Below are 57,671 nucleotides of genomic sequence, written 5' to 3' on the forward strand. Positions count from 1 at the left end.
TTGCTGAAACCTTGCACCAGGTTCGCCAGTTCCTGGTGGGTGAATTCGGAGAGCCGGGCACGGCGGTCGCGGCGCAGGACCTCGCCCGCGATCGCAACTGTGGCTTGGCAACAGACCTCCTCTTGGGCACACTTTCCGAAACCGTTCACTAGGTTGGCCAAGTCCTGGTGATTAAAAGTTGAGAGCCCGAGGTTACGGCGGCGAAGGACTTCACCGGCAATCGTTCCGGTGGCTTGGCGGGACCACTCCTTTTCCGGCCACTTGCTGAAACCGTTCACCAGATTAGCCAGGTGCTGCTCCCTAAAATCAGAGAGCCCGAAACGGCGGTCCTCGCGACGACGGACCTCACTGGCGACGGCTTCCGTACCGTCACGAGTTTCCGACCGCTGCGGCCACTTGCTGAAACCGTTCACCAGCAACGACAGACTTTGACTTTGCAGTACGCCAAGTGTCCTGCCCTCATCGCGGCAAAATTCGGCGATTCTGATCGTTCCATTTCGGCATGTTCTCGACTGCGGATGCCGACCAAACGATGCCGAAAAGAGCGAAAAGGCTTTGGGGTCTACTTCGCACATTAACGCACTAGGAAGCTGCGACACCCGAGCTGCCATCGCCTTGCAAGCTTCCACACCTTCCTGACCTCCAGCCTCACGACTCACCGTATTGCATGCGGTGGCGTAGCCCCATGATTGCCCGCGGCGGATATTGTCCTCGAAGCATGTGACAAATTGAGCTTTGAACTGGGCGGCGGCCTTTTGCAGGAAGGCTGCATGGACCTCGTCGCCCGCCCCTTGCAGCCGTCTGTCATGCTCCACCACTGCACGCGAGAACCCCTCAATGTCACGGGCAAAACAAATGGCGTGTAGTGCGTTGTTAGATTGTTCTTCTGAGATTGCACTTTGCACGCTCTGCGCGGCGACATCGTCCAGGCGCCGCCTTTTTGGTCTGCGATCCAGGCCCGACACGGGCTGCCTGCGCGAGGAAGGACCACTTTGTTGTGAACTCCTGGACTGATCGGCATTGCGGACTTCTGCACCGGAACGCGACGAACTTTCTTGCCGATTTGTCGCTCCCAGATGCGGCAAGTCGCGAAAAACGGGCTGGCCGTCACACCTATTGACGGAGGGATCGCCGGACGTGCGGCGCCGGACATCGCTGGCCGAAGGTGGCCTTTCAGCTGAGGATGCCCCTAACTCTCGATCTTCAGAGCGCAAGCCCTGAACGACAGAACTGAAGGTCGAGCCTTTTTGACCACCGCCATGATCCGATTCAGCCCGGTGCGTGCCTGATCCGCTAGGCGCATTCAAACGCCGGTCAACTCCCGTCATAATCCGTCTCCAGGCGAGAAATGCGCGCCGATTACAATGCGTGGCGCACACGGCGCCCTCCACAACCCGCAAAGCGCGGATCTGCCCAACCTGCGCGCTCTGGGATCGAACATATCCCCTTCACCTGACGTGACTCTGACCTGGGTCTATCTGGAGTCGCATTGCGTTCACCTATTCCGCCAGACGTCCGGGAGCTGCCCCTATCTCGGGCCAGCTGCGGCGGTGAGCGAGATCGCTGTGGACAAGCCTCGGCGAAGCCACGCTGATGATGCGTGACGATGAATATGCTCTGACGAGGCAAAGACGAAGGTTGGCAGAGCCGTGCCGCTTGGCTTTGAAGAGTGAGGCGACAGATGCTAAGGCTTTTGCTGCGATTGCCCGCCAGTGGCGCGTGAACTTGCCGCTGGCGGTACCGCCGGGACTTCTCGTGATGGCGAAGCTATTCTCGCTCGGAAGGGCGCCGGTGTAGAATATTCTTCCGCAGCAACGGCGTCGCGCTACCGGCCCAGGCCCTCAGCCGACACGCCGTATACGTTGATGCAGACCAGCCGCCATCAGAAATAAACCTCTTGCCGACGGGCGGGCATACGTCTTGAACGTGACGCCGCGCTTGTCGAGGAACATCCACACCGTTGAAGGAACAACCAGCACGCCGTGCCCGGACGCCAGTCTCTCGGCGATCTCGGCAAGCGTGATGTCCGGCGTCTCCTCAATCAGGCCAAGAATGAAGCGTTCGTGCGGGTCGAGCTTCGAGCCAGATGGCTGGCCCTGCTTGCGTGCGACCGCCTCGCCGCGACAAGCGCTGATCGCGAGAGCTGCTCTGGTCGCCGTCAACCGCGGCCAGGAAAATTTCTGAGTCGGCCTTGCAAATCCCGGCGATCGGGGACGAGGTCGTTGAGATCTGCTATGTGTTGCCCGTCCGTCTTCACCAATCGTTCAATAAGGGCCCGGGTGCCGTCCACGACGAAAACGCCACAATCAAATTTGTTCTCCTGCTGACGTATGCTCGCTTGTTGCAGGTTGGCGCCCAACCGCGTTGCGAGCATCGCAGCTTGGCGGTCGTTGCCTCCCTCGTAGGAGTCGTAGTGATAGGCAACCGGGCTTTGCCGGTTGCGGCGATCAACGAGCAGCAGCGACCAATGGGTGCCGCGGGCCATACGATCGGCACGGCTAGCATCACTCACTGGCAGAAACAGGAAGTGGCGGTGTCATTACGATTGGGATCTTGGACGATGCGCCGAAATGCGCGCTGCGCCTCGCTCACTTCGCCCAGGCGCAGATGATAATGGGCTATAAGGGGATCGACAAGCCGCGTCCGAGCAGCGAGATTTGGATCGCGCGCCTGCAACTGCTCTCCCAGGAGCTCGTAATCCCTTTGGATGTGCTGATCGCCCAGGAATTCCCTGGCGCCGAGCGTCCGCCCGCTCGGGTCGGAGGACGAGACTTTCAACGCCCCGATCTGATCAGCGGAGAATGTGCTCGGAAGCGCGGGCGCATAATGAGCATGCAGCTTCGGGGTGGATGGCACCGGATAGCCAACACTCGCGGTGCTCCAGCCGGCAGGTACCTGTGCTCCGGCCTCCAGACGCGGCGGCTGACGTGACGGACCAGCTTCATTTATCTGCCCGGAGCGAGCATGATGGATGAGGCGAACGTCCCTGCGCCCTCCCGACCCAACGTGGCGGAGTAGTGCTCTCTGTTGATCGCGAACTGGGCTGGGCCGAACTGGTTCGGCAGCAGATTGATCTTACCCAGTTCCTCGATCAGGATCTTCGAGGCCGGTTGGGAGCCGTGGCGCCAGCCCTTGCCGACGATAGGTCCGATGTCCTGTAGGTCGGGGGGGCCTGCTGGCCCAACGAACGAAGGCGGTCTAGCAACGCCAGGCGCCAGCACAGATTGCGCATCGCTGCTCAACTTAGCCACTGTGAGCGCATTCGGATCAAGCACTGGGTCAAGGCGGTCGTACATGTTTGACGCCGCAGCGTCGGCTGACGATGATGACTCGGGTTGTTGTGTCTGCTCCCTAAGCCTGTCCCCATCCCAAGCTCCCGAGCTCGGCGTAGCTGGGGTTGCGGGAAGCTCCTGCGACGAGCTGGGCTGTGCGCCGCGCTGCGGCGCGGACAACGACGGGGTGGGAGCTTGCATCTGCTCGACGTTTTCGGCGGCAAATTTGAACCCTCTGCGGTCGGGAATTCGCTCAGCGGAGATCGGGTAGCGTGGCCGCTTTGGATCGATGCCGGTGATCCGGAATCGCTCGCTTCCGGTGCGGAACTCGCGTCCGAAGTCCGAAGGGGCCAATCCGAAGTGCTCTGCCAAGAACTCGAACCTGTCTTTTTCGAGATTGAATGCGGTGCCGTCGGAAGCGGGAATGCTGACGCGGAACACGGGCTCGAAGAAGAAGCCGGTATCCGTGCCGCGCCATCCGGCGCCCTCGATGACCAGGCCGTGGTCCTCAGCGATCTTCTGGCAGACTTCGAGCATGCGGGTCTGGATCTCTTCGCATGTCGCTGGCGTCAGACGGGTTATGAGCCTGCCCTTCGTCATTTGCCCTTCCTCACCTGATAGACAGTACCGCGTGAGACGCCGAGATCGCGGGCGATTTGTGTTGGGCCCTGACCCTGTTTAAGCCTTTGCTGGATCGTGTCGCGGTCGATTTTCGGCGGCCGGCCCTTGTATGTGCCGCGCTTCTTGGCGGCAGCGATTCCCTCCGCCTGGCGCTCGCGCCGCAGATTGGTCTCGAACTCGGCAAAGACACCAAGCATGTCAAAGAAGGCCTTACCGGCGGCGGTCGACGTATCGACAGGTTGTTCTGTCGCGGAGAGATGCGCGCCCTTCGTCTTGAGCTTGTCCACGATCATCTGCAGGTCGCGCAGCGATCTGGCCAGGCGGTCAATCCGGGTGACGACAAGCGTCTCGCCAGCATGAATGAAGTCGAGAATGGTGTTGAGTTGCGGACGGCCTTCCAGGGTAGAGCCGCTCTTCTGCTCCTCGCGAATGACCTCGCAGCCGGCGGCCTTGAGCGCGACGATCTGCGCGGCGAGGTTCTGGTCAGTGGTGGAGGTGCGGGCGTATCCGATGCGGGTCATGCAACTGTTCATTTTGGGTGTGCCGGCGCGATGCTCTGTTCATTAACGAAGATTGAGCCCAAAATATACAGGCTTTCCGGTTGCGACGTGTTCATGGGGGGTGTTCAGGCCGGGTATACCCAAATTAGAACACGCCCATCGGTTCCGGTGGTCAGTTACGCCGTCGTCGTGGTTTCAGCTTTCTGGTAACCTCCGCCAGCCACGCGACTGCACCGGGCGTGGCCTGCCAGGCCTGGCCGTTTTCGTCGACGTAGTCAGCTGCCTCATCCTCCCCCCCCAAAGTGATATAGCCGTCGATGGAAGCAACCAAAGGCTGCTTGCCGGAAAGGACGCCAGGCACATGGCTGTGCGCGAGCCAGGCCTCCTCGGCAAGCTTGCCGGCGCCCGGATCGTTTTCACGAAAGGCAAGAAGTGCCCGCGTGTAGAGCCATGCAGCAGCGCCATCGTCTTCGTGCTGTTTGAGAAGCTTCCTCAGGGCCTTGATATCGTCGCGCGCCAGCAAATGCCCGGCCAGCACGTAGCGGATGCCCTGATTGTCATTCGGATTGAGCTTGAGCATTGACTGATAATGGTCGATGGCCTCCTGGTGCTGACCAAGCCGCCAGAGTACCGCGGCAAGACCTGCCCGCGCCCGCATGTAGGGGCGCGTCTCGAGAAAACCCCAGAAGCGACCGGCATATTCCTCAAACCCGTCAGGGCCCAGCGCCTCTTCACCCGCCGCGACGCCCTTCTGGTAATAGTCCAGCACTTCCTCGACAGACCCCGCCTCTTCTTCGGCCAACAGCACATAGGCGTCGGCGCACAACGGCGAGACTTTAAGCGCTTTCCGGGCCAGCGTAATACGCTTGCTGCGACTGGTTGCTTCCCAAGCCTCATACATGATGTCTTGCGCAGCGTCCGTCGGGTCGCTCCCACGCCCTCCGCCGAAAAGACCTGCCATGAACCCCTCCATGCCGCGCCGGTCCGGCATCGGAGGCAGAGCATTGTCATTTTCCGGCTTCTTGGATTTCGCCACTGCCTTCTTTCGGGGCTTCTTCGATACAGGCATTTCTACCATTCCCTTCGATGCTTCACGCCGCTTGTTTCTGCTCAAAATCGATCCTGCTGTTCAGGTCGAGGTTGAAGCGGCCATAAGGATTGACGTGCCCGTATCAGCGGCGTCAGGCCGCGATAATCCTCCGGCGTTAGCCGCGCCGACCATTTCGGCTCGCTCAACACCGACTGCATCATGCGCGTGTTCACATAGACAAGCGACGCCTGCAGCAGATGCAGGGCCAGCACCGATATCTCCTGCTCATCGAGCCGGTTCGAGGCGATCTCGCCACCCTTGCCGAAGAAGACGAAGCTGTTGGCGCTGTTCCAGTTCTCGATCACATTCAAGCCTTCGTGGATTTCGCGGCGGAATTTCTCGTGGCGCAAATACCGGCAAAGGAAGATCGTCTTGATCGCCCGGCCGAGTTCGGCGAGTGCCTTATAGGTCGGGTGCATCACCTCGGCGCGGGCGAAGCGGCGCAGGATCGCTTCGGGATCGGCTAACCCGCTGTGCATTCTGCTCGATCTCCTCCCAGTTGATGACGCTGGAAAGAATGGGAAGCAGATTGGGCAAGCGCGCAGGCCTGGATGCGGCAGCGCCAGCGTCTGCCGGGCGATCGCCTTAAGGCGTGGCGCCAGTTCAAACCCGAGCAGATGGCAGAAGGCAAAGCCGATCGAGCTCTGGCCGTGGCTGTCGACATACTGCCGCTGGATCTCCATGTCGGTGCAATGCCGAAGCACGCCCTTGATCATCGAAGCAACTTCCGAGGACGAGCACCGCTTGAGTTGCGAGAAGACGCAGGTTGAACCCTTTTCGACGTGCCAGTAGATCATCACGCCGCGACCGCCATAGCGGACATGCCATTCGGTCATAAGGTTGCCGTCCCAGGCGCCGAATTTCTTGGAATCCGAGGCACAAGCCGTGCCGGCTTCGCCCCAGATGGCGGTGTTGCGGATTGCCAGCGTCGCATTGGCAACACGTCCGCAGGCCGCCTCCAGCGCATCCCGATGGATGAAGCGCCGGCCAACATGAAGCAGTTCCTCGTAGCTGACATCCGGGCATCCGGCCGCCACGCGCTTCAGGCCGGCATTCGTGCCCAGCCCGTAAAGACACAGGATCAGACGCCGGTCGAGCGCACCGCGCGAAAGCGCCACACGGGAAGCCGACGTTTCAAAGGCGTCCAGAAAGCCGGTGTCGAGCGCCGTCTCCTTCAACACATCCAGCAGTTCCGTCATCGGCCAACGCCGGCCGATCTCGGCCTTGACCGATCGTAGGCCTTGCGGTTCCGGCAGCGGCTGGAACGGCGTGATCGAGATGCGGTTCTCGCCGCGCCAGAGAATGCGTGCCTTGTCGTTGCGGGGGAGTTCGGCATTCAGCAGCCGCAATTCCCGCTCAAGCTCGGCCTGGATTTTGCGCGTGAAAGCTCGCGCATCCGACGTCAGGTTGAGCGCGTTGTAGTAGGCCGCCCGTCGGCTCTCGAAATCCTTGGGCAGATCGTCGTCCGGATTGCGATAGTGGTCCGCCCCGACCACCCAGATTTCCTTGGCCCGGATGCGGTCGCGCAACTGACTGAGCACGCACAGTTCATAGCTGATCCGGTTGATGCGTCCGTCCTTGCCGATGATCGCGCCGCGGCATTTCGGCGGAATGACGCCTTCGATCGGCACCCCGTTCCGCGGCACCACGCGGCAACCGGTTTCGAAGGCCCGCCTGATCCAGTCCAACGCCCCAAGCACGGGCCGATGCACGGCATTGTTCGAACGAAACTCCAGAACCGAAAGAAGCTTCGGCAGGATTCTTCGATAGTGACCGGCATAGGATCCACGCATAACCTGGTAGATGCGCCGTTCGAGCGTGCCCTTCGCCCGATGCTCCTTGACGATCGCCGCAAGCTTCTCCTTGCCCGCTACCGGAAAGATCACATCGCAGACCCGGCCACCCGGCGCCTCGATCGCGGCACCCACGATATCGACCAGCAGCCGCTCCTTGCCGTAAACCTTCTCGATGTCACGCGCGATGCCGCCCACCACCTTGCGCTTCGAACGCACCCCGATCTTGTGGATGGTCTCCACCAGCAGGTCGATCATGCCGTCGCTGATCTGTGTTTCCCGCATCGTCAGGAAAACGGTATGGAGGCCCCAGTTGCCGCCTCGGGGCGTGGCGGCGCATCTCCGACGCTTTTTCGGCGCCGACCCGCCGAACGATCTGATCGATCCAGGTCTTGCCGGCAGCGGATAGAAGATCCCGCGGTAAATCCAGCTTCTTGATGAAGGCAAGCCGATCAGCCAGGGCAAGCATGTTGTCCAGCGTGGCTGCACCCGCATCTCCTTTGATCGTATGGAACCCGGTCGGGCTATCTGGATCGGCCAGCGATGTTTGCATCAGCGCGACCGTTTCCGGGCGAAGCCGATCCGCAACACCGCCAAGAAAGGATTCCAGAAAGCGTTGCCGCTCGGAGCGCACTATCCGCTCCATCTCCTTGCGCGACGGACCGAAAATCTTGCGATCCCGGCACAACAGAAAAACAGCCTCCATCATCGCTGCGACCGATGCTCCCCCAGGGCAAAGCTCCGTCGCTATCCGGCTCGCAAGTGCGGCTCGATCCGCCCGCTTCATCCGGCGGAAACCAAGATGGCGCTAAATCTCGGCGCAATGGCGCCGCCCTGAACGCCCCGAAAAATCATACCGGCAGAGATCTGCCTTGCTGACGCCAAGCTGCTCGGCCAGATACGAAACCGCGTCATCGGGGGCCTCAGCCGCCGCGGTGGTGAAATATCCGTTCGCGGCGAAGAACTTCAGTTGAACCGCCAGTCCAAGCCTCGACCCGGCCGCCTTGACCTTCAAAAAGTCGATGTCGGCAAAAGAGAGGCTCCACGCCCCGGTCAACACCTCGAGCGAAACGCGCAAACCCATACATCCACTCCCTCTTCCAAGAGTGAATTCTCAAGCGCCGACGCCATACCGGTCAATCCGTTCCGGCAACGTTCCACAACTTGGCCAAAATCGCAGGGCCGATTAGGCCATGATCGGAGTGTCGATAGCGCAGCCAGGTGGCTGCGGAATCATCCCTCCGTCGAGGTCGTCAGCCGAGACCGCTGCCGCCTGTATGCGCAGGCCGTCCGTGAAGGCGCACCGCAGGCTCACCAGGTGGCCGACCGGTTTCATCTGGTCCAGAATCTTCGTACGGCAATCGAGGAACAGATGAGCCTTAGTGGACGTGCTTCAGGAAGACCCATCCTGTCCGAGGACGCTATTGTCGACGCTGCGACACATCGCCGGCGTGCCCGTCTCGCGCATAGTCCTTACGCCAGGAGGGTCTATCCTACCAGATAGGCGGCGAGCAGCATTGAACCCCACATCACCATGGTGCTTTGAAACGTTCCTTGCCCAATGCTGGAAGTAAGGGAACCGCTGCGGACGGCATCTTTTTCATGATGTCAAGCAGCGCGGCTACACCGGCAGCTTCTCCAATCTGGAGCGACTGCTGGGAGCTTGGCGGCGGGCCGAAAGAGTGCGCGCCGATGATGTTCCTTCGATGGCGATCAGCTCGGGACCCGTTCGAGATCCGGATACCGGCCACGCGATTTCGCCAGTTGTTGCCGCGGCGCTGTACATAAAGCCAAGAGGCCTGCTGACGCCTCGACAAGCAAGGAAAGTCGATGCCCTGAAGCAGGGATCTGACGCATTCGCCGAGATGCGACGCCTTGGCAATGCGCTTCAACGGTATCCTTCGGAGCAGGAGGTCGGAAACACTGGCCCCCTAGATCGACGATGCAATCGACTCCGACATCATTCCGACAACAACGCCATCGAGCTGCCCTGGAGCAACGGACAGGCCGAAGGTCAGATCAACCGCCTCAAGACCCTCAAGCGCGCAATGTACGGCAGCCCGCGCGACTGGATGAACCTGCCCGGTTCCCGAGTACATCCGCCACCGTGACGACCGGAAGAAAATTCGAGCTGATCGTAGGCCGCTCGCTGCCTGAAGACGGCGCTCCGCGCTACATCGGTTTCGTCCACGGCTATGATCGCGAGCTGCAACGGCGCATTCTCGACCATCTCAAGAAGCAGGGCGTCCGGGCCAATCAGGATATTACCTTAATCACCGACGGGGGGAAGAAGTCCGCTCGCTCGCGGAAATGATCGCACCGGCGCGAGCATGTCCTCGACTGGTTCCATATCACCATGCGCATCACGGTTTTTCGCCAGTTCGTGCAAGGGCTCGACAACCACGACGAGCAGACCGGACAGGACCTGCTTGCAACCTTGCGCAGGATCAAATGGCATCTGTGACGAAATCGCCGAGCTGCAGCTCGACGCGGAAAGTCTCGACACAGGCTAGCCGAACATGCGCAAGTTCCTGACCCCCAATCGGCGAGTTCCAGGCCTACATCGCCTTCCAACAGTGCCAGCCTGATCAATTACGGCGAGAGCTACCGGGCCGGAGATCGCATCAGCCTCTCCGTCGGCAAAGAGCTGTTCTGGTTCATCCCAGCCATCGAGCTCAACGTCCCGCGTCGGAGCGCTCTCTGCTTCTGGAGGAAGCCATTAGGTCCGCTCGGGCTTGATCGGAGGCTTGGCCGATGGACGTTGTGTTTGCTTCGCTCGGCTGCCGCCCGATGGCGAGGCTTTGCGAATTGTCAGTCCTCTGCCTTTTCGCCGGTCTCAACGGCGCTGTGTAACGTTCAGTGTTGATGACGACGCCCCCGCTGTTCACGCGGTTGCTCCTGTCCAGTGTACTCGTCAGCTTGTCCTCGGCCTCGCGCGTCTTGCCCAAGTGCCGTTCCAACGGCGCTGGCGCGACCTGTCTGGCTTGCTGCTCTTGCAAGGCGGCGTGTTGCACCTGCGACCCGGGTGCTGCCAAAGCTTCGGCAGGGCTTGCGGCAAGCTCGTGCGGCAAGCGCCCCTCTCTCAGTCGGTTTTGCAGCGCCTGCCGATCGGCGACGAGGTAGTTGAGGTGCAGCGGCAGCTGCTGGTCTGGCCGCTCTTCGTTCGCCAATCGACGAACCAGCTCGCGCGTGCCGTCCACCACGAAGACGCCGCAGTCAACAGCGTTTTTCTGCTGCGCCATGTCGGGTGTTACCAGGGTCGCGTCCAGTCTTGTAGCGAGCTTTCGTGCAGGCGCGTCGTTGTATCGCTGTTCATTTTGCTGGATGGAGTCGTAGTGATAGGCGACCGCTCTTTCCGGATCGCGGCGATCTACGAGGAGCAGCGACCAATGGGTGCCGCGGTCAATACCCACCCCATCGTTCACTGGCACGAACAGGAAGTCGGATGGGCCGGCGTTTCGATTATAAATCGACTGCAATGTGCCTCGCGCGTCTTGCTGCTCCATGTGGCGCAGCAGATGGGAGACCGACGGATCGACCAGCCGCGTCCGGGCGGCGAGCGCTGGATCGGCCTGCTGCAGCTGCTGCTCGAGGAATTCGTAATCCCTCTGGATATGTTCGTCGCCCAGCAGTTGGGTGGCCCCGAGCACCGCCCCCCGGGGGAGATTGGACGAGCCTGACGGAAGGGCTTCGATGTGTGCATCGGAGGAGGTGGTCAGATCGACCAACGGAACCCCGAGATGGGTGTCTGAGAGCCTGGCGGTCGCTGGCAAGGCGGGTCCCGGAGCCCTTGCCGGTACTGCTGCCGCTCCAGCTTCCCTTATCGCTCCGCGATGGAGGAGCCAAACGTCGTTGCCCTCCTCTGGCCTCCGGGCGGTGTAGCCGTGGCCTTTAATCTCGTAGTTCCATTCCGGCTTGTCCGCGTCCGGCAAGAGGCCATAATGGTACAAGGAAGAGAGCATCGCCTCTGGGACGCGTTGAGTCCCATGGGAGAAGCCTTTGGGCACGGCGAACGAAACATTTATGGAGTCCTCGATCGCAGCCGGGGGCGCCTCGGACCTTGCTGAGGGCGCGGCCCCCGCATGCAGCCTTCCGATGTGTTCGGACCCTGTCCCTTGAACCGGTACCCCTTGCAATGGCAATTCACCCAATTGCCGCATGGGGGGCTGCATCGGCATGCGGCCGCCTGAATTGCCGATTTCGCTCGGCTGCTGCTGAATGGCGGCGGCTTGCGGCGTATTCAGGGCCCTCTGCCTCTCCGCCGGCCGCAACGGCGCCGTCGAATGTTCATTGTTGATGATGAACCGCTCGGGTGGCAGGAGGTTGCCCTGGTCAAGCGCATCCGGCCAGGGCCGGATCTGCTGTTGGCTGGCAGCCAAGACTGGCGGGGCGGCGGCCTCAACTCCGGCGTGCCCAGAGCCGGCCGCTGCCAAAGCGTCCGCCACGATCCTGTCTGACGCAGGCTTCGCATCGCGAACCCGTTCAAGCGCCCAGCGGAGATAATGGTTGCCTGGAAACAACACCTCGGCGAATTCGATCCGCGAATCATGATCCAGCCCAGAGATCGTCCGGCCCCGCCTGTCAAGCGCCTCAGAAAATCTGCGAAGACTATGACCATAGACAACACGGGTGCTTGGGGCCAAGCTGCTGTCACTGGTCACTTGTTCCAAGACATGCGCATCTGCCTTTGAAGGCACCGTCACTGGCCACCGGCCAGTCGCTGAATAGCCCGGCTCATGATACGCACGCAGGACGTTCAACGCCGGCCTTATATCCCTTATGTCAGTGTCTTTCGGAAAGAAGGTATTGAGGTGATCGACCAGGGATTGGTGATTTTTTAGATCAGTCGCTTGGCCACGAGCACCGAGATCATTCGCCAATCGGCGAAGCGCATTCGAGTATATTCGGAGCGTCGGCGCCCTATGGTGTTGCTGAGCCTCAGCATGGGCGATCGCCTTATCAATCACGTCCCGGTGTTCGTCGGACAAGTGGGGATAGCGGTTAGCCGGGGCACCAACAGTCGCTGAATAGCCCGGCTCATGATAGGCACGCAGGACGTTCAACGCCCTCTTCATATCATCGTTTTTCGGAAAGAAAGCATCGAGGTGATCGACCAGGGATTGGTGATTTTTTAGATCAGTCGCTTGGCCACGAGCGCCGAGATCATTTGCCAATCGGCGAAGTGCATACCTGTATTTTAGGACCGTGCTCTCGCTATATTTTTGCTGAGCCGCGGCGTGGGCGATCGCCTTATCGATAAGGTCGCGGTGTTCGTCGGACAAATGGCGATAGCCGGTGGCACGGGCGCCACTCGCGACAGGTTCGGCTCGGCGCGGCTCGGCCACGTGCTGCTCAAAGCCCGCTTGCCGCGCTTGGCCAGCATCCGGCAAGGGGCCAGGGCGGTCCAAGAAAGGGAGCATCGCGTCTGGGACGCGTTGAGTCCCATGGGAGAAGCCTTTGGGGACGGCGAATGAGACGTTTATGGAGTTCTCGATGGCAGCGGGGGGTGCCTCAGCCCTTGCGGAGGGCGCGGCCTCCGCATGCAGCCTTCCGATGTGTTCGGACCCTGTCCGTTGAACCGGTACCCCTTCCAATGGCAATTCACCCAACTGCTGCGTGGGGGGCTGCATCGGCACGCGGCCGCCTGAATTGCCGATTTCGCTCAGCGGCTGCTGAATGGCGGCGGCTTGCGGCGTATTCAGGGCCCTCTGCCTCTCCGCTGGCCGCAACAGCGCTGTGTCATGTTCATTGTTGATGATCACCCGCTCGGGTGGCAGGTGGTTGCCTTGGTCAAACGCATCCGGCCAGGGCCGGATCTGCTGTTGGCTGGCAGCCAAGACTGGCGGGGCGGCGGCCTCAACTCCGGCGTGCCCAGAGCTTGCGAAAGCGTCCGACACGCTTCTGTTAGGATCCTCCGGTCCAGCGGGCATCCCTGGGTTGCCGAACAAAGACGAGGCGGCTTGATCACCCTGCCGCTGCTGAAGCACTTCGCGGAACCCCTGTTCCAGTCGCAGAAGCTCCTCTGGATTGGTTGGCGGCTTGTCAGCTCGATTATCGAACAGCGGCCGCAAGGCCTCGGGAACCTCCGCATTGTGAACCCGCTGCAGCGCCAAGCGGAGTTTCTTGTTGCCTGGAAACAACGCCTCGGCGAGTTCGGTCCGCGAATTGTGATCCAGCCCAGAGATCGTCTGGCCCCGACTCTCGAGCTCCTCAGAAAATCTGCGAAGAAGACGACCATAGACGACACGGGTGCTTAAGGCCAACCCGCTGTCACTGCTTAATTTTTCCAGGATACGCGCATCTGCCTTTGACGGCACCGCCGCTGGCCACCAGCCAGTCGCTGCATTGCCCGGATCATGATACGCACGTAGGACGTTCAACGCCGTTTTAATGTTCTGGTCATTCGGAAAGAAAGTATCGAGGTGATCGACCAGGGATTGGTGATTTTTTAGATCAGTCGCTTGGCCACGAGCGCCGAGATCATTCGCCAATCGGCGAAGCGCATTCGAGTATATTCGCAGCGTGTCCGCGCTCTGGTTTTGCTGAGCCGCAGCGCGGTCGATCGCCTTGTCAATAACGTCCCGGTGTTCGGCGGACAGATGGGGATAGCTGGCAGCAGGGCCGCCAGCAGTCGCTGAATAGCCCGGCTCATGATACGCACGCAGGGCCTTCAAAGCGCTCTTCATATCAACGTCTTTCGGAAAGAAAGCACCGACGTGATCGACCAGGGATTTGTGATTTCTTAGATCGATTGCTTGGCCACGAGCGCTGAGATCATTCGCCAACCGGCTAAGTGCAAACGTGTATTTTCGGGCCGTGGTCTCGCTATATTTTTCCTGGGAGTGGGCGATCGCTCTATCAATAAGGTCCCGGTGTTCGTCGGACAGATGGTGATAGCGGGAAGCACGGGCGCCACTCGCAACCGGGTCGGCTCGGCGCGGCTCGGCCACGTGCTGCTCAAAGCCCGCTTGCCGCGCTTGGCCAGCATCCGGCAAGGGGCCAGGGCGGTCCAAGAAAGGGAGCATCGCGTCTGGGACGCGTTGAGTCCCATGGGAAAAGTCTTTGGGGACGGCGAACGAAACGTTTATGGAGTCCTCGATCGCAGCCGGGGGCGCCTCGGACCTTGCTGAGGGCGCGGCCACCGCATGCAGCCTTCCGATGTGTTCGGACCCTGTCCCTTGAACCGGTACCCCTTGCAATGGCAATTCACCCAACTGCTGCGTGGGGGGCTGTATCGGCACGCGGCCGCCTGAATTGCCGATTTCGCTCAGCTGCTGCTGAATGGCGACGGCTTGCGGCCTATCCACGGCCCTCTGCCTCTTCGCTGGCCGCAACGGCGCCGTCGAATGTTCATTGTTGATGATGCCCCCCTGGGGTGGCAGGTGGTTGCCCTGGTCAAGCGCATCCGGCGAGGGCCGGATCTGCTGTTGGCTGGCAGCCAAGACTGGCGGGGCGGCGGCCTCAACTCCGGCGTGCCCAGAGCCGGCCGCTGCGAAAGCGTCCGTCACGATGCTGTTGTGGTCACCCGGTCCAGCGGGCATCCCTGGGTCGCTGAAAAAAGACGAGACGGCTTGATCATCCTGCCGTCGCTGAAGCACTTCGCGGAACCCCTGTTCCAGTCGCAGAAGCTCCTCTGGATTGGCTGGCGGCTCGTCAACTCGATCATCGAACAGCGGCCGGAGCGCCTCGGCCACTTGATCATCCTGCCGTCGCTGAAGCACTTCGCGGAACCCCTGTTCCAGTCGCAGAAGCTCCTCTGGATTGGTTGGCGACTCGTCAGCTTGATCGAACAGCCTCCGGGCCTCGGCAAGGTGCTGCTCAAAGCCCACCTGCCGGGCCTGGACCGCTTGCCCCTCTTCCAAGCCGGCGTCCTGCACCTGCGGCAAAGCTGTTACACGGGATGTAATTTTTCGCTGGTCCACACTAGCCTCGCATCAAACTGTATCGTCAAAGTCCTGCGCCAATCCGCGCAGCGGCTCATCGAGTCGAGATTCTGCGGAGAATCCCTCCTCTGCTTCCGTCAAGGGTGCCGGCTCCGGGAGGGCGCCTGTCTGCCTTGCGACTCTTCCGTGTCATATGTGGCATGTCGAGTCGATCCGGAGGATTTGGAGATGCAAATTCCCATAGCCGTTCACCTGTAGTGGAGTTTCTGATCGCCAAGGGACGGGATACGCGAGACGGGCGCTTAACCTTCAGTGTCATCTGGATGACCCATGCTAGGCGGGTTGGCTTACGACAAGCTGACGGGCACCGTAACGTTAACCGGGCATCGATCAAAATGTGGGATCTGGCGGCATGACCAGATTTTCCCGTGATTATCGTCGCCACCGATTTCCGGCGCAGGTGATTGCCCGTGCCGTTTGGCTCTATTTCCGGTTTCCGCTCAGCCTGCGGATGGTCGAGGATATGCCGGCAGCTCGTGGCGTCATCGTCTCTCGCCAGAGACCGTGCGACTTTGGGCTGAAAAATTTGGCAGACACTTTGCCAAATGATATCCGGAAGTGATCGGCCGGCAAGCTCGGCGACACATGGCATCTCGATGAAGTTGCCATCACCATCGGTGGAAAGAAACACTGGCTTTGGCGCGCCGTTGATCAGGACGGGTTTGTTCTCGACGTGTCGGTGCAAAGCCGTCGCAATGTCAAGGCGGCAAAGCGCTTGATGCGAAAGCTTCTGAAGGCCAAGGCCGTTCGCCGCGTGTGATGATCACCGACAAGCTTCGATCCTACGGTGCGGCGAAGCGGGAGATCATGCCAAGCGTCGAGCATCGCTCGCACAGGGCCCGAACAATCGGGCGGAGAACTCTCATCAACCCGGCCCGCGGCGGGAGAGGATCATGAAGCGCTTCAAGTCAGCGCGACATCTTCAGCCTTTCGTTTCCGTACACGACCCGATCGCCAACCTGTTTAACGTTCCCCGCCACGATTGTCGCTTTTACTTCCCGATTTCAAACGTCGAAATGTCATGTGTTGTTTAGGTTTAGACGCTACGAAGGGCACGATTCTTCGCTAACGATTTCACTGCTGCTCAATTTTGCCAAACCTATTGCACAACCGAAAACCGGCTACCGCCGCGTCATACTCCGATGAAGCATGGTTGGCCGCACGCAACTGCGTAACGGCAGCCGGTTCCTGTACGAGTACGACCTCAACTTCCCTTGGGAGCACGAGGTCCGGCTAGAGCAGCGCCGGCCTGTCAAACCCGGAGCTCACTATCCGGCGTGTACGGGCGGCGACGGCAACTGTCCGCCTGAGGATTGTGGTGGACCGGAAGCCTGGATGTGGCAGAGGGACGAGGCGCTCGGGCCTGACCTCCATGAGGATCTCGCCACAGCATTGCAATTCATCACGGAAATCGGCGACACCCGGTCCCTTGCGGTCCTCGATGATCCGGACCGCGCTTGGGAATTACAGGAATTGCTGTTTCGGATCAAAGGCCGAGCTACACTTGTATGGGGCGATGATTGTCAAGCCAGCTCCTACTTCATTTCGACCATCTCCTAGTTCGGCCGATTGGCGACCATCTCCTCGTCCCGACCTATTTCGCTCTGGCTGCCGCGCGCAGTGACGGTCAAGGCTGGGGCCGCAGGCCCGATCGCGCAGCTACCGGGATTGACCACCGGCTACGGCCCCAGCCACCAGGCGACGGAAGACATCGCGATTTTCCGCGGCATGCCGAACCTGACGATCATCGATCCATGCGACGCGCTCGACATCGAACAGGCCACGGAGGCGATCGCGGACTACAAGGGGCCGGTCTACATGCGGCTGTTGCGGGGCAAGGTCCCCGTCGTGCTCGACGAATATGATTACACATTCCAGATCGGCAAGGCGCGGCTGCTGCGCGACGGTGCGGATGTGCTGTTCATTTCCAGCGGGCTGATGACCATGCGCGTGCTGGAGGCCGCGAAGGCGCTTGAAGCGAACCGCATCGACTGCGCGGTGCTGCACGTGCCGACCATCAAGCCGCTCGATACGGACGCAATCCTTGCCGCCGCGCGCCGGGCTGGACGGATGGTGGTCGTTGCGGAGAACCACACGATGATCGGCGGGTTGGGCGAAGGTGTCGCTGGCCTGCTGATGCGCGAGGGCGTGACCCCTGTCTTCCGCCAGATCGCACTGCCCGACGAATTTCTCGACGCCGGCGCGCTACCGACACTTCACGACCGCTACGGGATCTCAACATCAGAGATCGTGCACCGCGTACGCAAGTGGGTGAAATAGATACGAGGTCCTGACGCGTAACCAGGCTTGGGGTCTGACCCTATGGTGCCAATGTGCCCCTGAAACGCGGTTTCTAGCGTGAAGGCGATCCGCGGCATGGTCAGCGCCGGGAATGCTCCCTGACGCGTCGCTCCTGCGACGCTTTCTCCGGCAAGCGATCGCGCGTCAGCCAGGCGAGCATGGCTCGTGAAGCAACGCTCCCCTCGCGCATCCCGGTCTTGTACTCCCTTCGCATGTTCTTGGCGAGCTCGACCAATCGCAAGACAGCACGCTATGGACGGGGCCGCCCCCGCTGTAGTTCGGCGATGACAGATCGACCAAAACGTCGAGCGCGCAGGGCAGCCGAGGCAGCACTGAAGTTCCACACTGCCCTTTATGCGACTTTCTAAGCACATAACGCGAACATCGAGCCCGAAAGCACCGTCTTTGCTCTCTGCCCCAGAAGTCATTCGCGTATCGAAGGATCAGTATTGCGGCACTGTCGGGCCATGTGGAAGTCGGCTTTCGGCTCAGCAGCAAGAAGCCGCCATTCGTCTGACGACCCTATCGGAGTCATCACCCATTTGCGATTCCCCACCAGACTTTCGATGCCAGAACATGACAGGCCACATCGCGGAAGAAGTCGACTAATGGGCTAAGCGCGGCGGGTACCGTTGACCCTACGATTATTCTGATTTAGAACAAATAAAGAACATCACTGATAGGACTTGACGCGCCAATTGGCTGGAGAGCCAATGATGGTTTGTGCTTGATCATTGTTAGCGTGGTTTTTCCAGCAACAAGGTTCTGCCAATTGACGAATCGTAGCACCGAGCCGATACCGGAGCGAAGACGGGGGGCGACGGACATTGGCTGACCTAAATTGGGAAAAGTTGCTCAATGCGCAACGGCGCAAGGATAAGGCCAAGGGCAAGGCCGCCGAGCGCTCCGCCAAAACCGCCGAACACCGGACCGAGCTGGAGCGCGATCATGACCGCATTCTGTTCTCGACACCTGTTCGACGCATGCAGGACAAAACGCAGGTTTTTCCACTGGACCCCCATGACAGCGTGCGGACGCGCCTGACCCATAGCCATGAAGTAGCTAACATGGCACGCAGCTTCGGTACCGCGCTGGTCCACGTCTATCCCGACAAGTTGAATTTGCCCGAAGCCGTAAATGCCGGGCGTAATGTCCCTGCCCTGCTAGAAGCGATCGGGCTGGCCCACGACCTGGGCAATCCGCCCTTTGGTCACCAAGGTGAGGATGCGATCCAATCTTGGGTGAAGTCCAAGGGACCAGAGATCTTTGAAGGGCTGGATGGTGCCGCATTGCGCGAAGATTTCCTTCGGTTCGAAGGAAACGCTCAAGCATTCAGGCTGCTAACCCGGCTGCAGATCGTCAACGATGACTTCGGACTCAACATGAGCTACGCGTTCCTCGCGGCTCTAATGAAATACCCCAGTCCTTCAGATAAGGTGAACAAGTCGGTGCTGGCTCGCAAGAAGTTCAACTTCTTCCAGTCAGAAGCCAACATCGCCAGGGAAGTCTGGGCTGAAACCGGGCTTGCTGAAGGTATTCGGCACCCGCTTACCTTCGTCATGGAAGCCTGTGACGACATCGCCTACTCCGTCGTCGATGTTGAAGATGCCGCGAAGAAGGGGCTCATCAATTTCGACCGTCTCGTCGGCTACCTGACGCACAAGGCAGAGGAGGACGAGGCCGTTCTCAAGGTAGTCGAGAAGGCCAAGGAGCAGCACCAAGAATTCCGTGAGAAATCCCTGTCGGCGGCAGAGCTTGACGACATCACAATGCAGATGTTTCGGGTCAACGCGATTGGTGTGATGATCGTCGCAGCGACAGATGCGTTCGTGACAAACCTGGACGCAATTATGGCCGGCACGTTCGACAAGGAACTGATGGCAGTGTCCAAAGCGGCACGCCTATGGCGTTTGCTCAAGGAATTCGCCGGCAAGCACATCTACCCGCACCGCCAGGTGCTTGAGGTTGAACTGACGGGCCATCAGACGATTCACGGACTCATGGACATCTTCTGGGCAGCCATCACCAACCGGAAAGATCCGCTGGATATCGCCTCGAAGCGAACATCGCCCCTTCACAGCTATGTCTATTCCCGAATTTCGGAGAATTACCGCCGCGTCGCTGAGGCTTCGGACAACCGCATGCCTATCCGCTATCGTGAACTGCAGCTGATGACGGACATGGTGTCGGGCATGACGGACGGCTTCGCGATCTCGCTGCTGAAAGATCTGCGGGCACGGGGCGCGGCATGACCACATCGCAGCATATGCTGGACCACGGTCTCAGCTCGGACATTGCCGACTTCATCCGAGGGCCGCAAGGGCACGATATCGGCGATCTTATCGACCGTCTGAGTCCGGTCGGGGATTGTGCGATCTTCGGCGGCCTGCCACGCGATTTCGCCCGCGACGGCCGCAATTCCTTCAGGTCGGATGTCGATGTCGTGGTTGACGCCGTCCCTGGAGCATTGGCGGCGCTGCTCGGGCAATTGGGCGGTGAGCGTAATCGGTTCGGCGGGTATCGCTTGAAGTATGGCCGCTTCGACTTTGACGTCTGGGCCTTGCAGACGACATGGGCGGCCAGCAATGACTACGTCGCGGTCCACTCGCTGACTGACCTAGTCAAAACCACGTTCTTCGATTGTGATGCAGTCCTGTTCCACTGCCGCACGCTGGAGATCACCCGGTCCGAGCGATTCTGGGCGAGCATCGAGCATGGCATCGTCGATATCAATCTCGAGGCCAACCCCCACTACATCGGCACGCTTGCGCGCACCTTGCGCATCCTGTTCGATTGGCGGCAGCAGCTCACGCCTCGGCTTGCCAACTACCTGGCAGAGGGTATTGCGCGTAGCCGCAACGAGATCCTGGACTATGCCACGCATAACGGTCTTGGCCTAGCGTCTGGAGCGGACCTCGATGCCGCGATTTCGGCGCTCTACGAGCACGGTGTCGGAAAGACCCTCCTCGAGTGCAAGTCGGTATCGACCGCGCGTCTACCGACCCGGGCGTTGGCGAGCCACCCCGAGGGTCCGGTACGCAGGCGAGGACGGCCGGCTTTCGTGATTCCAGATACTAACCCTTGAAGTTGGTCTTGAAAGAAGTCGAACCACAACCCTGCAGTCACAGCCTCGGCTCCGGGCCGAAGAGCTTGAAGATTCGGCGTTTTCTCCGCGATGGTCGAAGACGATCTCTTGCTTCGCGATGCCCAACTGTCTGTCTGAGACCGCAAAGAGAGCAAACGGAAGCTGGGAAGCGATCAGGCCGGTGCTCGGCGCAGTGCCGCTGGCAAGCTCCGGCACTCGACAATCTGGTCACCAAGAAGGTCTGCAATCCAACCATGGTGTCGCTCCGGGATTGCCATCCGTGCATCCTTCAGGCCGCTTATCACGGCCTTTGCGAGACGTTCGTTTCCGAGCGCTAAAAGGACGCGATCAAGTCGCAAAAGGTCCACCGTGGCGAGCAGCTGGAGAGTTGGAAAGCGATGAGTGGCGATGCGAATTGCTTTGCGTTCATCAATGATTGCCAATCCCTGAGACGATACGGCGAGGGCCAATGTCGCCGCCTCACCGTCATCCAGAGTCGTCTCCGCGGTGCCACTGACCAGGCTTTCAAATATCGCCCCGCTCTTTTCGTCAAACTCAGCAAACTGCAGCAATTCATCCTGTACCAGCCGTTGAGCGAGGTCGGCGTCATTGCGCCCGCTAATCCGATCATGGATGAGCTCATCTCTCACGACCGTACTTGCACTCAGCTTGACATTCAGTGACCGAATGATCTCATGCGCAGCGCCAGTGGCATTGAGATTAATAATGACGCTGGTGTCAGCAACTAGGTTCGGTGGAAGATCACCGGAGAATTGAGGTCGCCGCATTGGCCCCACTTTCCTCGGCATCAATATCACTTAGCAAAACGCGCACCTGGATCCGGTCGATATGAAGGAGCCGTGCAATTTGCCCCTCACTAAGGAGCCCCCGCTTTGCCGCCTCATATGCCATCAGGCCTGTCTTCAGCGACACTGGTCTGGCCGCGTCGTCTTTCAGGCTATCACTCCTCGAAACGTCACCTAACACTTGCTGTGCTTGCTCATCCGTAATGTTTCCGTTCTGAACGAACCAATCCCAAGTTCCTCTTTTCGTAAGTTGGAGCTCTTCAAGGCGCCGGACAAGCGCTTCGCGCGAAACATGGAAATAGTGGGCAAGAACGATCACGTGCCGGCGAGTGAGGCTCGTAGCACCCGCCGTAACTTCAGCAAATTTCTGCCGAACAGCCTGCGCCGGCGTCAAGAAGCTCCTTGCGAAGGCATTGGCATATTTTTCCTCGCGCGAACTCTCCAGTTCGTCGATCTCATAGACCTCTGCGTCTCCGCGCGTAGCTACTAAATGACCAAGCTCATGTGCGGCCGTCTGAGTGCGCCGATCGATTGGATGGTTCGCATTTAAAAGTATGCAGGCACCCACCTTTTCATCATAGGCGAACAAGCCGGAGATTTTCGCCGCTAGGCGTCGAGCGTAAACACGGACACCCATCTGCAGCTCGAGCAGAGTGACTATATCTGCGATCGGCGCAAGCCCAAGACCGAGCCAATGGCGAAGTTCCAAAGCGTGTTGTTCTGCCTGTTGGCGAACGTCGCCAACAAGGATGCGTCTTTCAGGCGGCAGGTTGCGCGCATATTCGACACCGAGCAGAGCCTCAAGCTCAACCTCAGCCCTTACGAGTTGCGCCAAAAGGTCGGCGGCTTTCGCAACCGATGGCTCTTCGTTTTCGGTCAGCTTCCTAAATCTTGGCGTTAGCTCGACGTGGACCGCTTCCTTGCGGAGCAACGCGTTGGTGTTCGTGTCTAGGAACCCTGCCAGCCTCTGCAGCTCCCCGATCTTTGCGCGCCGCGTACCCTTTTCCATCGCAACTAGGGTAGTGCGTGCCACACCGATTGCCTCTGCAGCCTCTGCCTGGGTTTTGCCCGCACTTTCACGCGCGATCCGAATTCTCTCACCTACTTCCACTAGTGAGAGCTGATTATTGGCCTCACTCATCGCTGTCAGGCCAACCACCGAGCGACGAACGATTTGGGTCCGAGATCTTTCATGAATGCCTTCCATTCAAGTTCATGCCGTTCAAGCAGGCCCAAGAGCTGGCCTTCCGCATCCGCATGCGACATGTCCAGTACTTCGGACAATTGCCACGCGTGACGGCTCATGCGTTTCCGATAGGCGGGTGAAGAGCCCAAATCAGCCAAATGATCAAGGTGCAGTGCGCCGGCGATGGCATACTGCTCCATTGCCCCCGTTATTTTGTTAAAATCCTTGGCAGCTCCCCGAGCAAACTTGGGGACTGACAAGTCCTCCCAGATGTAATTCTCTTTTGGCTCGTCAACACCGGCCGCATGAAAGCTGAGCCTGCGAAGCATACAGGCAGCGCAGATGCCGCAGTGGCGCCACTTGTGATCTACGGAGGAATTACGGTTTTGCTGCCAGCACGATCGCGTCTCGATCCACTCCTTCGGCTCGATGGGAAGAGCCGCGAACTCGCGAAGCGTCTCGCCCTTCGTTTTCCACAAGTGCGGAAGCCGATAGGCGACACTGTAGTCAAAAAGCGCAGCGAACAAACGCTCCATCTTAGTGAGAAAGCGTGGGTGGTTTCTGTAGTCCTCGTAGCCATGACTGGTTTGTACCAGCGAAGGCCCGAGCGCGCCCTGACCGCTTTCCGGCATGACGATGTCATGAGTTCCGAGCAGATAGGCTGCGATCGCGCTCAAAAGAGTAAATTTGAAGCCGCGGCTCCGAGCGGAGGACTCGTTGAAGCCGTCTGGTCCAGGTTTGACCCTGAAGGGAATGTTCAGGAATGGAAGCTTTCGAGCGTCGCGACAGGGGCGATCATCTTTTTTCGAGCCCACCCTGATACGGATCAACCGATCCGGGCGCCCTCCTGCCGAAAGCAAAGCGCTCACCGCCCGCGAATCCAAACCATCGCTGAACGGCGTCACTATGCGCGTGGCATCACCAAATTCCAGACGACTCTGCTGACCGACGTCTTCCTCGGGCGCCCGCTGGCGCTGGTAGAAAGAGAGGCTCCACTCATCGCCAGTTAGAAATTTCAAAACGGAAACGAGCGCCGCGATGACCTCGGGTTCTTGCCAGCGAGCCAAATCATGGACAGGGACAGCTAAATCGAACTTCCGCATCCAGCCCCATGCCGAGCGCTTGCACGTCTTGTCGCAATATTCAACTGCAGCGCTCAGGACCAAAGTGTCGAAGATACGAGTGTCCCAATTCTTCGTACGGTAGTCGTCCAAATCCTTCATGTTGAAAATGATGAATTTGCCAATCTCGACCGGTTGCCAACTTTCCTTGGCTTTCCCGCCGGCCTCAATAACGGCAACCTTGAGTGCGGGGCATTCCCCTTGAAGAACCTTCATAGGGAAACCCCATCGTCAAGACCGTTGCGCGCGGCGGGAGTTCTCGTGATGGCGACCGTGCTGTCACCGAAAAGCGAACGAGCGATACGGGCGAACGAGCCGTTCTCGTTCATTCTAGCGCTGACTTCGCCCATGCGATTGCGGATAGTGCGGCTTGCGCCTGGCCCGCGCTCGACGAGGTAGTGCTCCTCAGTAGTTCGCGCGTTCGCATGCAGACGCTCGCTCAAGGCCGTGACAATCCCGTCCTGGACCGCATCACGTCCTTGCAAGCCTTGCTGGACGGCCATTTGGGTGCACTCGATCGCGTTTGCGGCCAGTGGATGCACCGTCGGATCATCGCGCAGCTCCTGCAGCTGACGCTGCAATTCATCCGGCTGCCTGCTGAAAAGATCGCCACCGTCAACAATGTCAATCAGCTGCCTGATCACACCGCGCACTTCCATATTGGCGTCCTGAACTAGCGCGGATTCGGTCGCTTCGCAGACCTCGGAGATAGAAAATGCCGGCTTGTACGCCCATTCAGCGACACGCCGATATTTAGGACGCAGTGGCAGGCTTTTATGCGGACCGTCACTCACTAGAATCTCCCCAATGTCAGTGATGTTGATATTTTTTTCTGACATTGTCAATGTGCGGCGATGTGTATTAATCAGCGATGACCGCTAGAGGTGGATTTGTCACGATACCCGCGCCACACATCACGCGGGTAAGCCGGCAGTCTCTCTGGAAGCTCGCCATGACCGACCAGACGCCCGCAACGAAAAGCTTTCGGCGCCCTATACTGTGCCGCGGACGCAAGCAGACCGGCCTCACGCAGGGCGCGCTGGGCAGCAAAATCGATCTGCGCCTGCCGCGCCGCAAGGGCAGTGAAAGGACATCGAGGACCTTTCTGATGTCTCGGAGTGCGCACCTAAACAACATAGCGCTCCTCCCATCCTTTCGCGAATGCAGAGCGGCTCTTGCGACAGCCAGAAGACAAGCCGCCTCCATACGATCTGGACAATTCGGACGATCCGGACTATGTCTATGTCATTTAGAAATGGAGGCCGCCATGGTCGCAACAGTTCGAAAATCTGGAACAGGCGTGCACGTTAATGTGAGTAGCGCGGCCGTCGCCGACATTCTTGACGTGTTAGCACGGCACAATCCAGGAATCTCCCGATCGGCGCTAAAGGGCAAGAGCAAAATGGTAGCTGCGGTCACTGCGGCAGCCGTCCGGCTTTCGGAGGAGAACCAGCGTCAGATTCTGGTCCATGAAAAGGATCTTGCCCAGGCAATGGAAACAGTGGTCGCGGATCTCGCTGGTCGAGGCGACAGCAGACTGATTAAGCTCGACATTGAAAGGCCTGTTGAGGTCAGCCACGGCGCGGGACTCGGCAACGTAGTAGATCTTGAGGAAGGTCGGCGAAGGGTCGCGGAATATGTAACAGCGGTTCGCCTTGAAGACTGGGCCGGGCCGGTTGCAGGGCCGAGCGATATTGAGAAGGCCTTTGGAACAAGAAGATCCACACTCCATGATTGGCAGAAACGGGGAGCCGTCATCGGCTTGCTGAAAGGTGAACGAAAGCATGTCTTTCCCTTGGCACAGTTTGTGGACGGCCGGCCGGTCAAGGGGATGTCTGAAGTCACCAGCATCATCCGTAATTCTCGCGCGGCCTGGCAATGGCTTATTCAGCCGAAGCCCAGCATCGGGGGCGCTCCCCTCGACCTTCTCAAGGCTGGACGGGTGAACGAGGTTGTTGCGGCCGCCGAACGTGACTTCAGCTGATCGTGAAGCTTGATCCCAAGACAGTCGCGGACCTCGCTCTCGAATTTCAGCCGCGTTCATACCTACGCGTGATGCGCGCCGCGCATATGGCGACGCCGCTGGGGATGGGTTTTGGACACACACGCTTCTCAAGTCCGGATTGGACGTTTCAACTCGTCTACATCGCCCGCGACCTTGCAACGGCAATTGCCGAGACCATCGTCCGGGACAGGTTCGAGGGCAGGACGAAGCGTGTCCTTGATCAAAGCGAGATCGAAGAGTGGGCCGTAGCGGAGATTACGGCGACTTCTCCGCTTACGGTACTCGATCTGCGGACCACGGGCCTCCTCAGGTTGGGAGTCAGCACTGACGCCGCTCGAGCCAAGAAGCACCGGCAGGGGCGACAACTCAGCGCGGCGATTCATGGCGCCTTCGCGATTGACGGCCTGCTCTATGCATCCCGTCTCACGTCCGCCGAGTGTGTGGCCGTTTACGATAGAGCCATTGAGGGAAAGCTGGACGCGTCGCCAGCAATAAATCTCGTGCGGCACCCAGACCTGATAGCAGCTCTGCAGTCTATTGGCCTCTCCCTTCGGGGAGGTGCCTGACGATGGCCGGGAACGTTACGTCGGTGAATTTCTCGGGACGTTTCAAGAAGCTGAACGGAACCGTCGCACTGACCGCAACGCATGCGGACATTATCCGGTCACTGCTGACGGTGGGGTATCCGAGCCGAAGGGCGGCCGTGCGCGTCGTGGGTAGGTGGAGGGAACGAATGCTGGTCGCGATGGCGACTGGCTATCTCGACAATGCGCTAAACACGACGCTTTACTTCCGCAATCTCGAGCAGTCGGAGAAGGTCGGTGTTTCCTTCCTGCTCGGCGAGGCATTCACCCACTGGTACGCGCAGGACAGGATGAAGATTGAATATCTCGTCCATGTGGGTGGGCTGTCGAGTTGCTCGTGGACTTCACCGGCTACTCCGCTTGCCCCGAAGACGGGCGCGTCCCCGCCAGCCGCAAAGAGCCGTCCCGATTTCATCGGCATACGCCGCACCGAGAGTCATGTCTTCGAAAGCAAGGGCCGGATTCGGCGGCCGACGGCAAGTGCTGTGAGCAAGGCGCTCGTGCAAGTGTCCGCCCTTCATTCGGTCAATGGCAAGGCGCCAAAGACCCGGTGTGCAAGTTTCTTCATGCTCAGGAGCGCTGGTACCGAGGGGTTCGTGTCCGACCCTCCCGGTAATGGAGAAGGCAGCGCTGTCAACTTCGATGTGCTAGATGCGCTTGCCAAGGCATACTCCTTCTTCCTGGACGAACCTACGACGGATCTGCAGGCAGAAGTTGTTGACGGATATGTTGGTCGCGAAATTGAAGACGGTGTTTACTTCGGCCTTGACCAGAAAGTCTTTGCTGCCATCCTAGAACGCCCCGACAGTGAGCAAGAACGCAGCCGTCGGACAGCTGAGATCTTCGAAATTATAGCCGGCAGGTTGCAATCGTACGAGGGTCGGAAAGAGCGGAACGTTTCGCCTGGTCCGGACGGAACCATACTCATCGACCGTCGATCGCGCCCCCGCAGCAGACAGCGGATAAATGCAAAATAGCAATTGCAAGGCTGGGCCCGAGTCGCCCTAACTGCATGGAGAACGGTCGATGATGCCATCTTACCCTGTCGGAATTGGTTGTTACTCTCCTTGCCTTACAATTTGATAAACACGCTTTCTGGACAGTTCGATCTGTTCGACCTTGATTCCGGCTATAGGAAAACACCGCGACGCGTTGCTCCGGCTCGGCCTGCGCGGAAACAGCCTAATGTTGCACCGGAGGCTGAGGATGGTCTGATGTGACGAACTTCGGTTTCTGCGCGGGGACATCTATCGTTGGCCCGAAGCGGAGCCGCTCACGCGAGGGCTTTCAGCAGCTGATCGCTTCAAAGCAGCGTAGTTTGCAGGTGCTGACCTGCCAGTCGTTACAAATCATCTTTGCTTTAATTTGAACGGTGGGCCACTACTGCGGCATATTCTTGGTGCTCGCATATATGGGGGAAGAAGAGGGATGGCTGACGAGGATGTGGCGCCGCGGCGCCAATTCCAGATTGTCCGCAACGGCGATTCGACACCTGCCAACATAGATTGGTCCCAAGGAGTCGAGACAGTTCAAAAGGGCATCGCCGATGCCCTGAACGCGCGCAACGTTGCGTTCCTGTTGGGCGCTGGCTGCTCCTCGTTGCGTGTCGACGGAGAGGAGCGAGGCATCTCAACCATGCAGCCCCTCGCTGAGATATTTTGCAACACTACCACCCAAGCGTTGGCAGCCGCACAGCAGGCTGCGGAAGACGAGGATCTGTTGGGCGAAGGCAGCGCCGACGTGCCCCCTGTAGAGCCGCCTGACTGGCTTCTAACCAAAGAAGAAGTAGCCATTCTCCAAGAGGCGGGCGTCGAACTGGAAGATGAGTACGCTCGCAACCTTGAGCGCTTGATGGAGGTATTGCACAGTCTTCGTTTCGTCTCCCAACGCAGCGCGAAATCATCCCATTGGGCGCGAGCCAAGGAGCTGACGGAGGTAATCAACAAGGTCCAGGCATTCCTCTGGGAACGGTGCACTGACGGTGCTTTCGCGAAGGGAGATACAGCTGTCCGCGACCTCTATGAGAAGTTCTACCGAAAATTAGTGTTGCGCGACCGAAGCCTACCCCGGCCATGGGTGTTCACTACGAATTATGATCTGTTCAATGAAACGGCGATGGACCGCCTCGGCATTCCCTATGCCAACGGTTTCTCCGGCATCATAGAGCGCCGTTTCAATCCCTCCACATTTCGCTACGCCTTGGCTGAGCAGCTCGATCTTTCAAACCGCAAATGGTCGGCGGTCGATGCGTTTGTCTACCTGTGCAAGTTACACGGATCGATCAGCTGGACAGAAGACGATCACGGCCTGTTCCCAATCCGTGAGAAGTGGCCGGCCGACGGCAGCGCCAAGATGATGATCTTTCCCACGCCCGCAAAGCAGAACTCGAGTCTAGGGTCACCATATGCCGACCTTTTTCGCGAATTCCAGTCGCGCATCGTCCGCGAGCAAAGCGTGCTTGTGACTTCGGGCTACGGGTTCGGCGATGAGCACCTGAACAACATCATTTACCAGGCGCTGACAATACCGACCTTTCGGTTGATTATCTTTGCATCACCGGACGCACCCGGAGAGATTGCCAAACTGCGCGCCCTTGGTGATCCGCGGATCTGGATAATCGGTGGCGACGGTCCGGAGCCGGGTACAAGGGCACATTATTTCGACACGATGGTCGATCGGTTCATGCCTCAGCGGCCAAGCGAGCGTATCGACGACGCCGTTCGCAAGGTGATGAAGGAATTGGCTCCGGACAAGGGCGATACCGAATGAGTCACGACGATCGCAAACGGGCGGTAGGCAAGGTCACGTCAGTGGCAGCAGACAGGTTCGTGGTCGAGATGCACGCGGGAACCGACAACTTCACGGTCGTGGGCTTTGACGACGTGCACTACGTCGCACGTTTGGGCTCGTTCCTGATGATACCGACTCACGCCGAATATGTTGTCGCTGAGGTTGTGGGGCTGCGCGAACGTGATGTTGCTGCATCCTCGAGAGGCGACCTCGACAAAGCAGGATCGGCGAAATTCCTCGATGTCGTGCCCGTCGGCATGTTGCCTGCTTCGGGCGATGGAAAATTCCGGTTCGGTGTCTCGGTCTTCCCTTCGCTCTACGCGGACGCATTGTATGCCCTCGACAGCGAACTCGACCGGATATTTGAGACGAAAACCGAGGTTGAGGCCGGCATCGGACCTGACGGGCAAATCTGTGTGCCGGCGAAAGCCACCCGCTTTCGTGTTTTAAGCATCGGTCAGTCCGTGGTGTTCGAGGACTATGCGGTGAAGGTCCGCCTCGACGATTTCTTCGGTGGTCACGTCGCAGTGCTTGGCAACACGGGAAGCGGAAAGTCGTGCACAGTCGCTTCGATTCTTCAGGCGCTTTTTGAAAAACCGGACGAACATCATGCCCGGGGCGCCACGTTCGTGGTGTTCGACGTCAACGGCGAGTATCGGCAGGCGCTAGAACCACTGGCAAAGCCAGGCGGTATTGGGATCGACCGGGTCGTACTCGATGGCACAGCCACTGGCTTCCGCTTGCCCCATTGGTTCTTGGATCTTTCAGAGTGGGAACTGCTGCTCCAGGCCAGCGAACGCACGCAGGTACCCATACTGCGCATGGCGCTTGGCCTTTCAACGATGTTCTCAGAAGCTGGTGCCAACGATCTCGGCGGCGTGAAGAACCACATCCTTGCCAAATGTATCACGCAGATCGTGCGCGACGATTCCAGTAGTCCGTCCAAGCATGACCGGATAGTTGGCATCCTCCAGCGATTCAACACTGGTGAAATCAATCTGCAATCCATCCAACCTTTCATTGCAATTAGCTACGGTCAGCTGGCTGATGCCCAAGGTTTAGACGACTTTCTCGTCGGCGAGAATGCCTTTGTTATCGACGAGTTGAAGCTGCCGGATTACGAAAACATCCCTTTCGATTTCCGCTCACTAGGAGAGGCAATGGATCTCGCCATCCTTTACGAGGAGGCACACGGCAACCGCCAGATACGTGACTACTGCTCGCAGATGGTCACCCGCCTGAAATCGCTTGAGGAGCGTCGGGAGTATGAATTTCTGCGCCACTCACTGCCAGTCGGGGGGCAAGCCGGTGAAGGTCAGAGCGAATTCCTAGCCCGAATCCTCGGGCTGACCGCGAAGGGCAGTGGCCTGACTAAGACCAGTCAGGTCGTGATCGTCGATATGAACGCCGTATCGGATGACGTCGTCGAGCTTTTCTGCTCGGTTCTCGCACGCATGACGTTTAGGCTGCTGCGGCAAGCCGATCCGCGTAACCGTTTCCCAGTTCACTTGCTGCTTGAAGAGGCTCATCGCTATATTGCCTCCACACCCTCCCGTTATGCGTTGGACGCAGCGAAGGTTTTTGAGCGGATAGCCAAGGAGGGTCGCAAGTACGGTATGTTCCTCATGGTAGCATCACAGAGGCCAAGTGAGCTTTCAAAAACCGTGTTGTCTCAGTGCTCCAACTTTGTCGTTCACCGCATTCAGAACCCAGACGACCTGTCGCAAATCCGTCAGATGACTCCATTTATTTCCGACGCGGTTCTCAAACGGTTGCCATCCCTCCCCAAGCAGCACGCGTTGGTGTTCGGAACATCCGTGAATTTGCCGACGACGTTCCGCGTCAGGGACGCGTCTCCCCGGCCATCCAGCGACGACACCAAAATAGTTGATCTCTGGTTCCACGAGGAAGGTCGCCGAGCGAACATCCGACTCGCCCCGCTCGTACCCGATCCGGATGACGTATTCTCAGATCTAGTGTGACACTAGCCGAATACTGAGGAGCTCTATGTCTTTGGCCAGCCTTTCGTTTTCAAGAAGATCATTCCATCGAATGCGCCGAGTTTTGCCGCGGCTTCGGTAGCATAGCGCCTTCGAGACTCCACGGATCGGCCGGATGAGCGCTCCAGGATCCGGCCGCCCCAACTGTCCGATCCTTTTCGGTATATGGAAATGTTCAGCCCGTCGGTATTCAAATAGCTGTTGCCAGCGTGCGAGACGCGCCACTTGCGCAGGAGCCAATTGCGTCGGCGGTGAGCAGCACTGCGGAGCGCACGTTCGCGCATTCGCGGTGCCTCGTAGTCCTGCTCCATCTTCTCCGCACAGACACATCCCACGCCGAGCATTTCGGCATGGTCAGGATGAGTCATATAATGGACGTATCTGATCTCTTGGGTTTCGCACATTTCGCAGATCTCAGACGGTTCATCGAGATCCTCGACATTGACGCAGGTCCAGCCCTTATGCGGAATTCCCGATCGCGACCACTTCCCAGTCATCGATCCCCTCCCCCTCCGACAAACCTATTCCTCTATCTCGACGCCGACGTCCTGCTGGCTGCCGGAAAAGTCTGGCATGATGTCACCAGCCAGCAGCTTCTCCTTCGACAGCAGTCCGGCATCCTCGAGCGCCTCGAAATCCGGCAGGTCGCGCAGCGTGTCGAGCCCGAACTCCAGCAGGAATTCTTTTGTCGTCACATAGGTGTAGGGCGCGCCCGGCGTTGGGCTGCGCGGACCGGAAGCGATCAGGCCGGCACCGCGCAGATGACCAATAAAATCGCGACTGATCTCCTTGCCGAAGAAAGACGACAGTTCGGCGCGGGTGATCGGCTGGAAGTAGCCGATGCACATCAGACCAAAACCTCCGACTGCGTAAGGTCGGCCGTCTTTCCACTTCCACCTACAGCAGCGCGGATGGCGTCTGCATAGGCAGGCCGGGTCAAATGTTTCCAGCCGCCGGCGACCGAAACCAGATCATAGGGTCGACCGCGCAGCTCCTCGCGGATGTCGTCGATGAGGAGATCAATGCTGCAGCTTTTTCCGACGATCCGGGCGAGCATTTCGCGGTTGACTGGCTCGCTGGCCGCAAAAATCGCTGCCTCGACGCGATGCATCCATTCGCGCCAGCGGGCCTCCGGCGGCAGGTGATCCAGTTCCCGGTCAAACAGCTGATCAGCTGATCGACGGTCATCTGACCGGCTCCCCCCTCGCCTGCGCGCTGCCTCCGCCATGATCGTCACAGCCCGTAGATGCGGAACGTGGGACGACCGGACAGCTCGCGCACGGCACCGAGCTCGACCAGCCGGTCGAACAGGCGGCGCAATCCGCGGTCGCTCATTCCAGCGATGTTTTCTGAGGCAATGATCGCGTCGTCGGACAAGAGCTTTTCGACGACAGCACCCGCCGCCTTGGCTCTGAGTTTCGGGGCAACGGCAAGCAGCCGGTCCGCACGGCGCTCGAGTTCGGCGAAAAGATCAATGGCGCGCAGCGCAGCGCGCGCTTGCGCGGCCTGCAGACTTTTGGTCCCGCCCTCCGTTTCGGCACCCGCTGCTAGAACGGCAGTCACTGGTCGACGCGGCCGGCTCGTACCCACAACTAAGGTAGCCTCGCCGCCCAACAAAGGGACTGCATGTGTCCAACCTAGCCGCTGCGCGAGCAAGACATCGGCAAGCCAAGCTCCGAGAACGCGCCCGAAGCCGTAACGCTCCGCAGCCGCGAATGCTCCGACCAGCGTTTCGACCGTCCCAGCGTTGGCGGCAAGCTGTCGGAGATCGTCCGTCAGATCGCTGACCACCTCGTCACCGCGCGTGAGACCGAGATCTTCCAGCACCGCGGCGAGGTTTTTCTCCGTCAGCAGATCGTCCGCTGGGCGAGATGCCAGCCGCCGCCAAGCAAGAAGGAAAAGGCCGGCGGGACCGACATTGTCGCCCGGTCGTGTGAGCAACACGGCGTCGCGCACCGCGCTTTCATCCTCGACGCGGCCGGCCTGCTTTGCAGTTGCCGCGGCCGCCGAAATTGCCAGCCGCTGCCGCCAGGCGCCGGCCCACCGCTCCTGCCGGCGGACCACAGCATCGAGCGCGCCGATGGCGGCGCCGGCGGCGAACGCGACGTCGTCAACATCTTTTCCCGCAAGGCCTTGCGCATCCGGGACGGACCGGCGCAGCCAGGTCGGGACGGGGACCGGTGGAGTAACGGCTGCCGCGCCAAGAAGCGTGCCGGGGTGGCGCGAGAGAGATTTGGGGCGCAGAATCATTGCAAGCAGGATGAATCATGACGGCGCTTTTAGCAACGAAAATAGGCAAAAAGCGCTGCACCTGTCGGAAGCGCAAAACGAATGATAATGTTGCATTATCAGTTGCTTAACTCTACTCTTCCACTCGCAACAAGTTAGCTGGATAACATCACTCTTCGGGCACACCCGGACCACGGTTCGGTGCAGCCACTCACGTCAATCCGGACAGTCCCGTCTTCTCGTCGCGACTATCCCGGTACCCGGAGTTGGTCACGGCGACCTGCTTCCGAGCCACCTTTCGAATAGGCCGAGCTCGGATCACCAGCTCTAAAGCTCCACGTGATTGCCTATTCGATAAACCCTCCGTCAAGATTGCAGCGGCTAGAAGCCGCCGCAGCCAAACGGTCACAGCGCCCGCCCAATCGAACCTGAAATCATACCGGCAGGCGGACTTGCACGGGGGCTGTCAGTGGAGCAGGCGCGTGAAAGAGCACATGAAATAGGTGTATCGCCAATATTTTCGTATTGCTCTAATCGATTATAGTTGTGAAGCGCAATTTCAGCCCGTTTACTTGCCGCTCAAGTCACGCATAAAAGAAGGTAGCACCGATTCGGTAGCTTATCCCCTGTCTTTTGCGTACTCGCGGCCCGTGGCGCCGAGTGGACGATTGAAGATCGCCGGTCTCACTAGCAGGTGGGCACAAGCGCCTGGGGCCGGTTGGCAAGCCACAGGAGTAGGACAAATGTCGAAGGATTCGGGTAAGGGCGATCACGGCGGCAAGATCGAGATCACGGTGGTGGTGAACGGCCAGCCCACGCAGGTCGAAGCCAATCCCAACCAGCCGCTTCACGTCGTTCGTGCCAAAGCCCTTGAGAACACGCAGAACGTCGCCCAGCCGGCCGAGAATTGGGAATTCAAGGATGAGGCCGGCAACCTGCTCGACGTTGACAAAAAAGTTGGCGATTTCGGTTTCGCGAACATTGTGACCCTGTTCCTCAGCCTGAAGGCGGGTGTAGCAGGTGCCTGAAATCCAGACTGTGGACCCTGCGGTCTCGCGAGCGAAATTCGATCGGCAGATCGGCTGGTTCCAAACACAAGCGGGCGCTTACCGGGCTCAGGGTTGTTTCCTGATCGAGGCGAGATTCCCTACTGCCTTCTTCATCTTCGCACCGCCCAAGATAAGGCCACAGATAATCGGTGCAGCTGTCGAGATCGACTTCTCCAATTACGACCTCCGACCTCCGTCGGTAGTCTTCGTCGACCCCTTTACCCGCCGGCCGGTTGCCCGCAAGGATTTACTGCTAAGTATGCTCAGACGACCGCATCTACCCGGAACCCCACCGGATATGATTTCGGTCCTCATGCAGCAGAAAGCTCTGTCGCTAGCGGACTTCCTCCAGGCCAACAGTGCGGAACATACGCCATTCCTGTGCATGGCAGGCGTCCGGGAATACCACGACAATCCAGCCCATTCAGGTGACTCATGGCTTCTCCACCGGGGTTCTGGCGAAGGCTGTTTGGCCTTTATCCTGGACAAGATCATCAAGTACGGGACCGGCCCCGTGGAGCAGATACAGTATCAGTTCCAAATCTCAGTGGGAGCGATGGTAGTACCCCCATCCGCCATCCCGGAATGAGCGTTTTGATGGATGTAACGACCGTGACGCTCCCGCGCCACTGCATCTCGACTGTGCATGCGCATCTGCGCTCGGTTGGTCGCGAAGGCAATGAGGGGATGGCGCTCTGGGTCGGCGTTCAGCAAGACCAGCATTTTGCCGTAACAGAGACCGTGCTCCCGGCGCAGCGTCACATTCGGACGGGCGATGGTGTTTGCGTGATGGTTCCGGCCGAGGAACTGCACCGGCTTAATGTCTGGCTCTACAATAGCGGCCTGAAACTCTTGGCCCAGATCCATAGCCATCCGGGCCGAGCCTACCATTCGACGACCGACGATGCTTATGCGGTTGCTACCACGGTTGGGTGTCTGTCGCTGGTAGTGCCGAATTTCGCCCGCGAGCCTTTCGATTTTGCTCGAGTCGCCGCCTATCGGCTCGACGGAAAAGCCAACTGGAATGCGCTCCCTTCCGCGGCACTGTCGCGAATGATCACAATAACGAGTTGAACAATGGCACTCGCTAACTTCATCGACCGCGCCGCCACGGCGGCATCTCAGGTCCTAGCCGATTTTCATCTGGAGGACTTTAAAGCAGCTCTTGAAAAGCAGGTCGTGGCCGTCGCCTTTGACGATCAAGCCGCTTCCTGCGCCGAAGGCCAGGCGACACTAGATCTTGCGGTGAGGTTGCTCGCCAGGCTCTATCCAGTTCTGGCGATACTCCCGCTGGGCAGCGCGGCAAGCTTTCAAGCCCAAGCGCTGGAGCGCTTGGCAAAGTCGATAAATCCAAAAGTTGGCATCCGGCGTTCCGGCAAGTCTGCCACCATCTGCGTAGTTGCAGGGGTGACGCGCCCACCACTCCGGTGCCCGACCTTTTTCATGGGATCGGACGGTTGGGCGGCAAAGCTGTCGCGTACGGACCCGGTGGGCTCCGGCTCGAGTTTGCTGCCCTATGGAGCTGGCGCCGCCAGTTGCTTCGGCGCCGCCAACGTCTTTCGAACCATCTTCGCCGCCCAGCTGACCCGCGCCGAGTTAGACGAAACCATCGACCTCTCGTTATACAGCTACGACAAGACCAAAGCCGGCGAGGCAGGCCCGATCGACATACCTGTCGACCTTGGCGAAACGCACCTCGTTGGGCTCGGTGCGATAGGCCATGGCTCGCTTTGGGCGCTAGCGAGACAACCCGGTCTCACGGGTCGTCTGCATGTAATCGATCACGAAGCAATCGAACTCTCAAACCTGCAGCGCTACGTATTGGCCGGCCAGGCGGAGATTGGCATGTCCAAGGCGGTTCTTGCAGCCACCGCCCTTAGATCGACGGCCATTGGGGTCGAGGCGCACCCGCTGACGTGGGCAGAATATGTTGCGCGCCACGGCGACTGGGTCTTCGACCGAGTGGGTGTGGCGCTTGACACCGCCGCCGACCGTCTGGCGGTCCAAGGTGCTCTGCCCCGATGGATCGCGAATGCCTGGACGCAGGAGCACGACCTCGGCATCTCGCGGCACGGGTTCGATGACGGCCAAGCTTGCCTTTGTTGCATGTACCTGCCGTCCGGGAAATCCAAGGACGAGCACCAGCTGATTGCCGAGGAACTCGGAATACCGGAAGCACACGAGCAGGTGAAAACGCTCCTGCAGACCAATGCCGGAGTTCCCAACGACTTTGTAGTTCGGGTGGCTACAGCGATGGCTGTGCCGTTTGAACCGCTAGCCCCGTTTGTTGGCCAGCCCCTGCGTTCCTTTTATCAGCAGGCTATCTGCGGCGGTCTGGTGTTCCAGCTCAGTGATGGAAGTCGCCGCGTTCGAACCGTGGTTCCGATGGCCTTCCAGTCAGCGCTTGCCGGGATTATGCTTGCCGCCGAGCTCGTCAAACACAGCGCGGGTTTTCCCGTGGGCCCGACGACGAGCACTCGGGTGAATCTTCTGCGCCCACTTAGCTCCCGCTTGCACGATCCGAAGGCCAAGGATTCCAGCGGCCGCTGCATCTGTAGCGATGACGATTTCATTGCCGCTTACAGGCGCAAATACGCAAATACGGCAAGCGCGTTGAACAGCTAGGCGATGTCTCCGCCCCCTAAGCAGACGCGGATATCTAGATCCCAGGGCCGGCGGCTTGTGCTCGTGACGAGGGCGAACTACACGCTGGGCCCGCTCCTCTGCCGACCTATCGTCCATGATATCCCCTCCCCGCTCACGATCCCGGACACCTTCTTGCCGATGTGCCGCTCGAGCACCGGCCGCCATGGTACCAGCGTGAATTCGCGACTTTTCAACGACGGCATATTTTCCGCTGGCGAGCTCGACGGACCGGCGTAGCGTACCCTCTACTCGTTCTCCAGACCGGGCTTCGACACAAGGCAGTCCAAGTTCCTCCGACAGCTGCCCGGCAACACGGTTCAGCTCGCGCTGGCAACATCGCAAGCATGTTGGCGCGGTAGACGGACCGATTCTGCTCTTCATGCGCGAGGCCTTGCGCGATCAGCCACTGCCGCCGGCGGACTTGCGCTTCCCGTACCTCACCGCCAAAGCCGGAGTTGCGCAAGGCCTCCGGTCGGTCGGCAACGAGCGGCTGGTCAATCCAGGTGGCGCCGTCAAAGCTGACCTGTCGCTCCAGCGAATCCGCAGCGTGATGCGCCTCTTTGCGGATCGACGAACACCCCGCCATCATGACTCGGGTAGCGTGCCGCCCCTTCAACCTGCGTCGCGTGCCGAGAGAAATCCCCCGCGTAACCAAGCAACGAGTTCGATGGTGTTAGCAAAAATCTTCTTGCATCCTGCAATAATCATGGGATTGTCGCCGGAGGGTAGCAATGTGCGATCATCGGTCTTGAGACCAAGGCACACCTTGTTGAGCGCCCGACCGTAGCCAATTTCAAATGCCACGCCTTCATCAATCGTGCGACCGTCCAGTACAGCAACGATATAATTGCACCTCCTAATCGCATTGATGTCCGCCTCAAACACCAATTGCCTCGCAGCCTCCAATGGCATCCCTCCATCGACTAGATCGCGCATGAGCTTTCCGTCGCGTTGAGGAAGAAAAACGTGCGCCATAGGCTCAAGAAGGCTTGTCAGCCGCTCATTGAAGCTGCGCTCAATGTCATTGAACAGTGGCGCTGCCAGATAGATACGCATGGACGTTCGAGCATCATTCATAGCGGGCGATAATCGTGTTGAGCTCGGTCGGTTCATATTCCTCGAATAGAACGTGCCGAGCCACCTTGCGAGCAACGTCACCTGGACTGTTCTCATCGGTTGAGAGGACAAACGACGGATTGTAGATCATTTTGAGGGTCATAGTCTGTGCATCAAAATAGGGTTGCTTGCCCGCCTCCTCCGGAGGGCGACCTCGCGCCATATTTCGCTTCACTAGCGTCTTGGAGTCCGCCTCGATAAAAATGATCTCTCCTTTCTGAAGAGGCTGATCGCGAGTTACTAGATCGCGCAATGCATGAGACTTTACCTTGTTCTCGTCATCGCCTTTAGAGAAGGCATAAAGATCCAAAGGGGCACGATCCATAAAATGAAGCCCCGCCGTCGCCGCATGCATACGGCGATTCTTCTCCTTCAGTTCCGAATATATGAATTGATCTACGATTTTCTGCTGATCTTCAGTGATCTTACTTGACGCCATATACATTTCACGAGGAGGTGGCCGTGTCCATTCTTCGTGTGTTTGAAAGCATCGCAAGTGCTCGAGCAATGTCGATTTCCCGGAGGCGACAGGCCCCACTATATAATAGTGATACCGAGAGCGCCGATCCTTTCCAAGCGTTTCCACGGTTTCGCTGAACCCTCTTTCATCAAGATTAAGAATATCGAGAAAATCTCTGATCTCAGCAGACGTGAGAAATATCGTTACCAAGTTATAGAGCTCGAGATTGGCCTCGAATATGTCCTGTCTTCGCGCCTCTGATAGGACCCCTTCTTCCTTAATCCAGTATATCATATAGTGATGGTTAGCTGGGCTCTTATCCCGGTTGAGGCGTAGGTAATTTTTGAGTGAGCTATCGGCAAGCGAATGACCAATCAACAGCATTGTGTTTTGAACAAAGCGAAGGAACAGATACTCGGAACTGACACCGGGGGAACGTGCACGAGCATCCGCGAAAGAATCTTCCGTGAATATCAGTTGGGGGCTGCGCTTCTTAAGGCTGACACGGGGCAATATTCCATTGACGTGATAAACTGTCGTCAGATTCCCTCGATCGGTAAGAGGCGGTTGCCAAGTGACGCTTAGGGCGTTACCGGACTCGCTGCCAAAAGCGCTTTGCTTTACCTGCTCCCCTATCGCATCAGCCAGAAGATCGTCGAAGTTGAAATTTATTACCAGTGATACTTTGCGAGACAGATCACGCAGCTGTGCGAGATAGGGATGCGTTTGTATGACCTCGGCGATTGTTTGCGGGACCTTCTCATAGATCGCCTTGTGAATAGCGTCGCCCCATTCATATTCGACCGTTGCGGACCTAAGCTCTGCCGGATCCGTGACAGGACATGCCCCCCTGAAGCGATGATAGATGATCTGTCCGAGATATTCAGGTTGGAGTCCCGCCGCAACGTGTGCTGCTAAATCATCAGGGAGGCCGCCCTGAATCTCCGCAAGCCTTTTCAATAGATCCTGCCACCCGGGCACCTTGGCGTCGATTGAAATTCCGGCTCCCGTCACCAGGTTCAGCCGTTGCAGTCTCAGCCTTTGGTAGAGGTGGCACAAAAATCGCGGGAGACGCGGCTGTCGCGCGATGGCGGCATGAAGGTCACTAACCATTATTCAGACCTCGAAATATCGAGGCGACTGAGCCCGCTGCTGCTGGATCATATTTTCCCCCGACCCCACGGATGTTCCATAATCCAGATTGGCGGATATGTGCTACAGGAGATTTGAGGCCAAGCCAGTCAGGACCGGGATAATCAATTATCCGCATCGATTCGCTAAAAAGCGCAATCAACTGCATCTCAACCTTAGCGCGCAAGCTTTCCTTGCTAGGTTTGTCATCAACTTCAAGCAGAACCACCTCTAAATCCTGAAGATATCGTGAGACCGCAAGCTCATGCGCAATCTCCAAACTCTTCACCTCGGGGCGAGCGTCCTGACCCTCACCCCAAGTCGCAAGGCTGCCATGGCCGGGGCCGGCCTCCAGCATCGCTCTACCAATGTGCAGACGGAAGATGGAGCCACGATGGTTGCCGATCTGACTGGAAGGTCCCAGGTGATTGCGCAATCGACCCCGCAGGGAAGCCTGCGAGCCAGCGCTAACTGCGTGGGTACCGATCCGCACCACTCGGAAACCAGCGCCTCGGAAGTTCCGTTCGGCGCCGTCCAGGAATATGTAGACCCCGCGTTTTGGCACGGATCTCGACGAAAGTTCCCTGAACGAGAACACACGGTCCGCTATGCGCTCTTCACCAATCCAATTATAGAGCCGATCCAGGTCCTGTATCCTTGCCGCCATTCGTTTTGCTTCCGCTAGCCAAATGGCGTGGTCAGAGTATTCAAGGCCCAACCAGGGCGCGACGATATCCAACGGAGAGACCCTGGCCCTGTTCAGCTCCAGCAACGGCATACTGTATTCGTTAGCAGCAAGCAGCGTCACCTGCCTGCTTTCGGCACGAGCAGCAAGCGCATCAAGCACCTGCTCAGCCCAATCGCGTTGATTGGCTTCAGGCAGATCGGGGAGATTGAGATCATACGGAGCGATAACCATCTCGCCCGCGACGATCCCGTGTTTGCCCGACAAAATTGCGTACGGCGCGCCGAGCGATCGAACAAGATTGATGCAACTTTTGAATCGGTCCGAAGTATAGAGCTGATCTGCGGGGGCGGCTTCTTGGCGCTTCTTTCGGCCGCAGCCAATGACAATGAGTGGAACGACGCCGTTGCGACCGAGCACAGCTTCTCGGAGAAGCATTGTCGGAGGCTCGAACAGTTCGCCCTGCATCACGCCAATCCTCTGGCTGCAGGATCATCCGCGGCTTTCATGCTGTGGAATGGCTTGGCAAGAGCGAGTCGACAAAGGACCAGACCAGCCGTTAACGCCACCGGGGTCCGATCGACAATGATTCGACGAATCCTTGCGGCGTCTACATCATGGCTATCACGCAGTGATCGACCGACCTTAAGCTGAACAAGCCTGTGATAAACAGCAGTGCCAGCGCCATATGGCTTTTTGGTAAGGCTCGCGTACTGCCAAGGAGCACTGGGCTGCGTCCGTGTGCGTGTAAGATCGGGGGCAATTCCCATGCACCTAACTACAGCCGATCTGTTTGTCGCCACCGAACTTGCCGAGGCTGCCGCGCCGCGTGGCTTCTTAGCCGATAGGCCTACTCGTGCGAAAACCGGGCTGACGTGAACATCGAGGATAGGCAGCTCAGCCGGCAACGTGGCGATGCCCCCCAGACAGTCCAGCACCTCGTCAAGCTTACGACTCTTGGAGATGGAATTGGGTTTCCTGCCGAGGAGAGATGCGGATTCTCGGACGCTCAAACCCGTCTTGCCAAATCCGTCAATAGAGTCATCATAGGACATGATCGAGCACAGCTTCTCACACGACTCGGTGATTTTGCTGCATTGAATCATGTTCCCCCCTGGACGCTCAAGGCGCTGCTTGACCGGCTCGTGTGACCCCAAAGATCATGTAATTGAGAGCGATGGGGGAAGCGCCGCTGAGCTTGGGAGCGACAGTTCCGCTCTGCCTGCTAAAGACGAAATCGCTCCAATTCCAGCCGACCTCATTTGTCTGCACAACGACATATGAGCCTAACCGCAATTTGGCGGAAGTGGCCGTTTTTGAGAAATCCAAGCCCAGACCGAATGAAAAGACAGGCCGGTTGTTGCCTTGCTTCTCGATCGCACGAACAACGCCCTTGGCGAGCTGAACGAAGGGCACGAGCACGGGCTGCGCGGTGGTCAGAAGCGATAGCCCTTCCTTGAAAGCAGAGTTATCCAGCGCTTCCACCAGCATGTCGGTTCCGCCGCTGCGAACGTTGATGGTGCGCCCTTCGAAGCTCAGGCCGTCGTTGCCAACGTTCACTCCGACGAAGATGGGCAAGCTTAGCAACGGGGCTGCGCTGCCGTCAGTGGCGATGGTCTTCAAGGCAAAGCGCATCTCCTCCGACTTGCTCCCAGCTTGGTTCTTCCCCGTAAATTCGCACAGTATCTCGTGGCGGCCGGACCCCGGATAGTTGTGAACGTAGAACCGATCGAGGGTGATTTTCAAACTCGCGCCTTGGAGCCTTTCATCGGGCGCCATCGACGTTGCGTGAACGATGTCCAGTCTATCTCCCGCCGAAGATCCATTCTCGGGAATGAACCCGATCGCCGCGCCAGTGTTAGCCCATTGGTCGTTGGTGAAGAAGGGAACGCTGATCGCCTGACTTCGAGCCCCCAGCTGATGGAAACGGGAAGCCGCTTCGTGATCGCCGATTTCCTCCAGATAGGCGGCGATCTCCAAAGGATGCTTGGCTCCGATGCAATCTGATTTGTCGAATTCCATTCGGTCCCCTTTCAAGCACGTACGCGCGGCCTTGGCCGGATGGCCTCGCGAACGGAGGCGTAAATATCCTCCCGCACGGTGGCGCCGACTTCCAACGTCACCGCGAGTGCATAGGGAACCGCAGCCTGCTGGAAATTCCGGTGGTTGGCGCGCGCCTGGACTCCTATGAACAGCCCGCTGGAGTCCATGAAGGCAGTGCTGTTGCTCCCCTCAAGGATGAAGTGCGCCACGGTTCCGCGCCTTATATCATCCGGATGGGGCTGCATGATCGTCTTCACACCTCGCCAGAACTTACGCTTTCCGTCCTGATCGACGACGTCCAGCATCACACCCCGATAGGCGATGGAGGTTGGATGGATCGGGGGTAGCCATGCGAGCGTCATAGTGATCCTACGGATCTCCCTTGAGCGGATCATGCCGGTTGGGATTGGAATGCGATACTCGTGAAGCTGCTCGTGGCTGATCTCATCATCGGCAAGCAGGGTGACACGGTTGACCGCACCTGATATCACCCGCTCGACCGTCGGCTTGCCGTATCCTAGGAATTTCGTGACCGTTGCCCTGCGCCGCCGCCATTGTTTCGTGCCCGGCGGTGGATAAGAGGCGTCCAGCAAGGTACCGGCATCGCCCCACTGGGAGCCGTGCACCAGCAATGCTTTCGTGGCGAGAGCCGCCCGTTTGAAATCCCGCAGGCTGACCCCGTCTTCGGCCAGCACCTCCTCAAGAGCGTCGACAATCTGGATACCCGAACGCGTTACGAGAGCTGCTGCGTTGCTCGTACCGGTCGAGCGACGGGTACGCGTAACAGATCCTGCCGAAGGGTCGGGTGCTGCCGTCTCCAGGCCAATGTGTCCGATCTCGTCCGGCCAGACGAGGTGCCCATCGGCGTGATCGGCCGCCCTTGCGACCTGCCGACCTCCAATGTCCACAATATCCGGCTTGAGTGAACGGTTGATCCCGGGGCCGATCGCCGATCCGAGATTTGGAACGCCAATCGGCGCGAACGGGTCGATAGTGTCCGAAGGGCAGGCGCCCGCCCCGTCCGCATGCACGGCACCCACGCTTAGGACATTCATGGCCTCGGCAGGGCTGAGCAGACCGCGAATGCCCTTGCTTGCCTCGACCGCACGAATGAGCGCGATCTGTCGTTCCAGGGGCGAAGCTGCGTTGAACGATGCCTGATCCGGATATCCGGAGGGAAACCGTGCTGTTATATTTCCGGCGCTGACGACGAACAGGATGCCGTATTTGTGCGATAGCCAGTCAAGCAGTCGCGCCCAGGGAGTTGGCCGACGCACGAAAGGCCCTTCTGCGTCACAGATCGAGTGATTGATGATCAGGACATCGGGCCCCGCCGGCCCAGCCTGCTGGTGCTCGTCCTTCAGGGCAAAGACCGCCCGATAGATGATGCCGATAGGAAGAAGGTCCTGGTGCGTACGCTCGTCATTGAGATGCTGGGGTGCGGCCAGGACGGGAACCGCCTTGAGGCTTCTCGTCAGTGGCGCCTCTCCATTTGCTAGATCGCCGTGGATGATCAGGGAAGCAATCGCAGTACCATGATATCGCCGAGCGACGGGAACCCAGGCGCTCGACACGTCAACCTCGATGACATCCACCCGCCCATCCAGAAGGCGGTGGTTCTGCATTGGGTATCCATCCAGGATCGCGGCCACCGCGGGACGCAGTCCGTCATTTGTGCCCTCACGCAGGCTAGTCACCGCAGAATCCGGCTCGGAGAGGGGCCTGGTGGCGTATAGCGACTGGGGACGGATCGACATGATCGGGTCGGCATTGGCCAAGCGCCCGGTGCGGGAACTAATCGCGCTAGCCTGTTGGGCCGGGACCTCAATCAGTGCCACTTGGTACCGGATGGGCTCGATCGTCACGAAATCGACAATCCGGCCACCCACCGCTGAAAGAATGCCCTCGAGCGCCTGCTTCGCATTCTTGCGGAGTTCCTCGTTCTCGTGGAACCACAGATCGAGTTCAAGCCGCACCGGCGCCTGCGGATCCTTCGCGAGACGGCGGTGGATGAAGAACTGGGTGGCCGGTTCAACCCTGTCAGAAGCATTCCACACCCGGATTTTGGAAAGGTAGCCGAATATTTTCCACCAATCCTTTTCGTCTTCGCGAGGCGATAGCTTCGACTCGAACCGCCGCCACATGGCAAGCAGCTGGCGCATGCCGTTTTCGGTCGGCATGGTGAGGTAGAGGCGAGACATAGCGGAGTCGGCATCTCCCGCGTCGTCCTGGTCCGCATCGTCATCGGTGACAGGGTCGGGGTCTGAGCCGACATAGTCCTCGGTCAGCCACTCGAATCCAAGCTGCTCGGCGGCCGCAACGAACCGCTCGACCGGACCGATGGTTTCGAACACCAAGGCACGTTCGGGAGAAGCGAACGCTGCATTCGTGGTTGCCCCAGCTTCTAGTGATTCCTTTAGGAGGGCGATGCCCGGAGCCAGCCTCCTGGATTGTTCCTCAGAGGAGCGAGCCCTCGGGAAGCGAGCCTTTCGGCTCCCCTTTAAGCGCTTGAGCACGTTTTCGCTTCGGCGAATGCGTATGATCGGCCGGTCTACTATCTTCAGCCCCCCCCCGAATTGACCGTTTCCGCCGGAGCTTGGCCAGACCTTCAAGCAGCGCTTGGTCGGCGGCAAGTTTTCCGCGAGACAAAACGACCTTCCTTCTCACGTCTAAAGTGAAGGCTTCGATATCCGAGAAATTCAGACCGTTCAATGTGCGTACGAATTTTTCCTCAATAAAGGCAATAGAGTCACCGTAGTCTTTCCGGAGCCGATGAAACCACTGGGATATTTCCTGCGGACGTGGAAGTGGCACGTCCACTCGAAGCTCGAAGCGCCTCCACACGGCACGGTCCAAGAGCTCGGGGTGATTGGTGGCGCACACAATCACGCAGTTCGTGGGTATCGCATCCATTTGCAACAGAAGCGAACTCACGACGCGCTTGATTTCTCCGGTCTCCTGGGTATCGCCCCGTTCCTTGCCAACCGTGTCGAATTCGTCGAAAAACACCACGCAGGACTGCCCGGCGACAAAATCAGTGAGCCGGCGAAGGCGGGATGCGGTCTCGCCGAGATAGCTGGCGATAAGTCCGTCATACCGGACGACATAAAATGGCAGCCGCAGCTCGTGCGAGAGTATTTCAGCGAGACTTGTCTTGCCCGTCCCGGGCGGCCCGACCAACAGCACCTTATGCCGCGGCTCGAGACCGTGGGACCGCAACAATCCGATTTCCGAATACTCGTCAATGAATTCCTGGATTTCCCCCGACGTCTCCGGTGCCAGGACGAGATCCTTGAGCCTACGGCTCGGCTTGAGCTCGACCAGTGCGTCACTCAATTCTGGCGGGATGGCGTATTCACGCATTCTCGGCGCACTGGACCTCTTCCTACGATCTGCGTCGATCGCGTCGACTAGTCGCTCAGCGATTCCGTTCTGTTGTTGGGCCCGCGCCTCGGCGACAAGCGCCTGAAGCGGCAGCGAGGCACGGTCGCTGGAAAAGCCAAGATCGTCATCCTTCCGTGCGATGCCGGTTCGCGCCATTGTTCCGTTACCTTCCGCGCTCGACTCGTCCCCAATGCGGCGCTGTTTCCCATTAATGATAAGCCAATTGGCAACCAGCGCCAGAGGCAGGGTGCAAAAAGCTGCCCCTCTCCTGACGATCCTATTGTCATTCGAAGCCCGTTAACGTTCGGTTTTGAGGCTGCCACGACGGTTCAAAGGTGACACGGTTTCGATGAGACGTGCAGTACCTCCTTTCACGCCGCGCCGCCACTACGAAACGCTCTGTCCGCTCCTCTGCCGTCCGAGGGTCCATGAGATGGCCTCCCCGCGCACCACACCGGAAACCTCCTTGCCGAGATGTCGGTCAAGCACTGGTCGCCATGGCACCAGCGTGAATTCTCGCGACTTCTCGATGACAGCGTACTTGCCGCTAGCAAGGTCGACGGATCGGCGCAGCGTGCCTTCTATTCGATCTCCAGGCTGCGCTTCGGCATACGCGAGACCGAGCTGATCCGACAGCTGGCCGGCGACACGGTTCAGCTCGCGCTGGCGCAGGATCGAAATCATGTTGGCGCGGTAGACGGTCCGGTTCTGCTCTTCATGCGCGAGGCCTTGCGCGATCAGCCACTGCCGCCGGCGGACTTGCGCTTCCCGTACCTCACCGCCAAAGCCGGAGGTGCGCAAGGCCTCCGGTCGGTCGGCAACCAGCTGCTGGTCAATCCAGGTGGCGCCGTCAGAACGGACCTGTCGCTCCAGCGGCATTGACGAGAGCTCGTCGACAACAACAGGCTCGGCCCTGGCCCGCTGGCGCTCATAGTCAGCGACACGGTTGAGGTGATCTGGCGCGATGATCCAGGCTCCGTCCGGCTCGCGCTCCACGCCGGCGGTCGCGCGGCGGATCGCCTCCAGCCGCCGCACATGGGTTTCGGCAAAGCGTTCGGTGGCGGACGGATCATGCTTGAGGTGAATGTCGATGGAATAGCGGCCCTCATGAGTAGCGGCGATCTCGGCGATCGCCCGGTCAACCGGCGTGGGCTCGATGTTCCTCGGCGTGACACGCACGATGCAGCCGTCGGGCGTCGGCCCAGCGGCCTCGCCCTTGCCGATATCGACATAATGGCTTTTCCCGTCCACACCGTCGACGACGAGGTAATGCCGGTCGCTGATCTCGTCGGCCAGCCCACGCACGACGACGCGACCGACAATAGGTGCGGCCAGCGGTTCCGGTCGATCATGCACAATGTAATCGGCAGCACTGCGGGCGAGCCCCTTGCCGGTCAGCTCGCGGTGCATGGTCTTGATGATGTCGCCGCGCTCGCCAACGCGGCGCAGCGTCGCCTCAAGCTCGTCGTCCAGACGCCACCTGCCAGAGCCGATCTCATCGGCTAACCCCATCCGATCGAGCTTGCGCAGGCGTCCCTGATGCAGCGTCTGGCGAAAGGCGTCCCGGCCGTCCGGCGTGACATGTCCGTCGTCGTCGCGCATGCGTAGCAGCTGCCGGTCTATGCTGGTGAAGCGCTCCTGTTCCATTTCCTGGCGCAGGCGCTGCTCGATCTCGCGGTCGGTGCGAGGACCGAGATCGAGGCTGACCAGTTCGGCCCCGCGCTCGCGCAAACCGGACGAGATGTAGTCGCGGGCGATGACGAGATTCTCGCCGCGATCGTCCTTGCCGCGAACGATGACATGGGTGTGGGGATGGCCAGTGTTGAAATGGTCGACGCCAACCCAATCGAGCTTGGTGCCGAGATCCTCTTCCATCTGCGCCATCAAGCGTCGGGTCAGTGGCTTGAGGTCGTCATACTCAATGCCGTCTTCGGCGGCGACGATGAAACGGAACTGATGCCGGTCGCCATCGGCACGATCGAGGAAGGCCTTGCCATCGACCCGATCTTTGTCGGCACCATAGAGTTGGCCAGGCTCGCCTTCGCGGGTGACGCCGTCGCGCTGGAGGTAGCGCAGGTGCGCGTGCGCTCCGTCGGAACCCTTGCCGGCCAGTTTGACGACCCGTGCCTTGACGACGACACGTCGCAGCCGAAAGGCGGCGTAGCGGTCGCGTGACTTGAGCAGCGCGGCTGCGGCCCCACCCCGCCCAGCCCGGCTTCCCGTGAAGCGGCCACCGCGCGGGGACCTGCCGCCGGCTCGGTTGATTGCAGCTCGGACCTGGCCGGCGAAGCGTTTTTCTGCCTTCGAGCCGCGCGACCCGATCTTGCCAAGCTTTGGCCTGAACTCGTCGTCTGTCATGCAAGCCTCCCGAAATACTGCAACAAAATCAGCGGCTTGCGCGCCCCAGCCTCTTGGTGCCGCTGGCAGCCTCCTGGGAAAGCGATGTGCAGACAAAGACTTAACCGCCTATCGGAGGCGGTGCCTTTATCTTGCCTTACGCGCCCCTCGCCCCTCGCCTTAAGCGTCCCTGGCCCCTCCCGGATGCCCTCAACAGCGCTAGCCATTGTGCTTCTTTGGCCGCGCGAGATCCCTGCCGAGCGGCACGAAAAGGCCGCCATTCGTTTCACCGGCGCGAACACCGTCGCGAAGGAAGAACAAAGAGCGTCCGGAGGGAGCGTTCCGCCCCTTTGAAGTTGTGGATTGGCCTTTGAATTCGTTCATGTCGGCCGCCGAAATCCCCGTCGCCTCAAGCTGTTTCAGATAGGCAACGGTCTCTTTCGGCAGCGGCCTTCGAAGCTTCAAATGGCCTTCATAGCGCTCGGGTCCAGCGTTGTAGGCGGCAAACAGGCCGGGGAATCCGAAACGCTTATACATGGCGCTGAGATAGGCGGTTCCGGCCAAGATGTTGTCGCGCGGATCGTGCGGGTCGGCTCCCAGACCGTGCTCGACGCGCATCTCCTGATAGGTGCCGGGCATCACCTGCATAAGACCCATGGCGCCGGCGCGGGAGGTGATGGGACGGCCATCGAGGACGGTCTTGCCGCGGCTTTCGGCATCGATGACGGCGCAAATCCAGGCCTGGGGAATGTGGAAGCGTGCGCTTGCTTCCGATACGAAGTGCTGCCATCGTTGCAGCTGCGGACTTTGGGAGATGACGGCTGGCTCAGCGCCGGTCGAGGCGGAACAGGCGCATGGCGCGACGGCGATCATGCCGAGCATCAGGAGGGTCACTCGGTCCATAGCGGCACCAGCCTCCCGATGATGTTTTCGGCCGGCACCGGCCCGAAATAGCGACTGTCGAAGGAGTGATTTTTTTCGTTGCCGAGCAGGAAAACCTCGTCATGGGCGAGCGCTCGGCAGCCGTTCCACCAGGGCAGCGGACGGCCTTGCGTGTCGATTTTGAGCCGACGGGCGACGATCTCGCCGCCTATGATGATGGCATTACTAAAGGCGCAGACATGCTCGTCCGGCAGCGCGGCGAGACGCTTCACCAGCGGTATATTGCGAGGCAGATAGCCGCGTTGGTCGGCGAGATAGGCAACGAAGCCAGGCGGGCGGGCGAGCACAAGATCGCCGCGCGCAGGCGTGCCAGACCCAACGCGATAGAGACCGACCGGCGCGCTAGCCGAGGCGTTCCAGACCAGCAAGGGAGACGGCTTTGGGAGCGCCGTGAAGCCTGTCAGGCTCAGGCCAATCGCGGCGATGGCGATTGCGTTGCGCGCCCGAACGCGCCGCAAACGGCTGCCGATCAGATGGATGGAAGGCCGCTGGCTCATGAGCGGGCTCCCTCGTCGGCTGAGCCGGACCCGCCCTTGTCATCGTCGGAGCCGGGTTCTGGCGGGCGGCCTTTCGACCAGTCGTCGAGTTCGTCGATGTGGTAGCGGACATAGCGGCCGTGCTTGCGGTATTTCGGGCCGCCGCCGGTCAGCCGCATCTTTTCCAGGGTGCGCTGGGACAGGCCGATATAGAAGGCAGCCTGCGCGGTGTTCAGAAACGGACTGCCCTTCTTGGCGCGGGCCGCGCGGTCGTTTTCGTCGTCCATGATGGTCCTCGTTTCGCTTCGGACAAGCGACCGCGAGGATCGGCGAGCGAGGTCGTCCTGGGGACGGGCGAAGAGTCGGGTGGGAGTTTTCGCCGCCCCTTCGGGCGAGCGTCGGCGGGAACCCCCGCGCCGAGTTGCGGCGCGAGGGCTTGAGCCGGCCGGTCAGTCGGCCGGGTTCCAGATGACGGCGTAGGTGTCTTGATCGTCTTGGCCGGCGGCGCGGCCGAGATTGGCGTAGAGCTTGCGGGGACCGAACTCCGGTGCGGCGATGGACAAGCTCACATAGTCGTTGCCGGAAGTCTCCCCGGTTCGGATCCAGCCGGCGCCGACCTCCACGCCCTGCGTCAGCACCCGGAAGTCGGGATGGTTGTCGGCGGACTTGCTCCGATTGGGCACGATGTCGATGTCGGCGCGGACGCTGAGCGTCCTGAGCTGGCCTTTGTAGCTGCCGTTTTCCTGCTTGTTGACGTAGCCGATCGCGGTCATTTTCCTGTCTCCTTCTGCTGTCGCCGGGGACCATTCCCCTGCGATGGCGGACCGTGATGGGCGCGTCCGGACCGCCCGAACCCGGCAGGGCCGCAGCGGCAGCGAAGGACCCGAGCGGGCAGCTTTTTTGAAGCGAAGCGGCGCGAGGAAGCCGCGTCATGCGGCGGGGAAAAAAGCTGGTGGCGAGGGTTTCGGGCGGGCTGGAACCGCCCATAGGTCAATGAGCCAGCCGCAGGGGAATGTCCTCAAGACGTGTGGGGACAGGTCGCGTGATCGGGTGAGCACAACAAGCGATCGGAACGCGTGCGGCGGGTTCCGCACGCTCAACACCGTGCCGGATCGATAAATGTGCCCGTGCACCGGGAGCCCCAGCAGGCATCTCGGCGTGGTAATCGAGCACTGACAAGGGCGAGCTTTGGCGGCCGGATGTTGTTGCCGGAAGCGGGGTCCAAGGGGCGGAACGTGCAGCCAACGCGCCCCGGAGAGGCGCCAACCCGCGGCTATCGACGAGCCGCCTCGGCATGGCGGACTCATTCGAGGGTAACAGCGACCGGGCCTCGGCCCATTGATCGGCGGTCGGAAGCCGCCGCGTTTCGTGTGTTTTCGGTTGGGAACTTGGTCGAATCCGCGCCAGCTGGTTCCATTGGAGCGAAACCGATCGTCTCGGCGTGATCGAGGAATTCGACCAAATTGATACCGATGGCCTTCGCGAGGTCCGCCTGGCTGAGACCAGACGCTTTTCTTTTATCGACGCGGACATACCCGGGTGATCGGCCAGCCGCCATCCGCCAAGGTTAGGTCGTTCCTAGCGGCGCGGCGGGCACGGCTGAGCCCGCGTCCGAAGTCGACGAGGAAAGGGTATTGCTCCCCCGATTTCCGAAGAAGGCCACTGGTCGCAATTGCCCCTGTGGGCCGTGGCGATCTTTTGGTCGCGCTTGCGACATTCTTGTCAGCCTTCGGGACACAACAATGTTTTCGGATAGGCGCGCACGAGGGAGCAAATCAAGGAATCTCAATCTCGCAAACGCCGTGACGCCCAGCCGGACTCGATCCTCAGGGCGTGGAGACCGGCGCGCCGTGCTGAAGAGCTCGGAGGTGTCAAAGGCCTTCCTCGACAGGGGGAGCAGCAACAGCGCGATCGTAGGCGCGACGGCCGCATCTTCGCAGATCGCAGCCTGCGCACGCAATTACACGCCAGAGACAAAGCCTTACGCGGTCGATGCCGGCGTGCGGCAATGCATCGGCTCGGCCCGTCCGGAACGGCTTTCGCCTTCCCTTGCCGGCGCGGAAGTTCTGACTACTCCGACAGTACAGCACCTTTGCTCGGTCCGGGTGACCAAGCGATTGTGCGGCGCGCTCGGTCTCGGTCAATGCACGGCGCCCCTGCTCAAGCCGACAGGGCTTCGGCAAAAGATAGTCCGATTCGGTGCCCCCAAGTGAAATGGCATAGCGCTTGCTGTTATCCGTTAGAGCCCACCAAAGCACGTAGAAAGCTATGAACAGAACCATGGCAAAAACGCGAAGTTCCATACAAGCGCCCAAGGAGACCGTGCACGTTTGCGCCGAACGTCCCCTCCAGACGTCCCTCCTCCGGTATCTGATTTGCTATGGCTGGTTCGAGACTGACGGAGCCGTGGCGCTCGCCCAATTGTCGCTTACCCGCCTCCGCCAGGAGGGTCGCCGACGCGATCAAAGTGCATCAGGCGACGGTAAGCCGGGTGACGTCGAACACATACATGCAGACCCCGCGCGAAGTGTTCGAACTGAAGTATTTTTTCACCGTCGCGAGCGCGTCCTCCCAAGGTGGCGACGCGCGGTCCCCCCCGAAGCTGTCCGCCATCGGATCAAGGCGACAATCGCCGACGAATCGCAAGATGACGCGCTTTCCGACGACGACATCGTCGTCCGGCCCAAGGAAAGGGCCATCGATTTGCGCGCCGCACCGTCACAAAATATCGCGAAGCGATGAACATCCCCTCGTCCGTGCAATGCCGCAGGCAATGGCGCTTCTGGCGTTAATGCGGGTCAACGCAGCAACCCGAGTTTGCAGCACATCCAAACTGGAGACCCTGTTGATGACCGAATCCGCTACGGGCTTCATGGACGGAGTTCTGCATGACCCAAAACAGCCAGATCAACGGTCTGGTCCCGCATGGGGTGCAGTCATTTCGCTTGCCTTAGGCACCTTTGGGCTTGTGACGGCAGAGTTTCTGCCTGCCAGCGTGCTGACGCCGCTCGCGCATGATCTCTCTATCACCGAGGGTGCAGTCGGACAGGCGCTGACAACGACCGCCATCGTGGGGGCGATCTCGGCGCCGACGATGGCCGTCATCACAAGGCCCCTGGACCGCAGGATCGTCATATGGGCGATGACGCTGCTGCTGATCCTGTCGAACGTTCTATCGGCCGTCGCGGGGTCGCTGCCGGTTCTCCTGGCCGCCCGCGTCGTGCTCGGCATAGCACTCGGAGGGTTCTGGTCGATTTCGGCAGCGCTGGCGATGCGGCTCGTTCCAAGTCACCTCCTGCGGCGCGCCATGTCGATCATCCTCACCGGCGTTACCTGCGCTACCGTTTGCGCGGCTCCAATCGGCGCCTATGTCGGCGATATCTGGGGATGGCGAACCGCCTTCATGATCGCTGCGGTCGTCGGCGCCGTTACGCTGGTAGTGCAACTCATAACCATTCCGAGGCTGCCTCCGATTGGAGTGGCCAGCTTCCGCAGTCTGCTGGATGTGGCCAAGAATCCGATGATCAAAGTCGCGATGTTGGTCGTCCTGCTGGTCGCTTCCGGGCACTTCGCCGGCTTCACCTATATCCGCGCCTTCCTTGAGAAGTTTCCCGCGCTTGATATCGAGACGATCTCGCTGGTGTTGCTCGTCTTTGGCATCGGCGGCTTCTTCGGCAATTTGGCCGGCGGATTCCTGGCCGAGCACAGCCTCAAGGCAGCCGCGGCCCTGCCTCCCCTGTTCATAGCGATGGCCACTGTCTCGCTGCTGACGCTGGGAGCATCGGCTTGGGCCACGGCGATTGCGGTTACAGTATGGGGCTTTGCCTTCGGCGCGGTGCCGGTGGGACTGCAGACATGGATGGTGCTGCACGCCGCTCCCGAGCAGGCCGAAAGCGCCGGTGGGCTGATGGCCGCAACGTTCCAGGTAGCCATCGCAGCGGGCGCGATTTTCGGCGGACTACTGATGGACAATGCCGGCGTCGCCAGTTCCCTTGCCTACAGCGCCGTTGCCTCGTTCCTCGGCGCCCTGACAGTGTTCTTGCTCGGCCCGAAGCGCGAACCTCAGACCACCTGACAGAGAGGCCATCAGTGCAGCGCGGGAAAGATGCAATCATCAGCCGCGCGGTGCGATCCTACGCACGATTTTTGGCGGTTGCAGGCCTCGTCTCCGGGTGATCGGACGCTGTTGTCCGGTCGATTTCGACCGGCGGGGGCGTTTCGAATGATGGTGCCGACGAGAGAACCTAAGAGTGCGGGACCGAACCGGACCGCCTCGTCCGTCGACCGCTCTGGCATGGCGACGCGGTCTATGCGGCTCTGTCTTGCGGCGAGCATCGGGCGGATCGCGCGCCTGATCTCTTACATGAAGCTCGGGGCCGAACATGCCCCGCAGCTTCTGATTCGGCCCGAAATAGAGGATCGTTCGGCGATATCGTAGTTGTATTCACCAACTGTGATCCAGCCGCGATTGAACGTCGACAGCCCCGCGCGACGGATTTCCAGCGGCGGAATCTCAAGCGCCGCCTGCCCTTGGTAAGGCGGCTTACCGGAATTCGGAAGGAGGACGAGACGAGTTATCTCACGCTCAGTATCCCCGCAATTCGGTGCGGCGCATGGCGAAAACCTTCAGCCTCGCATAGCTTGCGGTAAAAGTACTTCTTCCACTTCATGTTTTTGGTGATGCCGGCTGCCAGCATGGGGAAACACGTGGCACGCCGTCATGCAAAATCATCGAATGTGCGTCAGACCCAATTTTGCACGCCGGTTCGCACCCGTATGAGGCGCTGAGTAAATCTAGACTGAGACCAGGAGTGCCCGCGACTTCACATGCGGGATGCCTCCTGCAACATTATCTGCCGCATCCAGATGCTTGCCGGATCACTGTTGTGGAGGGTGGGCCATTGGACGGCCTCGGTGAACGTGGGTAGTGGCCGCGGAAGTTCGATGATCCGCAAGGGGAAGGTTTTTTTGAAATGCTGAACCAGCCGGAAGGGCATGGTCGCTATCCGAGCTGTGCCTGAGACCATCGGCGGGATCATGCTAAAGGCCTGTACGACGATCTCAACACGTCTCTTGAGACCATGCTCAAGCAAAAACTGTTCCTCGATGGATGGCATCTGGGCACCGCCGACCCTGAACGCAATGTGTTTCATCGACACGTATCTCTCGAATGTAAGCTGACGTGGCAACTGCTTGTTCGTGGGGCAGCCCACGCACACGAATGTCTCGTCGAACAGCGCCGCTCTTGGATGGGCGCTCGACATGAAAAATTCCGGAAGAATCACAAAATCGACGTCACCGCGCCGGAGAAGCTCATCGGGGTCGTTGTCGAGCGGCCGCAATTCGAAGCTGACGGCGGGTGCTTCGCGTGCAACCCGCTCCACGACCTTTTCAAAAAACACGAGTGTGGCGAAATCGGAAAGAATGATCCTGAAGCGGCGATCGGATTGAGCCGGATTAAACGGATCCCAAGAAATAATCGAGCATTGGATGTGCAAGAGTGCGCCACGAACAGCGGGGGCGAGTGTTTCCGCACGCGGGGTTAGAACGCGTTCGCGGCCGCTCATCGTAAACAGTTCATCGTTGAAATAGTTGCGCAGCCGGGCGACGGCCGCGCTCATGGCCGGCTGACTAAGGTTGATGCTGCTTGCCGCGGCCGTGAGGTTGCGCGCGGTCAGCAGTGCGTCGAGCACGACGAGAAGGTTCAGATCAAGGCCTTTGAAACGCATGCCTCATCTGTCCGTAACGTGGTTGTTTGTCATCGTGACCATTATGGGCGCTCGTTTACGGTCCCACTCAGAGGTGTTGTGTCCCGACCTGCCGCCCGCGCGCGTGGAGGACGTGCTCGTCGTAGTTATGGGGATAGCGCGGCCGACGAGCGAATGGCCGACCGGTACAACAGTCGATCGGATAGGTCCGGAGCTATGAAACATGTCGATTACAGATGCGAATTTTTCACGTGGCTAATTGATTACAGATTGAGATTTGAGCAGACTTGGGCGTGGCGGCGCTCCGACAACGATCCGCGACACATATCCGAGGTTGCGCGCAATACTGCGAATTGCCATCGCTATGACGACAATCGCCACTCCAAGCACAGTTGCGAAGGTGATTCTGGTCGTGAGATTCCAGACTTCTCCAAACTGTATCAAATCCATGAGGCGAAACACGGCACCCTGGACCAGGTAAAGCAGCAGCGTGCTCTGACCAAGCTGCACCGCGACAAAGCGAGCTACTCTAGTCGAATAGACAAGTCTCCAGCATTGGAACATAGACTGCATTGCTACCGCAGAAGCCGCCAAAGAGCCAGAGAACATCAGAAAAACTTGTTTAGCTGACTGTTCATCATGAATTAAAACGAGATTGTTGTAGGCATAAGTCTCCTTGCCCCACCCGAGGAAGCATATGAAAGCCGCTATCGAAAATAAGACAACAAAAATGGATTTGTGACGCCAGATGACGCCATTCTGCCATCCGATCGGCTGGGCAAACAGGAACCCTAAACAATAAAATGGGTAAGTGTACTTTAACAACGGGGTTATTGATAACGTGATGGGTGCGAATGCGACCGCAATTGCAGATGCGCTTATGATCCATATCGATAGACGGTTGAAAGTTGTAAGAACTCTAATCAGAATGAACGAAATAAATGCCGCCCATATGAACCAATAGGTTCCAATAACTTCCGTCGACAAATCCAACAATGTATCAGTTAAACTCTTCATGGGAAAAATAACTGCGGACTTTAACGTCCAAATCAACGTACACCAAAAAAGCATTGGCAGTAGTAGCTGCATTGCCCGCTCACCGACACCTTGGGTGAACGATTTTCGCAAAATTGCCCCAGAAGAAAGATATCCGCTTAGCGCCATAAAGAGAGGCATATGAAACATGTAGATCGACTTGAAATACGGCGACAGCCAGAAAGCGTCGGTGCCCTGGTAGATTAAATATTGTAACAAGTGCCCAATTATCACCAAAGTAATGAGTATGCCTTTGGCGAAATCGAAGCTTAGGTCTCGGTTGTTTGTCCCTGCTGGGCACGAGCCGCGTCCCTTCGCTCCGGCTCTTATGTTATCAAGCATCAGACTCCAGCCTATCTGTTGCAGTTGCTACTTGCCGTTTCTGGGCACGGCGAGCGCGGTGCAAAGGATCGAAAATCACGCCGATCGCGGCGTGGTATGGAGGGCCGATTGGCTGCAACCGAGCGGACAACATCCCAGTGCCTGATCGCAAACCTCGAGCGCATTGGCGGTCGCGATCATGTGTGGCGATGCGAACGCCCGGCACTATGGTCGTCTGGCCGTCTCTGCAAAACCTCTCAAGATGGTTTCGCAGCGGGTGCCGAACCATGCCAAAAGCGAATGGAATGCCACGCTGCTGCAGCACCGGACGCATGACGCGGATAGAACGACTCATTCCGAGTCTCTCAAGATCCGGATGCATCCTGTACGATCCGAGTTCGCCTACCAAGCAATCAACCTCGCCAACCGTGAAGAAATGGCGCAGCAGGTCCTAGTGAGCTGCTACGCCGTGCACATCAGAGCCGATTGCGCGAACCTTCGGCCCTGCACCGGCCCAGCTACAACCGCCTGAAAGCCCCTGTCGCCCATAGGCCTTTTGGAAGAAGGCGGAGAGTTCGACATGATCGGCTACTTACAAGTCATTTCCCAGCACACGCTGCAGAAGCAGTGGCGTGATCGGGCGCATGTCAAGTGCGGTCATCTATGCAGCGCCCTGGAAGTTTGGTAAAATCGATTGTTTAGATCGCGAGCATCCACGCTATGGATAAGTGAAAGCCATGCGCTTCAAGGGCCTTGATCTGAACCTTCTCGTCGTGCTCGACGCACTGCTGACCGAGCGGACCCTCACGGCGGCGGCAAGCAGCATCAACCTTAGTCAGCCGGCCATGAGCGCGGCCGTCGCCCGGCTGCGCGACTATTTCAACGATGAACTGTTTACGACGAGCGGCCGCGAACGTGTTCTAACCCCGCGTGCGGAAACACTCGCCCCCGCAGTTCGCAGCGCACTCTTGCAAATCCAGTGCTCGATTATCTCTTGGGATCCGTTTAATCC

General features: G+C 59.4%; 46 protein-coding genes and 9 pseudogenes (2 of these 55 cut by a window edge). 21 read left to right on the plus strand and 34 right to left on the minus strand.

The genetic code is table 11. The features are described 5' to 3' along the window. The 10 genes from xopAD to JG746_RS31350 all read right to left on the minus strand — a co-directional run. Positions 1-1,328: the start of a XopAD/skwp family type III secretion system effector gene (gene xopAD, locus JG746_RS31310; protein ID WP_244730568.1), read on the minus strand. The gene continues 5,731 nt to the left of window position 1, outside the view; 1,328 of the gene's 7,059 nt are visible here — the first part of the coding sequence; the start codon lies at positions 1,326-1,328; the stop codon falls past the left edge of the window. A gap of 513 nt (positions 1,329-1,841) precedes the next feature. After that, positions 1,842-2,162 carry a helix-turn-helix domain-containing protein gene (locus JG746_RS31315; protein WP_202323977.1) on the minus strand — a complete coding sequence of 107 codons (321 nt, stop codon included), beginning with the start codon at positions 2,160-2,162 and terminating at the stop codon, positions 1,842-1,844. After that, positions 2,159-2,485, minus strand: a complete 327-nt coding sequence (locus JG746_RS37290) for a Ulp1 family isopeptidase (protein WP_052292101.1) — start codon at positions 2,483-2,485, stop codon at positions 2,159-2,161. The genes JG746_RS31315 and JG746_RS37290 overlap by 4 nt, the downstream gene beginning before the upstream one ends. Positions 2,486-2,508: 23 nt before the next feature. Next, positions 2,509-2,856 carry a hypothetical protein gene (locus JG746_RS37295; protein WP_010913959.1) on the minus strand — a complete coding sequence of 116 codons (348 nt, stop codon included), beginning with the start codon at positions 2,854-2,856 and terminating at the stop codon, positions 2,509-2,511. An 89-nt stretch (positions 2,857-2,945) separates the two neighbouring features. Next, the gene (locus JG746_RS37300) at positions 2,946-3,872 is read right to left on the minus strand and encodes a hypothetical protein (protein ID WP_010913958.1); all 927 of its coding nucleotides are present in this window, start codon (positions 3,870-3,872) and stop codon (positions 2,946-2,948) included. After that, complete coding sequence (locus JG746_RS31330; RefSeq protein WP_202323978.1) at positions 3,869-4,414, minus strand: recombinase family protein; 546 nt, start codon at positions 4,412-4,414, stop codon at positions 3,869-3,871. The genes JG746_RS37300 and JG746_RS31330 overlap by 4 nt, the downstream gene beginning before the upstream one ends. Before the next feature lie 151 nt (positions 4,415-4,565). Further along, positions 4,566-5,507 carry a tetratricopeptide repeat protein gene (locus tag JG746_RS31335; RefSeq protein ID WP_202356169.1) on the minus strand — a complete coding sequence of 314 codons (942 nt, stop codon included), beginning with the start codon at positions 5,505-5,507 and terminating at the stop codon, positions 4,566-4,568. Beyond that, positions 5,504-7,534: a Tn3 family transposase gene (locus tag JG746_RS31340; protein WP_202323980.1), complete on the minus strand. Its 2,031-nt coding sequence runs from the start codon at positions 7,532-7,534 to the stop codon at positions 5,504-5,506. Before JG746_RS31340 ends, JG746_RS31335 begins: the two co-directional genes overlap by 4 nt. Further along, on the minus strand, positions 7,455-7,985 hold the full coding sequence (locus tag JG746_RS31345) for a hypothetical protein (protein WP_202323981.1): 531 nt from the start codon (positions 7,983-7,985) through the stop codon (positions 7,455-7,457). The genes JG746_RS31340 and JG746_RS31345 overlap by 80 nt, the downstream gene beginning before the upstream one ends. Before the next feature lie 99 nt (positions 7,986-8,084). Then, positions 8,085-8,360: a DUF4158 domain-containing protein gene (locus tag JG746_RS31350; protein WP_010913953.1), complete on the minus strand. Its 276-nt coding sequence runs from the start codon at positions 8,358-8,360 to the stop codon at positions 8,085-8,087. A gap of 111 nt (positions 8,361-8,471) precedes the next feature. On the opposite strand from JG746_RS31350, the pseudogene JG746_RS31355 reads away from it, so the two are divergent. Together JG746_RS31355 and JG746_RS31360 are read left to right on the plus strand one after the other, a co-directional pair. Further along, positions 8,472-9,333 (plus strand): annotated as a pseudogene (locus tag JG746_RS31355) (transposase); the annotation flags it as partial. Between the two features lie 6 nt (positions 9,334-9,339). Further along, positions 9,340-9,905 (plus strand): annotated as a pseudogene (locus JG746_RS31360) (ISKra4 family transposase); the annotation flags it as partial. Positions 9,906-9,951: 46 nt separating this feature from the next. Here JG746_RS31360 and JG746_RS31365 read toward each other — a convergent pair. Then, positions 9,952-14,226: a Ulp1 family isopeptidase gene (locus tag JG746_RS31365; protein ID WP_244730569.1), complete on the minus strand. Its 4,275-nt coding sequence runs from the start codon at positions 14,224-14,226 to the stop codon at positions 9,952-9,954. 396 nt (positions 14,227-14,622) lie between these two features. Between JG746_RS31365 and JG746_RS37305 the strand changes: the two genes are divergently transcribed. The 6 genes and pseudogenes from JG746_RS37305 (at position 14,623) to JG746_RS31390 (ending at position 20,605) form a co-directional block, all read left to right on the plus strand. Next, entirely contained in the window at positions 14,623-15,417 is a 795-nt protein-coding gene (locus JG746_RS37305) for a hypothetical protein (protein ID WP_244730571.1), read from the plus strand. A 154-nt stretch (positions 15,418-15,571) separates the two neighbouring features. Next, a pseudogene (locus JG746_RS31370) lies at positions 15,572-16,196 on the plus strand (IS6 family transposase); the annotation flags it as partial. A 172-nt stretch (positions 16,197-16,368) separates the two neighbouring features. Further along, entirely contained in the window at positions 16,369-16,779 is a 411-nt protein-coding gene (locus JG746_RS31375) for an IS1096 element passenger TnpR family protein (protein WP_202323984.1), read from the plus strand. Between the two features lie 90 nt (positions 16,780-16,869). Next, positions 16,870-17,499, plus strand: a pseudogene (locus tag JG746_RS31380) (transketolase family protein); the annotation flags it as partial. An 848-nt stretch (positions 17,500-18,347) separates the two neighbouring features. Then, a complete protein-coding gene (gene dgt / locus JG746_RS31385) occupies positions 18,348-19,772 on the plus strand; it encodes a dGTP triphosphohydrolase (protein ID WP_202323985.1) in 1,425 nt (474 codons plus the stop codon). Further along, positions 19,769-20,605: a hypothetical protein gene (locus JG746_RS31390; protein ID WP_202323986.1), complete on the plus strand. Its 837-nt coding sequence runs from the start codon at positions 19,769-19,771 to the stop codon at positions 20,603-20,605. Before dgt ends, JG746_RS31390 begins: the two co-directional genes overlap by 4 nt. Positions 20,606-20,778: 173 nt before the next feature. Here JG746_RS31390 and JG746_RS31395 read toward each other — a convergent pair whose 3' ends face one another. Genes JG746_RS31395 through JG746_RS31410 form a run of 4 tightly spaced genes read right to left on the minus strand, consistent with a single transcriptional unit; the run spans position 20,779 to position 24,557 of the window. Beyond that, positions 20,779-21,393: a hypothetical protein gene (locus JG746_RS31395; protein ID WP_202323987.1), complete on the minus strand. Its 615-nt coding sequence runs from the start codon at positions 21,391-21,393 to the stop codon at positions 20,779-20,781. After that, complete coding sequence (locus tag JG746_RS31400) at positions 21,368-22,618, minus strand: helix-turn-helix domain-containing protein (RefSeq protein WP_342215816.1); 1,251 nt, start codon at positions 22,616-22,618, stop codon at positions 21,368-21,370. The genes JG746_RS31395 and JG746_RS31400 overlap by 26 nt, the downstream gene beginning before the upstream one ends. Beyond that, positions 22,558-23,934: a 7-cyano-7-deazaguanine synthase gene (locus JG746_RS31405; protein WP_202323989.1), complete on the minus strand. Its 1,377-nt coding sequence runs from the start codon at positions 23,932-23,934 to the stop codon at positions 22,558-22,560. Before JG746_RS31405 ends, JG746_RS31400 begins: the two co-directional genes overlap by 61 nt. Next, the gene (locus JG746_RS31410; RefSeq protein WP_244730572.1) at positions 23,931-24,557 is read right to left on the minus strand and encodes a hypothetical protein; all 627 of its coding nucleotides are present in this window, start codon (positions 24,555-24,557) and stop codon (positions 23,931-23,933) included. The genes JG746_RS31405 and JG746_RS31410 overlap by 4 nt, the downstream gene beginning before the upstream one ends. Before the next feature lie 428 nt (positions 24,558-24,985). Here JG746_RS31410 and JG746_RS31415 point away from each other — a divergent pair, with 428 nt between their 5' ends. From JG746_RS31415 to JG746_RS31435, 5 genes are all read left to right on the plus strand, one after another. Continuing rightward, complete coding sequence (locus tag JG746_RS31415) at positions 24,986-25,702, plus strand: antitoxin Xre/MbcA/ParS-like domain-containing protein (RefSeq protein ID WP_202323990.1); 717 nt, start codon at positions 24,986-24,988, stop codon at positions 25,700-25,702. Between the two features lie 2 nt (positions 25,703-25,704). Beyond that, positions 25,705-26,289: an RES family NAD+ phosphorylase gene (locus JG746_RS31420; protein WP_202323991.1), complete on the plus strand. Its 585-nt coding sequence runs from the start codon at positions 25,705-25,707 to the stop codon at positions 26,287-26,289. 2 nt (positions 26,290-26,291) lie between these two features. After that, positions 26,292-27,284, plus strand: coding sequence for a hypothetical protein (locus JG746_RS31425; RefSeq protein WP_202323992.1), 993 nt, complete (start codon positions 26,292-26,294; stop codon positions 27,282-27,284). 451 nt (positions 27,285-27,735) lie between these two features. Beyond that, the gene (locus tag JG746_RS31430) at positions 27,736-29,076 is read left to right on the plus strand and encodes an SIR2 family protein (protein ID WP_202323993.1); all 1,341 of its coding nucleotides are present in this window, start codon (positions 27,736-27,738) and stop codon (positions 29,074-29,076) included. Then, on the plus strand, positions 29,073-31,079 hold the full coding sequence (locus JG746_RS31435; RefSeq protein ID WP_202323994.1) for an ATP-binding protein: 2,007 nt from the start codon (positions 29,073-29,075) through the stop codon (positions 31,077-31,079). The genes JG746_RS31430 and JG746_RS31435 overlap by 4 nt, the downstream gene beginning before the upstream one ends. Before the next feature lie 23 nt (positions 31,080-31,102). Here JG746_RS31435 and JG746_RS31440 read toward each other — a convergent pair whose 3' ends face one another. The 3 genes and pseudogenes from JG746_RS31440 to JG746_RS31450 form a co-directional block, all read right to left on the minus strand. Continuing rightward, entirely contained in the window at positions 31,103-31,594 is a 492-nt protein-coding gene (locus tag JG746_RS31440; protein WP_202323995.1) for a hypothetical protein, read from the minus strand. Between the two features lie 24 nt (positions 31,595-31,618). After that, positions 31,619-32,325 (minus strand): annotated as a pseudogene (gene scpB, locus JG746_RS31445) (SMC-Scp complex subunit ScpB). 5 nt (positions 32,326-32,330) lie between these two features. Beyond that, positions 32,331-33,347 (minus strand): DUF1403 family protein, encoded by a 1,017-nt coding sequence (locus JG746_RS31450; RefSeq protein ID WP_202323996.1) that lies wholly within the window; start codon positions 33,345-33,347, stop codon positions 32,331-32,333. 722 nt (positions 33,348-34,069) lie between these two features. On the opposite strand from JG746_RS31450, the gene JG746_RS31455 reads away from it, so the two are divergent. Genes JG746_RS31455 through JG746_RS31470 form a run of 4 tightly spaced genes read left to right on the plus strand, consistent with a single transcriptional unit; the run spans position 34,070 to position 37,000 of the window. Beyond that, a complete protein-coding gene (locus JG746_RS31455) occupies positions 34,070-34,354 on the plus strand; it encodes a DUF2604 domain-containing protein (RefSeq protein WP_044549170.1) in 285 nt (94 codons plus the stop codon). After that, a complete protein-coding gene (locus JG746_RS31460; RefSeq protein ID WP_010913845.1) occupies positions 34,347-34,964 on the plus strand; it encodes a putative metal-binding protein in 618 nt (205 codons plus the stop codon). The genes JG746_RS31455 and JG746_RS31460 overlap by 8 nt, the downstream gene beginning before the upstream one ends. Before the next feature lie 8 nt (positions 34,965-34,972). Next, positions 34,973-35,449, plus strand: coding sequence for a Mov34/MPN/PAD-1 family protein (locus JG746_RS31465; RefSeq protein ID WP_244420607.1), 477 nt, complete (start codon positions 34,973-34,975; stop codon positions 35,447-35,449). Positions 35,450-35,452: 3 nt separating this feature from the next. Beyond that, positions 35,453-37,000, plus strand: coding sequence for an E2 ligase fold family C protein (locus JG746_RS31470; RefSeq protein ID WP_202324007.1), 1,548 nt, complete (start codon positions 35,453-35,455; stop codon positions 36,998-37,000). A gap of 77 nt (positions 37,001-37,077) precedes the next feature. Here the strand turns inward: JG746_RS31470 and JG746_RS37880 are convergent. The 12 genes and pseudogenes from JG746_RS37880 to JG746_RS31530 all read right to left on the minus strand — a co-directional run bounded on the left by JG746_RS37880 (position 37,078) and on the right by JG746_RS31530 (position 50,368). Further along, positions 37,078-37,610 (minus strand): annotated as a pseudogene (locus JG746_RS37880) (DUF3363 domain-containing protein). 23 nt (positions 37,611-37,633) lie between these two features. After that, complete coding sequence (locus JG746_RS31480) at positions 37,634-38,077, minus strand: nucleoside 2-deoxyribosyltransferase (protein ID WP_202324009.1); 444 nt, start codon at positions 38,075-38,077, stop codon at positions 37,634-37,636. A gap of 13 nt (positions 38,078-38,090) precedes the next feature. Beyond that, positions 38,091-39,710 (minus strand): SIR2 family protein, encoded by a 1,620-nt coding sequence (locus JG746_RS31485; RefSeq protein ID WP_202324012.1) that lies wholly within the window; start codon positions 39,708-39,710, stop codon positions 38,091-38,093. Next, a complete protein-coding gene (locus JG746_RS31490; RefSeq protein ID WP_202324014.1) occupies positions 39,703-40,881 on the minus strand; it encodes a DUF6884 domain-containing protein in 1,179 nt (392 codons plus the stop codon). Before JG746_RS31490 ends, JG746_RS31485 begins: the two co-directional genes overlap by 8 nt. 654 nt (positions 40,882-41,535) lie before the next feature. Continuing rightward, positions 41,536-42,435: a hypothetical protein gene (locus JG746_RS31495; RefSeq protein WP_202324016.1), complete on the minus strand. Its 900-nt coding sequence runs from the start codon at positions 42,433-42,435 to the stop codon at positions 41,536-41,538. An 11-nt stretch (positions 42,436-42,446) separates the two neighbouring features. After that, positions 42,447-44,810, minus strand: coding sequence for a S8 family peptidase (locus JG746_RS31500; protein ID WP_244730944.1), 2,364 nt, complete (start codon positions 44,808-44,810; stop codon positions 42,447-42,449). Between the two features lie 103 nt (positions 44,811-44,913). After that, positions 44,914-45,996, minus strand: a complete 1,083-nt coding sequence (locus JG746_RS31505; protein WP_069091179.1) for an AAA family ATPase — start codon at positions 45,994-45,996, stop codon at positions 44,914-44,916. 231 nt (positions 45,997-46,227) lie between these two features. Next, a complete protein-coding gene (gene rlxS / locus JG746_RS31510; RefSeq protein ID WP_202324022.1) occupies positions 46,228-48,198 on the minus strand; it encodes a relaxase/mobilization nuclease RlxS in 1,971 nt (656 codons plus the stop codon). 198 nt (positions 48,199-48,396) lie between these two features. Further along, on the minus strand, positions 48,397-49,080 hold the full coding sequence (locus JG746_RS31515; RefSeq protein WP_027033383.1) for a lytic transglycosylase domain-containing protein: 684 nt from the start codon (positions 49,078-49,080) through the stop codon (positions 48,397-48,399). Next, positions 49,068-49,616 carry a S26 family signal peptidase gene (locus JG746_RS31520; protein ID WP_010913839.1) on the minus strand — a complete coding sequence of 183 codons (549 nt, stop codon included), beginning with the start codon at positions 49,614-49,616 and terminating at the stop codon, positions 49,068-49,070. The genes JG746_RS31515 and JG746_RS31520 overlap by 13 nt, the downstream gene beginning before the upstream one ends. After that, positions 49,613-49,882, minus strand: coding sequence for a helix-turn-helix transcriptional regulator (locus JG746_RS31525; protein ID WP_006328932.1), 270 nt, complete (start codon positions 49,880-49,882; stop codon positions 49,613-49,615). Before JG746_RS31525 ends, JG746_RS31520 begins: the two co-directional genes overlap by 4 nt. Positions 49,883-50,044: 162 nt before the next feature. Next, positions 50,045-50,368 carry a DUF736 domain-containing protein gene (locus tag JG746_RS31530; protein WP_006328923.1) on the minus strand — a complete coding sequence of 108 codons (324 nt, stop codon included), beginning with the start codon at positions 50,366-50,368 and terminating at the stop codon, positions 50,045-50,047. A 1,658-nt stretch (positions 50,369-52,026) separates the two neighbouring features. Here JG746_RS31530 and JG746_RS31535 point away from each other — a divergent pair. After that, a pseudogene (locus tag JG746_RS31535) lies at positions 52,027-52,387 on the plus strand (RNA polymerase factor sigma-54); the annotation flags it as partial. A gap of 56 nt (positions 52,388-52,443) precedes the next feature. Beyond that, complete coding sequence (locus JG746_RS31540; protein WP_044549158.1) at positions 52,444-53,670, plus strand: MFS transporter; 1,227 nt, start codon at positions 52,444-52,446, stop codon at positions 53,668-53,670. A gap of 521 nt (positions 53,671-54,191) precedes the next feature. Here JG746_RS31540 and JG746_RS31545 read toward each other — a convergent pair. Together JG746_RS31545 and JG746_RS31550 are read right to left on the minus strand one after the other, a co-directional pair. Then, positions 54,192-54,298, minus strand: a pseudogene (locus JG746_RS31545) (nitrogen fixation protein NifQ); the annotation flags it as partial. A gap of 120 nt (positions 54,299-54,418) precedes the next feature. Then, the gene (locus JG746_RS31550; protein WP_010913836.1) at positions 54,419-55,324 is read right to left on the minus strand and encodes a LysR family transcriptional regulator; all 906 of its coding nucleotides are present in this window, start codon (positions 55,322-55,324) and stop codon (positions 54,419-54,421) included. 43 nt (positions 55,325-55,367) lie between these two features. Here JG746_RS31550 and JG746_RS37320 point away from each other — a divergent pair, with 43 nt between their 5' ends. Beyond that, positions 55,368-55,523 carry a hypothetical protein gene (locus JG746_RS37320; RefSeq protein ID WP_274609110.1) on the plus strand — a complete coding sequence of 52 codons (156 nt, stop codon included), beginning with the start codon at positions 55,368-55,370 and terminating at the stop codon, positions 55,521-55,523. 35 nt (positions 55,524-55,558) lie between these two features. Here JG746_RS37320 and nolL read toward each other — a convergent pair whose 3' ends face one another. Together nolL and JG746_RS31565 are read right to left on the minus strand one after the other, a co-directional pair. Next, complete coding sequence (nolL, locus tag JG746_RS31560; RefSeq protein ID WP_202324025.1) at positions 55,559-56,680, minus strand: nodulation factor fucose acetyltransferase NolL; 1,122 nt, start codon at positions 56,678-56,680, stop codon at positions 55,559-55,561. Further along, positions 56,673-57,236, minus strand: a pseudogene (locus JG746_RS31565) (hypothetical protein); the annotation flags it as partial. The gene nolL and the pseudogene JG746_RS31565, both read right to left, overlap by 8 nt. Positions 57,237-57,396: 160 nt before the next feature. Between JG746_RS31565 and JG746_RS31570 the strand changes: the two are divergent. Beyond that, a protein-coding gene (locus JG746_RS31570) for a LysR family transcriptional regulator (protein WP_010913834.1) crosses the window boundary here: on the plus strand, positions 57,397-57,671 show its 5' portion. 670 nt of this gene lie beyond the right edge of the window; 275 of the gene's 945 nt are visible here — the first part of the coding sequence; the start codon lies at positions 57,397-57,399; its stop codon lies beyond the right edge, outside the window.

The organism is Mesorhizobium sp. 113-3-3 (assembly GCF_016756495.1).
Taxonomy (GTDB): Bacteria; Pseudomonadota; Alphaproteobacteria; order Rhizobiales; family Rhizobiaceae; genus Mesorhizobium.

Coding starts and splice junctions, on each gene's coding strand:
- JG746_RS31410 (WP_244730572.1), bottom strand. CDS start 24,557: ATGTCAGAAAAAAATATCAACATCACTGACATTGGGGAGATTCTAGTG.
- JG746_RS31505 (WP_069091179.1), bottom strand. CDS start 45,996: ATGGCGCGAACCGGCATCGCACGGAAGGATGACGATCTTGGCTTTTCC.
- JG746_RS37290 (WP_052292101.1), bottom strand. CDS start 2,485: ATGGCCCGCGGCACCCATTGGTCGCTGCTGCTCGTTGATCGCCGCAAC.
- JG746_RS31550 (WP_010913836.1), bottom strand. CDS start 55,324: ATGCGTTTCAAAGGCCTTGATCTGAACCTTCTCGTCGTGCTCGACGCA.
- JG746_RS31345 (WP_202323981.1), bottom strand. CDS start 7,985: ATGATGGAGGCTGTTTTTCTGTTGTGCCGGGATCGCAAGATTTTCGGT.
- JG746_RS31435 (WP_202323994.1), top strand. CDS start 29,073: ATGAGTCACGACGATCGCAAACGGGCGGTAGGCAAGGTCACGTCAGTG.
- JG746_RS31530 (WP_006328923.1), bottom strand. CDS start 50,368: ATGACCGCGATCGGCTACGTCAACAAGCAGGAAAACGGCAGCTACAAA.
- JG746_RS31375 (WP_202323984.1), top strand. CDS start 16,369: ATGGTTGGCCGCACGCAACTGCGTAACGGCAGCCGGTTCCTGTACGAG.
- JG746_RS37320 (WP_274609110.1), top strand. CDS start 55,368: ATGGGCGCTCGTTTACGGTCCCACTCAGAGGTGTTGTGTCCCGACCTG.
- JG746_RS31515 (WP_027033383.1), bottom strand. CDS start 49,080: ATGGACCGAGTGACCCTCCTGATGCTCGGCATGATCGCCGTCGCGCCA.
- JG746_RS31485 (WP_202324012.1), bottom strand. CDS start 39,710: ATGGTTAGTGACCTTCATGCCGCCATCGCGCGACAGCCGCGTCTCCCG.
- JG746_RS31440 (WP_202323995.1), bottom strand. CDS start 31,594: ATGACTGGGAAGTGGTCGCGATCGGGAATTCCGCATAAGGGCTGGACC.
- JG746_RS37305 (WP_244730571.1), top strand. CDS start 14,623: ATGTTCATTGTTGATGATGCCCCCCTGGGGTGGCAGGTGGTTGCCCTG.
- JG746_RS31350 (WP_010913953.1), bottom strand. CDS start 8,360: ATGGGTTTGCGCGTTTCGCTCGAGGTGTTGACCGGGGCGTGGAGCCTC.
- JG746_RS31415 (WP_202323990.1), top strand. CDS start 24,986: ATGGTCGCAACAGTTCGAAAATCTGGAACAGGCGTGCACGTTAATGTG.
- JG746_RS31540 (WP_044549158.1), top strand. CDS start 52,444: ATGACCGAATCCGCTACGGGCTTCATGGACGGAGTTCTGCATGACCCA.
- JG746_RS31330 (WP_202323978.1), bottom strand. CDS start 4,414: ATGACCCGCATCGGATACGCCCGCACCTCCACCACTGACCAGAACCTC.
- JG746_RS31525 (WP_006328932.1), bottom strand. CDS start 49,882: ATGGACGACGAAAACGACCGCGCGGCCCGCGCCAAGAAGGGCAGTCCG.
- JG746_RS31480 (WP_202324009.1), bottom strand. CDS start 38,077: ATGCGTATCTATCTGGCAGCGCCACTGTTCAATGACATTGAGCGCAGC.
- JG746_RS31405 (WP_202323989.1), bottom strand. CDS start 23,934: ATGAAGGTTCTTCAAGGGGAATGCCCCGCACTCAAGGTTGCCGTTATT.
- JG746_RS31490 (WP_202324014.1), bottom strand. CDS start 40,881: ATGCAGGGCGAACTGTTCGAGCCTCCGACAATGCTTCTCCGAGAAGCT.
- JG746_RS37300 (WP_010913958.1), bottom strand. CDS start 3,872: ATGACGAAGGGCAGGCTCATAACCCGTCTGACGCCAGCGACATGCGAA.
- JG746_RS31465 (WP_244420607.1), top strand. CDS start 34,973: ATGGATGTAACGACCGTGACGCTCCCGCGCCACTGCATCTCGACTGTG.
- JG746_RS31425 (WP_202323992.1), top strand. CDS start 26,292: ATGGCCGGGAACGTTACGTCGGTGAATTTCTCGGGACGTTTCAAGAAG.
- nolL (WP_202324025.1), bottom strand. CDS start 56,680: ATGCTTGATAACATAAGAGCCGGAGCGAAGGGACGCGGCTCGTGCCCA.
- JG746_RS31390 (WP_202323986.1), top strand. CDS start 19,769: ATGACCACATCGCAGCATATGCTGGACCACGGTCTCAGCTCGGACATT.
- JG746_RS31450 (WP_202323996.1), bottom strand. CDS start 33,347: ATGATTCTGCGCCCCAAATCTCTCTCGCGCCACCCCGGCACGCTTCTT.
- JG746_RS31430 (WP_202323993.1), top strand. CDS start 27,736: ATGGCTGACGAGGATGTGGCGCCGCGGCGCCAATTCCAGATTGTCCGC.
- JG746_RS31340 (WP_202323980.1), bottom strand. CDS start 7,534: ATGATCGACCTGCTGGTGGAGACCATCCACAAGATCGGGGTGCGTTCG.
- rlxS (WP_202324022.1), bottom strand. CDS start 48,198: ATGACAGACGACGAGTTCAGGCCAAAGCTTGGCAAGATCGGGTCGCGC.
- JG746_RS31495 (WP_202324016.1), bottom strand. CDS start 42,435: ATGGAATTCGACAAATCAGATTGCATCGGAGCCAAGCATCCTTTGGAG.
- JG746_RS31520 (WP_010913839.1), bottom strand. CDS start 49,616: ATGAGCCAGCGGCCTTCCATCCATCTGATCGGCAGCCGTTTGCGGCGC.
- JG746_RS31470 (WP_202324007.1), top strand. CDS start 35,453: ATGGCACTCGCTAACTTCATCGACCGCGCCGCCACGGCGGCATCTCAG.
- JG746_RS31395 (WP_202323987.1), bottom strand. CDS start 21,393: ATGCGGCGACCTCAATTCTCCGGTGATCTTCCACCGAACCTAGTTGCT.
- JG746_RS31400 (WP_342215816.1), bottom strand. CDS start 22,618: ATGGAAGGCATTCATGAAAGATCTCGGACCCAAATCGTTCGTCGCTCG.
- JG746_RS31455 (WP_044549170.1), top strand. CDS start 34,070: ATGTCGAAGGATTCGGGTAAGGGCGATCACGGCGGCAAGATCGAGATC.